The organism is Amycolatopsis sp. NPDC054798, assembly GCF_053611505.1.
This window is the reverse complement of sequence record NZ_JBSHAM010000050.1, coordinates 1-55981: the sequence shown is the minus strand read 5'-3', so window position 1 is coordinate 55981 and position 55981 is coordinate 1. Positions and strand designations below refer to the sequence as shown.

Below are 55981 nucleotides of genomic sequence, written 5' to 3'. Positions count from 1 at the left end.
GGGCGCGGCTGGACGACGGCGGCGACGCGCTGGCCGAGCCGGTCGTCCGGGATGCCGATGACCAGAGCGTCGAAAACGTCCGGATGCGATTTCAGCGCGCCCTCGACTTCTTCGGGATACACCTTTTCGCCGCCGGTGTTCACGCACTGCGATCCCCGGCCCAGCAACGTAACCGTGCCGTCTTCCTCGTAGCGGGCGTAGTCGCCGGGCACGACGTAACGGACGCCGTCGATTTCGGTGAAAATGGTGCGGCTTTTCTCCGGATCGCCGTAGTAGCCGAGCGGGACGTGCCCGCGGCGGCCGATCAGCCCGATCGCGCCGGGTTTCGGTTCGACCAGCTTGCCGTCGTCGTCGAGCAGGATGGCGTCCTTGCCGAAGTTCACCCGCGGACCCGCCGAATGGTCGGAATCCTTGCCCACCATGCCGATTCCGGTGAACCCGCTCTCCGAAGAGCCGATCGCGTCGGTGATCACGACGTTCGGCAGCATCTCCAGGAATTCCTGTTTCACCGAATGCGAGAACAGTGCCGCGTGGCTCGACACCGCGACCAGCGACGAGGCGTCGTAATCGCCGGAGCGGTACGCGTCCACGAGCGGCCGCGCCATCGCGTCGCCGACGATCGTCAGCACCTGCACCTTGTGTTCCTGCACCGCGCGCCAGACGTCGTGCGCGTCGAACTGCGGGACGAACACCACCGGGCTGCCGGTGAACAGCGCGCCGAACGCGGCCCACTGCGCCGCTCCGTGGATCAGCGGCGCGGCGGGCAGCCTCACGAGCGAACCGGATTTGCCTTGTTCGCTGAGCGTCCATTCGTCCGGCACGTACTCGCCGGTGACGAAGTTGATGCCCCCGCCGAGTGCGCGCCAGATGTCCTCGTGCCGCCACAGCACGCCCTTGGGGTAGCCGGTGGTGCCGCCGGTGTAGAGGATGTACAGATCGTCGGCGCTGCGCTCGCCGAAGTCGCGTTCGTCCGACTCGGCCGCGAGCGCCGACTCGTACTCGACGCCCGTCTCGTACGGCGTGTCCGAACCGTCCTCGACGACTACAACGTGTTTCAGTTTTGGTGTTTCCGGCAGCACTGCCGCCACCCGGTCGGAGTAGCGCCGCTCGTGCACCAGCGCCACCAGGTCGGCGTTGGTGAACAGATAGCGAAGCTCCCCGTGGACGTAGCGGTAGTTCACGTTCACCGCGATCGCGCGCAGTTTGTACGCGGCGAACATGGCTTCCAGTGCTTCGATGGAGTTCCGGGAATAGACACCGATGTGGGAGCCGGGTCCCACGCCGTGCGCGGCCAGGTGGTGCGCCAGCCGGTTCGCGCGCTTCTCCAGTTGCGCGAAGGTGACCTGGCGCTGTCCGCACACGACCGCGACGCGTTCCGGCACGGCGTCGACGGCGTGCTCGAGTAGATCCGCGATGTTGAGTGCCACGCACCCAAAGTAGAACATGTTATCGTTCTGGGCAATGATCCCGATGACCCCGGTCCGCTGACAAGGAGGCCCCGGTGGCCGAACCCCACGCACTCGTCGCACTCGAAGGCCGCACGCTCGTGGTGACGATGAACCGCCCGGAAGCCCGCAACGCCCTCACCGGCGAGATGCTTTCGATCATGGTCGAGGCCTGGGACCGGGTGGATTCCGACGACCAGGTGCGCAGCTGCGTCCTGACCGGCGCGGGCGGCGCGTTCTGCGCCGGCGCGGACCTGAAATCCATGTCCCGCAACGCTCCGGACAAATCTTTCGCAAACGGTTCCTTCGACCCGAGCCGCATCGAGGGCCTGCTGAAGGGCCGCCGTCTGACGAAACCGCTCATCGCCGCCGTCGAAGGCCCGGCCATCGCGGGCGGCACGGAAATCTTGCAGGGCACCGACATCCGGGTGGCCGCCGAAAGCGCGAAGTTCGGCGTCTCCGAACCACGCTGGGGCTTGTTCCCGATGGGCGGCTCAGCCGTGCGGCTGCCCAGGCAGATCCCGTACACCGTCGCCGCCGACCTCCTCCTCACCGGCCGGCACATCACCGCCGCGGAGGCACGCGACATCGGCCTGGTCGGCCACGTCGTCCCCGACGGTCAAGCGCTGGCTCGCGCGCTGGAACTCGCTGAACTGATCAACGACAACGGCCCGCTGGCGATACGCGCGATCCTCAAGACCATCCGCGACACCGAAGGCATGCACGAGGAGGAAGCGTTCAAACTGGACGCCAAATACGGCATCGAGGTCTTCGCCTCCGCCGACGCGAAGGAAGGCCCGAAAGCCTTCGCCGAAAAGCGCAAACCTAACTTCCAAGGCCGCTGACGACCGTCCGCGAGGGGAACCCCGCCGCCGCAACGCACCCAATGTGGCGTTCGGTGCGTCACATGCACCCAATGTGGCGTTCGGTGCGTCAGACGCACCCAATGCCACATTGGGGCGCTAGCCAGCCCCGCCACCCACCGCAGCCGGAGCACCCGGCCCGCCCAAGCACCCACACTCCCCCGCGCCGTCGTCGCAATCGGGCTTCGGGGCGCCCTCTCAGGACACGTACTGCTCCCGCAACTTCCGCTTGTACAGCTTCCCGTTCGGATCCCGAGGCAACTCCGGCAGATAATCCACCGACCGCGGCAGCTTGAACCGCGCCAGGCGAGTTTCGGCGTAGGCAAGCAACTCGGCGGTCAATTCCGGAGACCCCTCGACCCCGTCCGCGGGCTGCACCACCGCCTTGATCTCCTCGCCCCAATCCTCGTGCGGAATCCCGAACACCGCGACATCCGCGACCTTCGGATGCATCACCAGTTCGCCCTCGATCTCCGCCGGATAAATATTCACCCCGCCGGAAATGATCATGTCGGCCTTGCGGTCGTGCAGGAACAGATACCCGTCCTCGTCAAGATGCCCGACGTCCCCGAGCGTGAACAGATCCCCGACCCGAGCCTTCTCCGTCTTGGCCTTGTCGCGGTGATACTCGAACTTGGAGTCGCCCATCTTCATGTACACCGCGCCGGTCTCGCCAACCGGCACCTCGTTCCCAGCGTCGTCCAGGATCCGGATCGTCGACCCCGGCCACGGCAACCCGACCGACCCGGGCTTGCGCAGCCAGTCCTCGCCGGAAATCACCGTCCCGCCGCCTTCAGTCGCCGCGTAATACTCGGTAACGACAGGTCCCCACCAGTCAAGCATCTGCCGCTTGACCTCAATAGGACAAGGCGCCGCCCCGTGAATCATCACGCGCAGCGAACTGAGGTCGTATTTCGCCCGCACGTCGTCCGGCAAAGCCAGCAACCGGCGGAACTGCGTCGGCACCATATGGCTGTGCGTAACCCGATGCCGCTCGATCAACCGCAGCATTTCCTCGGCGTCCCACCGGTCCATCAGCACCGCGGTGTGCCCCAGCTGCAGCGAAATAGCCACGAAATTGAGCACCGCCGTGTGATACAACGGCGAACCGCACAGATGCACGTGACCGTCGAACGGCTGCAGCCCGAACACTCCGAAGAACCATGTCGACGCGGCAGGCACCTGATCCGGGTCCGCCCCGGTCAGTGGCCGCTTCACGCCCTTGGGCCGCCCAGTCGTGCCAGACGTGTAAAGCATCGGCGACCCGGCGGTCCGGTTGTCCGGCCGCGCGTCGCCCAGCCCCGCGCCGAGTTCCTCGACGCGACGGAAGCCGGCCACCGAGCCGACCGAGAACCGCGCCGAAGCGGGCAGCCCGGCCTCGTCGGCCGCAGCCACCGCGACGTCCGCGAACCGTTCGTGGGCCAGAAAGGCCTTTGCCCCGCTGTCGGCGAGGATGTACGCCACTTCCGGCCCGACGAGATGCCAGTTCACCACCACCACGTACAGCCCGGTCTGGATCGCCGCGAAGTACGCCGCGACCAGGTCGTCGCCGTTCGGCAGCAGCAGCACCACCGAATCGCCGACGCCGAGGCCCAGCTCGCGCAGCCCGGAGGCGTACCGGTTGGCTTTCGCCGTCAGATCGCCGTAGGAGATTTCCCGCCCGTCCGGATCAACCAGCGCCACCCGGGCGGGCTCGGCCGCGGCGATGGTCCACAGTCCCAGGTCCATAGCATCCAAATCTAGAACGCGTTCCACATTGGCACAACAGGTTCCTTGCCTCGGATTCGAGAACGTGTTTCACTCGGAGCCGTGACGGTTTCGGATGCCCCTCTGTCGGCGCCGCTCAACGTCGGCTTCGACTACACCCGTTCGACCGGCCCGGTGCTCGGCCGGTTCGTCAACGCGCTGCGCGAACGCCGGATCGAAGGCGTGCGCGGCAGCGACGGACGCGTGCACGTGCCGCCGGTCGAGTACGACCCGGCCACCGCGGACCCGTTGACCGAGTTCGTCCCGGTCGCCGACGAAGGCACCGTGGTTTCCTGGTCCTGGTGCGCGGATCCGCTCGACGGCCAGCCGCTGTCGCGTCCGTTCGCCTGGGTGCTGGTGAAACTCGACGGCGCGGACACCAGCCTGCTGCACGCTCTCGACGCCGGTTCCCCGGACAATGTCCACATCGGACAGCGAGTGCGCGTGCGGTGGGCTGACGAAACGGTCGGCCACATCCGCGACATCGCGTACTTCCTGCCCGCGGACGCGCCGGACACCACGCCCACCGAGGCTCCCCCGCCGGTGGCGGAACGCGAGGAAGGTGCGCCGGTCAGCGTGATCATCACGCCAGTGCACCTGAAATACCAGCACTCCGCGTCGCCGGAGGAAAGCCGGTATCTGCGCGGTCTCGCCGAAGGACGGATGCTCGGCCAGCGCTGCCCGGCGTGCGGCAAGGTCTACATCCCGCCGCGCGGCGCGTGCCCGGTGGACGGCGTGCCGACCACCGACGAGGTGGAACTGCCCGACACCGGCATCGTGACGACGTTCTGCATCGTCAACGTGCCGTTCCTCGGCCAGCGCATCAAACCTCCGTACGTCGCGGCGTACATCCTGCTCGACGGAGCCGACATCGCCTTCCTGCACTTGGTTCTCGGCTGCGCCGCCGAGGAGGTCCGGATGGGCATGCGCGTGCGCGCCAACTGGCGGCCGCGCGAGGAATGGTGGACGTCGCTGGAGAACATCAGCCACTTCGAGCCCACCGGCGAGCCGGACGCCGCGTACGAGACCTTCGCCCACCACCTGTGAGGAACCATGCCTGAAGTAGCCGTAGCCGGTTTCGCGCAGGCGCCCAACGTCCGGAAGACCGAGGGCACCACGAACGGCGTGGAAATGCTCGTGCCGATCCTCGCCGAGGCGTTCGCCGCCACCGGACTGTCCAAAAAAGACATCGGATTCTGGTGCTCCGGTTCGTCGGATTACCTTGCCGGACGCGCTTTTTCGTTCATCGCCGCGGTCGACGCGCTGGGTGCGTTCCCGCCGATCAACGAGTCCCATGTGGAAATGGACGCCGCCTGGGCGTTGTATGAGGCCTGGCTGAAGATCCGCACCGGCGAAGTCGACACCGCGCTCGTGTACGGCTTCGGCAAAGCCAGCGCCGGACAGCTCCGCCGGGTCATGGCGATGCAGCTGGACCCGTACCTCGTCACTCCACTGTGGCCGGACTCTCTCGCGATCGCTGGCCTCCAGGCCCGGTTGGGACTTGAAGGCGGATTGTGGTCCGAAAAGGACCTCGCCGAAGTCGCGGCCCGCTCGCGTGCCGACGCGGCGAACAACCCGGCCGCTCAGTTGTCCGGAACCGTCGACGTCGCCGATCTGCTCGACACCCCGTATGTCGCCGATCCCCTTCGTGCACATGACATCGCGCCGGTGACGGACGGCGCGGCGGTGATCATCCTGGCGTCGGAAGAACGAGCGCGCGACCTCGTAGAGCGGCCCGCGATCATCTCCGGGCTGGAGCACCGCATCGACTCCCCCGTGCTTGGTGCGCGCGACCTCACGCGTTCCCCGTCCACCGCTTTAGCCGCGGCCCGGCTGGATCTCGACGGTGTCGAACTGGCCGAACTGCACGCGCCGTTCACGCACCAGGAACTCATCCTGCGCCGCGAACTGGATCTCGACGACAACTTCCGGATCAATCCGTCCGGCGGTGCGCTCACCGGGAATCCGATGTTCTCCGCCGGTCTCGCGCGGATCGGCGAAGCCGCAGCGCGCATCCATCGCGGCGAGGCGGCCAAGACGCTCGCCCACGCGACCAGCGGACCTGCCCTGCAGCAGAACCTCCTCGCCGTGCTGGAGGCACGATGACGAAACAGCTCGCCGCGGTGCTCGGGACCGGGCAGACGCACCACCGCGCGAAGCGCACCGACGTGTCGATGGCCGGTCTGCTCCGCGAAGCGATCGACCGCGCGATGGTGGACGCCCAGGTCGGATGGGACGACATCGAAGCCGTCGTGATCGGCAAGGCACCGGACCTCTTCGAGGGCGTCATGATGCCCGAACTGTTCCTCGCGGACGCATTGGGCGCGAACGGGAAACCGTTGATCCGCGTGCACACCGCGGGTTCGGTCGGCGGGTCGACCGCGCTGGTCGCCGCTTCGCTGGTCCAGTCCGGCGTGCACCAGCGCGTGCTGACGGTGGCGTTCGAGAAGCAGTCCGAATCGAACGCGATGTGGGGCCTGTCGATCCTGCCGCCGTTCCAGATGCCGGTCGGTGCCGGAGCCGGCGGATACTTCGCACCGCACGTGCGGTCGTACATCCGCCGTTCCGGTGCGCCGGAACACATCGGGGCGATCGTGGCGGCGAAGGATCGGCGCAATGGCGCGCTGAATCCCTTCGCGCACTTGCAGCAGCCCGACATCACGGTCGAGTCGGTGCAGGCCTCGCAGATGCTGTGGGATCCGATCCGCTACGACGAAACGTGCCCGTCCTCCGACGGCGCCTGCGCGATGGTGCTCGGCGACGAAGCCGCCGGGGACGCTGTGCCGGGTGGCGCGGCGTGGATCCACTCGACGGCGATGCGGACCGAGCCCACGACGTTCGCCGGACGCGACCAGGTCAGCCCGCAAGCCGGTCGCGACGCCGCCGCCGCGTTGTGGCGCGACGCGGGCATTACCGATCCGCTGTCCGAAGTGGACGTCGCGGAGATCTACGTGCCGTTCTCCTGGTTCGAGCCGATGTGGCTGGAAAACCTCGGCTTCGCGGCCGAAGGCGAGGGCTGGAAGATCACCGAGGCCGGCGACACCGCGCTCGGCGGACGGCTGCCGGTGAACCCGTCGGGCGGCGTGCTGTCGTCGAATCCGATTGGCGCGTCCGGGATGCTGCGGTTTTCCGAAGCGGCGAAACAGGTGATGGGCCGCGCTGGCGACTACCAGGTCGACGGTGCCCGGATCGCGATGGGACACGCCTACGGCGGCGGCTCGCAGTACTACAGCATGTGGGTCGTGGGCTCCGAAAAGCCCTCATGAGTGATCCAGCCGGGTAGCACCGGCTCAAGAGTCCTTTCGCCGCCCCCTCAACGCGAACAACGTCCCCAACGCGCCGACCATCGCGCCCAGCACCGCAGCCTTCGCGCTGTTCTGCTTGGGCGCGATGATCGGCCGCAGCTGCGTCGCGACCGGGGGCTGGATCGGTTTGCGCGGAGCGTCGCGGGCGGTGGCGGTCCAGGCGGTGATGTACACGAGCATCCGCGCGATCAGCGAGATGAAGAACAGCAGACCGATCACCGAACCGAACGCGACGCCGGACGGCGACTTGCTGATCAGGTTCAGGTAGAACCCGCCGGCCAGTTTGAGCAGTTCGAACCCCACCGCGGCGGCGACCGCGCCGCGCATCGCGCTGCGCCAGCCGACGCGTTCCCTCGGCAGCCGCGTGAGCACCCAGAGGAACACCATCCAGTCGGCGAGCAGCGCCAGCGGCACCGAGACGAACGACAGCAGGTTGTGCCCCCAGCTCGTGTCCTCGACGCCGACCAGCCCCAGCAGCGAGCGGCCGACCGCCGTGCCGGACACCGAGATCCCGAACGACACCAGCAGCGCCGCGGCGAGGCCGAGCAACGCCAGCACGTCCATGAGGATCGTGCGAAGCAGCGGTCCCTCGGACCGGTTCTGGCCGTACATCGCGGTGAGCGCGTCCCGCAGCGCGTTCATCCAGTTCCAGCCGGAGTACAGGCCCACGACCAGACCGGCGACCCCGACGCCGGTGCGCTGCTCCACGAACCCGGTCAGGATCGACGACACCTGCGAGCCGATCGGGCCGGGCAGCGAACCGGAAATGCCGCGTACCAGCGCGTCGAGCAGATGCGGCTGCGACGCGAGCACGAACCCGGCCGCCGACGACGACAGCATCAGGATCGGCACCAGCGACAGCAGGCTGAAGTAGGTGATCGACGCGACGTAGTGGTAGCCGCCGTAGTCGATGTACCGGTTGGTGGCCCGGGCGATGTGGTCAAGCCATCGGTACCGGGCACGCGCACGGGCCCATCTGCTCGGCCCGGGGGTCTCGCGGGAACGCTTCACTGTCCCTGTCTACCCAGCGGACGCGCTGTTTGTCGCAAAAGACACGCATTCAGGCCAGTACGACCGGGGCGTGCCCGTCGTCACGCGGCAGCGGTTCGTCGGTCGTGGCGAAGACGGTCGCGCCGAGGAAGTCGAGTTCGCACCCCAGTGTCGCGAGGAACGGGGTGTCGGCGGCGTCGCGTCCGGTCGCGATGCGGAGCATGGTCTGGCGCGGGGCCAGGCGGGTGGCGTCGAAGACGTACCAGCGGCCGTCGATGCCTGCCTCGAAGACCGCGTGGAAGTCCATCGGCTGCAAACCCGGTGCGTACACCGACGTGTAGCGCGCGGGAACATCCACGAGTCGGCACAGTGCGATGCACACGTGCGCGAAGTCGCGACACACGCCTGCGCCAGCGAGGAGCGTGTCGATGGCGTCGTGAGTGGGGCCGCCGGAGCCGACGGTGTACATGAGCCTGCGGTGTACGTGATCGACGATCGCTTGCACTCGCGCCCGCGCGTCCGGCAGATCGCCGATGTCCGGCGGCAGCAAGCCGCTCATCCGATCGGACGGGCAGTACCGGCTGGGCCGGGTGTACCGCGCGATGTCGGCGAGCGTGACGGTTTCGGCGTTGCCTCGGTGCAGCACGCGTTCTCCGTGATAGGCGACGCGATGCTCGCCCTCGGCGAGGTCGTACACCTCCGCACGCGTGCCGTGTTCGAACTCGGCGGTGCGTGCGGAACCGGCGTCGGACACCGTGAGTTCGCCGGCGTCCGCGCGCACGGCGGCGACCGAGATCGCGGCGAGACCGGGTTTCGTCACCCGGACGCCGAACTCCGCGTCTACCGTCGTGCGCACGGGGCCATCATGCCGGTGCGCGGTGCTCCCTGCCGAGCAAGCATTGCGCCCGGGCGTTTCGCCTGCTCAGGCGTAGCGGACCTGGTAGTGCTTGATCCCGTTGAGCCAGCTGGAACGCAGCCGCTCGGGCGCGGCGACCTCGGCGATGCCGGGCATCACGTCGGCGATCGCGTTGAAGATCAGGTCGATCTCCAGCCGGGCCAGGTTCGCGCCGATGCAGTAGTGCGAACCGGTGCCGCCGAAGCCGACGTGCGGGTTGTCCTCGCGCAGGATGTCGAACTCGCCGGGCTTGTCGAAGACTTCGGGGTCGAAGTTGGCCGAGCTGTAGAACATCCCGACGCGGTCGCCCTTGCGGATCTGCGCGCCGCCCAGTTCGGTGTCGCGCGTGGCGGTGCGCTGGAACGCGACGACCGGCGTCGCCCAGCGGACGATCTCGTCCGGCGCGGTCTTGGGGCGCTGTTCCTTGAAGATCTCCCACTGCTGCGGGTGGTCCAGGAACGCCTTCATGCCGTGCGTGATGGCGTTGCGGGTGGTCTCGTTGCCCGCGACGGCCAGGAGGATCACGAAGAAGCCGAACTCGTCGGAGCCGAGCGATTCGCCGTCGACGTCGGCCTGGACGAGCTTCGTGACGATGTCGTCCATCGGGCAGCGGCGGCGGTCCTCGGCCATGTTCCAGGCGTAGCCGACGAGTTCCGCCGACGCGGCGATCGGCTCGAGGTCGTATTCCGGGTCGTCGTAGGCGATCATCTGGTTGGACCAGTCGAAGATCTTGAGCCGGTCCTCCTGCGGCACGCCGATCAGCTCGGCGATCGCCTGCAGCGGCAGCTCGCACGCGACGTCGGTGACGAAGTCGCCGGAGCCCTTCTTCTTGGCCTCGGACACGATCCGCTCGGCGCGGTCGCGCAGGGTGTCCTCGAGTTTCGCGATCGAGCGCGGGGTGAACCCCTTCGACACGATGCGGCGGAGCTTGGTGTGCTGCGGCGCGTCCATGTTCAGCAGGACGAGCCGGTTGGCGTCGAGGCCTTCGGCGGTCATCTGGTCGTCGAACCGGATGATCGCGGTCTTTTCCCTCGACGAGTAGAGCTCGCTGTCGCGCGAGATCTCCTTGACGTCGGCGTGCCGCGTGACGACCCAATAGCCGTCGTCGCCGAATCCGGCGGTGTTGTGCGGCTGAGGGTTCCACCAGACGGGCGCCGTGCGGCGGAGTTCGGCGAACTCCTCCAGGGGCAGCCGGCTGGCGTAGAGGTCCGGATCGGTGAAGTCGAAACCGGCGGGCAAAAGCGGGGCTGCCACGGCTTGGCCTCCTGCGCGGGATCGGCGGTGATACCCAACTGCAACGCGTTCTATGACCCCAGTAGAGCATACGGTGTTAACCAACGGAACCCGCTTGAGTGAAACCTGTTTACTTTACCGTTCCAGAACCAATCCGTGCAGGTGAGCGCTTGCTCAGGAGTTGATGATCGACTTCCGCGCTGCCGTGCGTTCACTTGTCAATAACAGGAACGTGTTCTAGTTTTGCGAGGGACGGAGCCTTGGAAAGGGGACACTCGTGGGCGAACCGGTGATCGTGGCCGCGGCACGCACGCCGATCGGCAAACGCGGCGGCTGGCTGTCCGGGCTGCACGCGGCCGAACTGCTGGGCGCGGCGGTGCGCGGGGTGGTCGACCGGGCGGGCATCGATCCGGCCCAGGTGGAGCAGGTGATCGGCGGAGCGGTCACGCAGGCGGGCGAGCAGTGCGGCAACCTGACCCGCACCGCGTGGCTGCACGCGGGCCTGCCGGAATCGACCGGGGCCACGACGATCGACGCGCAATGCGGTTCGGCGCAGCAAGCCGCGCACCTCGTCGCGGGTTTGATCGCCGCGGACGCGATCAGCGTAGGCGTGGCGTGCGGAGCGGAGGCGATGAGCCGGGTTCCGCTGGGCGCCAACCGAGGCGAGGGCGTCGGCTCCCCGAAACCGGACTCGTGGTCGATCGACATGCCGGACCAATACGGTGCGGCAGAACGGATCGCGGCCCGGCGAGGCATCACGCGCGAGGACGTCGACGCTTTCGGGGTCCGGTCGCAGGCCAACGCCGCGGCTGCTTGGGCGGCCGGGCATTTCTCCCGGGAGATCGTGCCGGTCACGACGGAAGCCGGTGTGGTGGACCGGGATCAGGGACTGCGAGAGACCACAATGGAGGGTCTGGCGCGGTTGAAGCCGGTGGTGCCGGACGGAATCCACACGGCAGGCTCGTCGTCCCAGATCTCCGACGGCGCCGCGGCGGTGCTGATCATGGACGCCTCGCTGGCCCGCTCGCTGGGCCTGCACCCGCGAGCGCGGATCCGGCGGCAGGCACTGGTCGGCGCGGAGCCGTACTACCACCTGGACGGCCCGGTCCAGGCGACGACGCGGGTACTGGACGCGGCCGGGATGAAGATCGGCGACGTGGACCTGTTCGAGGTGAACGAGGCGTTCGCGTCGGTCGTGCTTTCGTGGCAGCGCATGCACAATCCGGACGAGTCGCTGGTGAACGTGAACGGCGGTGCGATCGCGCTGGGGCATCCGGTGGGGAGCACCGGGGCGCGGCTGTTGACGACTGCGTTGCACGAACTGGAGCGCCGGGACAAGACGACGGCGCTGGTGTCGATGTGCGCTGGCGGGGCGATGGCTACGGCCACGATTCTGGAACGGATTTAGGCTGCTGGCCCGGGTCGAACCGGCCCGGGCTGGCGTCCGTTGGCTTCGGCGGACCGCTGCGCTGGGCGTCTGCGGACGCCTCCTCGGGGCGGGTTTCCGCTGGCGCGCTGATTCGTCTTGGCGTGCTAGGGCCGGTCGTCTGTCCAGAAACAGAACGGATGTCCAGCCGGGTCCAGCAACACCCGGACGTCCTGCTGCGGCTGAAACTCCGCCACTCGGGCTCCCGCGGCGACTGCTTTCGCGACTGCGGCCTTTAATGCCGCTCGGCCGTCGACCTCGAAGTCGAGGTGCAGTTGCAGCTGCTGGTCGCCGGGACCGGCTGGCCACACCGGTGGTACGTAGCGTGGCTCCAGCTGAAACGACAGTCCCGTGCCGCCGCCGGGTGGGCGCAGGGTGACCCAATCCGGCTCGTCGGTGCCGATCGGCCAGCCGAGCAGTTCCCGGTAGAAGTCGGCCAGGGCCCGGGGTTCCGGCGCGTCGAGCACGGTGGACGTGAGTTTCATCGGTTCAGGTTAGGGCTTGAGCGGGGCCGGGTTCGGGCCTCAAGCGGGCCCGGGTTCGGGGCTCGAACGGGCCCAGATCGGGGCCTGAAGTGAGCCCAGGTCCGGGGCTCGAGCGGCTTCGGCGGATCGTTCGCCAGCGCTCCCAGCCGCCCCACTCGCACCGTCCGCCCGGTCTCGGCGGGCACCCGGGCAGGGTGGCCTCGCCGCCCTGGGCAGCTCGGTAAAACCGTCCGGTGCCGTGCCTCTCAAGCCGCGTGACGCGACCGCATCACCTCGCCAGCTCGCCACGCCACCCGGCCGACTCGCTCGCCCGGCCAACACCACCGCGCCACCCGACCGCCTCACCTCAATCCAGCCAGCCCACCGCGCCACCCGACCGCCTCACACTCCCGATCGACACCACCGCGCCACCCCAAATCACCTCACCTCAACCGGCCAACCGCCGCCCAACCCGGCCCGGCCCTCCCCTCGCCTCTCCCCCTTCACCCCAGCTCCGTCCGCACCGCCGGACCGTTGTCCGGCCGGGCGAACCGCACCCAGCTCCCCGGGTGCCACGATTCGATCCACAGCGTGTTCTCCTCCACCCACGTCACCACCGCCTCCCGCAGGTCCAGCCGGAACAGGTGGCTGTCCTGTCCCTCCTGGATCCGCGCAACCTCCGCCTGGTCGGTGATCTCCACCGCGTGCCCGGCGATTTTCGCGTCGCCGCCTTCCTCGATCCCGGGGTAGGCGTGCAGGGCGAAGCGGCCGTCGCGCTGAAGGTCGCGAGCCTTCAGCGCATCGAGCATCGACCCGATGTACGCCTCGCCGTCGCGGAAGTCGATCTCCGAACCGCTCACTCGCGGCGAACCGTCGCGCCGGAGCGTGGCCAGCACATGGGAATCCGCGGCGGCGAAGCGGGCCCGTACGCGCGAGGCCAGGGACGGAGCAGCGGCACTGAACTCATCCCAACTCGTCATTCCCGCAGTCTCGCACCCGCCACCGACAAAAACCGGCGTCCCGGAAACCATCGGGTGACCCGGGTTGTGCTTGACTCTCGGCATGATCGCGGAAGATGCGGAGACTGCCGAGCATCGCTGTCCGGTCGAGGGCGGCGAGCTGGCCGTCCGCACGACCGGCGAGGGACCGCTGTTGCTGCTGGTCCCCGGCGGGACCGGCGCGGCGGACTCGTTCCGGGCGCTGGTCAAGCTTTTGCGCACGGACTTCACCGTGGTCGCCTACGACCGCCGCGGTCATTTCTCCAGCACGGACACCACGACCGGGCCCGTCCCGGTGGCGCTGCAGGCGGACGACGCGCTCGCGGTTCTCGACCACATCGGCGGGAACGGGCCGGTGTCGATGTTCGGCACCAGCGCCGGTGCGCTGATCGGGCTCGATCTGGTCGCGCGGTATCCGGACCGGGTGACCACGTTCGTCGCGCACGAACCGCCCGCGATCCAGTTGATGCCGGACGCGGCCGGGATCCTCGAAGCCGCCGCGGCGCAGGTCCGGCTGGCCCGTTCGGGCGACCTCATGGGCGCGGTCACGCGGTTCGCGGACGGGATCGCCGGCGCCGCCCTGCCGGACCTGCCGCATCTGCGGCTGCCGAACGAAAGCGACTGGCTCCGGCTGTTCGACCGGGAGCTGACCGAGTTCTTCGACTACCTGCCGGACTTGCGCGCGCTGCGCCGGACGAACACCGAGATCGTGCCGGTCGCCGGGGAGGCCAGCCGGGGCTGGTACCACTACCAGCCCGCCAAAATCCTCGCGCTCGAACTGGGGCTGCCGTTCGTCGAGACGCCGGGCGCGCACCTGGCGCCGCAACGCAACCCGGCCAAATTCGCTGCCGCGCTTAAGGATCTCCTCGCCGGAGCCTGAAGTCGTGCGGGAATTCCGAGTCCCTCATGACCCTTGCGCGGCCGGAGCGGCAACCCGCTTCCGCCGCGGAAGCTCCCGCACCAGTCCCGGGACGATCGCCAAGAGCAGCAACCACAAAAACCGCGCCGGAGTCAGTGCCCCGCCGAACGCGCCGAGGACAACCGGAACCCCCACCCCGGCGAGCACCGCGAAGTAGTCCCACCGCTTCCACGTCCCGGAAGCCACCCGCGCCGCCACGCCCACCGCCGTGAAAGCCACGACGCACCCGCACAGCAGCCACCGCGTCCCGGCGGCGACGTGCCCGTGCTCGACAGACTCCACGACGTCCCCGAACCCGGCCGCCAGCGCGGCCAGCAACCCGGCCACCAGGGCGTGCATCGGCAGCAGAACCCGAGGGCCCCAGGCAGCCTCCGACAAATGGGGAATCCCGCCGAACCCCCGGTACAACGCCGCTCCCCACAAGGCCGCGAGCAGCGCCAAAACCCCGAGCACGGTCGAGAGCAACGACCATTCCCAGTCCGGGATCTCCGTCATCGCGTCGGTGACGGTCAGCACGCCTTCGCCCAGCACGATGATCGTGAACAGGCCCAGCCGCTCGCCGAAGTGCACGAGGTCCAGATGCGCGAACGCCAGCCCCGGCATCGGCCGTTTGGACTGGGCGGCCCGTTCCGCCACCTTGGCCGCGATCCGCTCGCCGGACATGGTCAGCCCGGCGAACAGGTCGAGCCCCAGCCCGAGCGCCCACAGGGCGTACTTCCAAGGCGCGTCGACCCAGAACGAAACAAACCACGGCACCACGCCCATCCCGGCGTGCACGATCGGCCACTCGACGATGATCCGCGTGTTTTCGCGGCTTTCCCACACCCGGCTCGCGAGCCCGCGCACCGCGACGTAAGCGATCGCGAAAGCCTGCGCGTGCTCGCCGAGGTCGTGCACCGAGCCCGCCATGAAGACCAGCCCGGCCATCGCGAGCAGCACCGGCATCGTGCGCGCCGCCGCGCCGGTGACGTTGCCGTACACCGTGAAGCACATCCACGCGGTCCAGAACGCGAGGAAGCACACGATGTACAGGCCGACGTCGCCCCATGAGGTGGTTCCGCGCACCAGGTGCGAAAGCTGGGCCACGCCGGCGACAGCGACCAGGTCGAAGAAGAGTTCGAGCCAGGACGCGTGGCGTTCCTCGGTTTTCGTGATCACGGCGGACAGTATGCCGTGATCACGAAAACCCGCTTTAAACCGCGCGCGCTCCGTCCTGCCACACTTCCCGAACGTTCCCCGGCAAAGCCGGAAAATCGTAGATATCGCCCGAAACGACCACAAGGTCCGCGCGATATCCGGGAGCCAGCCGACCCAGCTCGGCGTCCTTCCCCAGCAGCTGGGCGGCCGACGACGTGGCGGCGACCAGCACGTCCGCCGGGCTCATCCCGGCCGAGTGCATCAGCTCCAGCTCCTCGAGGTTGGTCCCGTGCGGGCCGACGCCGCTGTCGGTGCCCATCGCGATCCGGACCCCCGCCGCGACTGCCCGGCGCACCGAATCCAGGTGCACCTCCGCGACCTCTTTCGCCTTCTGCACCACCGCGTCCGGCAGTGCCGCACCCGCGGCGGCGGCGCGGATGACGTTCACCGGAGCCACGAGTGTCGGGACGAGCCAGGTGCCGCGCGCGAGCATCAGCTCGATCGCTTCGTCGTCGAGGTAGATGCCGTGTTCGATCGACCGGATGCCGGCGCGGACGGCGTTCTTGATCCCCTCCGAGCCCTGCGCGTGGGCCATCACCGCGCGCCCCTGCATCGCCGCTTCGGCGACCAGGACGTCCAATTCCTCCGGCGAGAACTGCGAATGCCGCGGATCGTCGCGAGGAGACAGCACGCCGCCGGTGGTGCACACCTTCAGGACGTCGGCCCCGGCGCGCAGCAGGGTGCGCGCGACTCGGCGCATCTCGTCCGGGCCGTCGGCCAGCGCGCTCGGGCGGCCGGGGTGCGGGAGGGACAGCGGAACGCAATGCCCGGACGGCATCCAGCCGTCGCCGTGCCCGCCCGTCGGGCTGATCAGGCCGATCGCGATTTCCAGGCGAGGCCCGGGAATCAGGCCGTCCGCGACCGCCTGCTTGATGCCGAGGTCGGCCCCGGCGGCGTCGCGCACGGTGGTGATGCCGAGCTTCAGCGTGGTCCACAGGTTCCGGGCGGCCTCGTAGAACTGGTACGAGAACGGCTTCTGCACCCGCTGCAGCAACCCGAGATCGGACACCGTGACGTGCACGTGGCAGTCGAACATCCCGGGCAGCAGCATCGCGCCGGTGCAGTCCACCGCGCGATCGCCGTCGAGACCCGGGCCGACGGCGACGATCCGGCCGTCCTCGATCGCGACGTCCGCGGGCGCGGGCGGGCTGCCCGTCCCGTCGAACACCGTGCCGCCGGTGAAAAGGGTCCGCGTCATACCGGTTCTCCTGTCTGCACAACGTCGCCGGACCGGGTCACGGCCCGTTCGATCAGTGCCGCGATCGCGAGCACGACCACGTTAACCGCCAGCCCGACCAGCCCGACGTTCACCGTGCCGACGAGCTTGGCGTCCACAAAGGTCAGCCAGATCACCACGACCTCGCCCGCCAGCAGGCCGGCGAACACCGGGGCCTTGCCGACCGGGACCTTCTTCAGGAACCCCAGCAGGTTCGCCGGGGCCAGCTGCACCGACCCGGAATAGGTGAGCAGCAGCAGGTTCGCCAGCAGATCCGGCCGGAAAATGCCGAGCACCAGCGCGAGCGCGCTGGCCAGCACGACCGTCCCGTGGTTGATCCAGAACTGCTTGCGCTCGCTGCGCACCCGGGCGATGTTCCGGGCCACCAAAGAGGAAATGCCGATCAGGATGCCCGCCGCGGGCACCATCGCGGTGGCCGTCGCGGCGACGACCACGAGCCCGGTGACCCAGCCCGGCAGCGCGTCCTTGCTCAACGTCAGCAGCACGCCGTTCGGGTCGCTTCCCTTGGGCACCACCAGGATCGCCGCGAAACCGATGATCATCGGCAGCAGCAGGCACAGCTCGTAGACCGGCATCCAGGTGTAATTGCGGCGCAGCACCTTCGGATCGCGCGCGGACATCAGCGCGGGCCAGGTGTGCGGCAGCGTCATCAGCCCGACGCCGATCGCGCTCACCAGCATGCTCGTGACGAACCACGTGTGGTCGTTGGCCCCGGCGTGCACGAACAGCTTCTCCGGATGCAGCTGGTCGATCTTGTGGAACACCCCGGACACGCCGCCGGCGAAATGCGCGGGCACCGCGATGATCAGCACCACCAGGACCACGAGCATGATCGCGTCCTTGAAATACGACGTCGCCGCGACTCCGCGCAGCCCCGCCCACAGCACGAACGCGACCACGAGCACACTCCCGGCGATCATGCTGAGCGTGCCGGACGCGTGGTCTCCGGTGACCAGCCGGACGATCAGCCCGAGACCGGTGATCTGCAACTGCAGATACGGCAGGACGAACACGACACCGAGGATCGCGGACACCGTGCCAAGCGCCCGGCTGGAGTAACGGTCCTCAAGAAAATCGCCCTGGGTGAGGTAGCCCCGCTCCTTGCCCATCCGCCAGATCCGCTTGGCCAGAAAGAAGAGCACCACGTAAGCGATCGGCACGTACGGCAGCGCGTACATCGCAGCCACCCCGCCAGAGAACGCCAACCCGGCCATCCCCAGGAACGTAAAAGTAGTGAAGACTTCGCCAGCCTGCAGGAACCACATAGTCAGCGCGCCGAACTTCCGCCCGCCGACGGTCCACTCCGCCAGATCCGCAGCAGGCCGGCGACGCCCGACAAAACCAAGGACGCCGATAAGCACGATACCGGCCAGCGTGAACGCGAGGATCATCGTCAATCCTCCTCACCGCTGCGGGACAGAAGACGTTCAGACAACAGCAACGCCGGGGTGAACATCAGACACCAGAACGCACCCCAAACCATCATCTTCGGAAGCCCCAGCCAAAGCCCCGACGAGTTCACAAACGGAAGAAACGGCATCAACACAAGAGCCGCCACGGGGAGGACCGGAGGGAGATAGTAACTACGCATGCAGTCACGCTGCCAGAAGAACACCCCCTCGGCAGTCCAGCCGACACACCCCCTCCCAACCCACCCGAAACGCGGGATCGCGTCGGCGTCTGGAGGGGCAGTGCGCACGGCCCCCCGGGCCGGGTGCACTGCCCCTCCAGACGCCGACTAAAGGCGATCCCGCACGCGACGGCGGAGCCGGCGCCATTAAACACAGTCGTCGCCATCAAACACAGCGCCACCAAACACAGCACCGTCAAACACTGATGCGGTGTTCGGTGACGTAGTAGTGGATCAGAGCTTCCAAAGAGTGGCGAAGAGCGTCTTGGCGGGGGCTGCTCAGCGTGGCTGCCAGATGGCCGATTTCGCTTTCGATGGTGGCTCGGATCTGATGCACGACGGCTCGGCCGGCGGGGGTGACGGTCACGTGGACGGCGCGGCGGTTGTCCGGGACCGCGACGCGCTGGACCAGGTCGCGGCGTTCGGCTCGGTCTACCAGGCCGGTGACGCTGGACTTTTCGAGTTCCAGGATGTCGGCCAGCTGGCGCATGCCGATTTCGCGGTCGTCCAGTACGGCGAGCATGCGCAGCTGGGTGACGGACAGTCCTTGTGCTCCGGCCAGGCGGCCCAGGATCGCTTGCACGATGAACGACAGCTGGATGAGGGCGTCGGTCAGGTTCAGTTCGGGCGGCGGGGCGGCTTCGGAGGAGGTGGCGGTCACGCGGGTCAGGCTAGCTTGACGCAGTTCGCGACACCAACTATCTTGGTTCGTGACACGAACAGTACGTGAAGTGAACTGAGAAGAGCGGCCGATGAAGGATGCGGAGCGCGTCGCGGTTGTCGTCGGCAGCACCCGGCCGAACCGGATTTGCGGCGGGATCGCGGCTTGGGCGCGCGACTGCTTGCGGGAGGACAGCGGTCTCGGCTGGGAGCTGGTCGATCTCGCCGAGGTCGGGTTGCCGTTCCTGGACGAGCCGGTCAAGGCCGCGGCGCAGCGGTACGAGCACGAGCACACCCGGGCCTGGAGCGAGCTCGTGCAGAGTTACGCCGGGTTCCTGTTCGTGTTTCCGCAATACAACTGGGGTTATCCGGGCGTGCTCAAGAACGCGCTGGATTTTCTCTACCGGGAATGGCGCGACCGTCCGGCCAGCCTGCTGACTTACGGCTCCCGCGGCGGCGGCAAGGCCGCTGAGCAGTTCACCGGGGTCTTGCACGGGCTGCACATGCGAGTGCTCGACACGCACGTCGAGGCCGTCATCACCGATCAGGACGTGGACGACCAGGGGCAGCTGCTCGATCTCGACCGCACGTTGCGGCCGAACCGCGCGGTGCTGCGCAAGCTCGGCGCGGAAATGGCCGAAGCGCTCGGAATTACGGAAAAGGAGAAAAGAACATGACTTCATCGGCGCGCCAGGTGGGTTTCATCGGTCTCGGGAGGATGGGCAGCGCCATCGCGGGCCGTCTGCTCGACGCGGGCTACGACGTCACCGTGTGGAGCCGAAGCGCGGGCAAGGCGGACGCGCTCGCGGCGCGCGGCGCGACCGTGGGCGACACGCCTGAGGACGTGATCGCCACCGGGACCGTCTTTTCCATGCTGAGCGACGAGGCAGCGGTGCGGCAGGTCTTCACCCCCGAGCGGATCCGTTCCGCGCCGGAGGGCTTCATCCACGTCAACCACGCGACGATCAGTCCGGAAGCGGCCCGCGAATTCGCCGCGATCGGCGGGGGCTACCTCAGCGCCCCGGTGGTCGGCCGTCCGGAAGCCGTCACGGCCGGAAAACTGGCTGTGCTGGTCTCCGGCAGCCCGGACGTCCGCTCGGAGGCGGAGCCGATGCTCGCCGCGATCGGACGGCGGGTCTGGGAATTCGGCGACGCCGCGGACGCCGCGCTGACGGCGAAGATCTCGGTCAATTACCTGATCATCCACGCGTTGCAAGCACTGTCCGAGTCGATCACCCTGCTGCAGCACGCCGGGCTGGACGCCGGGCGGTTCGTCGACATGATCAACGATTCGGTCTTCCCCGGCGCGGTTTACCGAGGCTACGGCGACGCCATCGCCGCGAGCGCCTACACGCCGCCGGGCTTCACCGCCGCGCTGGGGCTGAAAGATCTGAACCTCGCGCTCGGCACCGCCCGCGAGCTGGGCGTCGAACTGCCTGCCGGGCCGGTCCTGCAGGACGTGTTCGTCACCGCGGTCGAACAGATCGGCGCGGACCTCGACTGGGCAAGCATCGCCGAAGTCACCCGGCGGCGGTCCGGCGAAGGGCTCCGGTAAGGCCCCTCCGGCGGATCGCGGCCCCGGCGGCGATCCGCCGAAAGATGGCAATCGGGTTGGCGCCCAGCCCAATCTGCTGCGCCGCGAGAGCGCTCAGATACTGCCCGCCCGGCCCCTCGCACCCCGCTTGAGCTGCACCGCTTCGGCCATGCACAGGGCCATGGTAGGGGCAACCCCAGCAACAGCCGTCGGGCCTGCCGGTTTCCCGCCGGGGCACCGCGCGGCAATACTCGCCCGGGTGACCACCGAAAAACTCGTCCTCCCCTCGCCCCCACGGCCGGGAAGCGATTTCGCCCGGCTCTGCCGCCGGATCACCGACGCCGGTCTGCTCGACCGCCGCCCCGGCTACTACACCGCTCGAATCGCGCTCGTGACCGTGCTGTTCGCGGGGGGCTGGGTGGCGTTCGCGCTGCTCGGCGACTCGTGGTGGCAGCTGGCCGTGGCCGCGTTCCAGGCGTTCATGTTCGGGCAGATCGCCCTGCTTTCGCACGACCTGGCGCACCGGCAGGTGTTCCGGACCCGCCGTCCCGCCGAGATCGCCGGGCGGCTGGCGGGCAACCTCGGCATCGGGATGAGCTACGGCTGGTGGATGGACAAGCACACCCGCCACCACGCGAACCCGAACCACGAGGAACTGGACCCGGACGTCGACCCGGACGTTCTCGTCTGGTCTCAGCGCCAGGCACGCGAGGCACGCGGTGTCCCCCGGTTCATCGGCCGCCACCAAGCGGTGCTGTTCTTCCCGCTGCTCACCCTCGAAGGCCTCAACCTGCACTGGTCCGGCGTCCGCGCCGTCGCGCGCCCCGGCCTGCGCCGTCGCGGCCTCGAAGCGACGCTGCTGTTCACTCATTTCGCGGTCTACCTCGCCGCGCTGTTCATCGTCCTCCCGCCGGGTCTCGCGCTGCTGTTCTTCGCGGTCCACCAGGGGCTGTGGGGCGTCTACATGGGTTCGATCTTCGCTCCGAACCACAAGGGAATGCCGACCTTGACCGGCAAGACCGACTTGGACTTCCTGCGCAAGCAGGTGCTCACCTCGCGCAACGTCGCGGGCGGACCGGTGATCGACGTCCTGCTCGGCGGCCTCAACCACCAGATCGAGCACCATTTGTTCCCGAGCATGCCGTCGGTGCACCTGCGCCGGGCCCAGCCGATCGTGGAGGCGTATTGCGCCGAGATCGGCATCTCGTACCTGCGGACCGGGCTGGTGTCCTCGTACCGGCAGACGCTGCGGCACCTGTACGAAGCTGGGGCGCCGCTTCGATCGCGCCGGCTCCGCCGTCGCGGGCGGGATCGCCTCTAAGTCGGTGTTTGGACGGAGCGGCGCGCCCGCCGGGGGCGGTCACACCGCTCCGTCCAAACACCGACGCGATCCCGCGGCTGGGTCCAGTTTCGGGAGGATCGCACCCGCCGTCGGCCGGGCGGTGCCGCCGGTTTCCTCGCCCGCCAACGCTGCACCCGACGGGCTTTTCCTTACCTGGTACGGACACGCGTCCACGCTGGTGGAGATCGACGGGGCGCGGGTGCTGTGCGATCCGGTGTGGGGCGAGCGGGTTTCGCCCGCCGCCTTCGCCGGGCCGCGGCGGCTGCACGCTCCCCCGGTTTCGCTGCGGGAACTGGGCAGGCTGGACGCGATCGTGATCTCCCACGACCATTACGACCACCTGGACCTGCCCACCGTCCGCGCGTTGATCGCGCTGACCGACGCGCCGTTCCTCGTTCCGCTCGGCGTCGGCGCGCACCTCGAACGGTGGCACGTCCCGGCCGCGCGGATCGTCGAACTCGACTGGCACGAGGACGCCGTCGTGGCCGGGATCCGGTTCGTCGCCACGCCCGCGCAGCATTTCTCCGGCCGCGGCCTCGCGAACGACAGCACGCTCTGGGCCTCGTGGGTGATCGCGGGGCCGGAGCATCGCGTCTACTACAGCGGCGACACCGGGTACTTCCCGGGGTTCGCCGAGATCGGCGCGAAGCACGGCCCGTTCGACGCGACGCTGATCCAGGTCGGCGCGTACGCCCCGCACTGGCCGGACATCCACATGACGCCGGAGGAAGGCGTCGCCGCGCACCTGGACGTCCGCGGCGGGCTGCTGGTCCCGGTGCACTGGGCGACGTTCACGCTCGCCACGCATTCCTGGTCGGATCCGGCGGATCGGGTGTGGCGGGAGGCGAAGGCGAACGACCTCGCGCTGGCGATCCCGAAACCGGGGCAGCGGATCGACGCCTCCGCCCCGCCGCCGGTGGACGGCTGGTGGCAGACCCTCGGCTGAACCCGCTAGACCGCGGCGCGCGAGGGCGCGAACTCGATCCGGTGCCGGTGCACGTCTCCGAACATCTTCTCCGGCGTCATCACCGTCTTCATCGCCAGGGGCATCAGCAAGTCGCGCAGGATCCGCGCCACCGGACCCGCCGCCTTGTCGTTGTTGATCTTCGCGGCCCGGGCGATGATCCGCTCGACCCGTTCCCGTCGCGCCGTCTCGTACGCGGCGAAAGCCGTTGCCACGTCAGGGCTGTCGCGCAGCGCGCGAGCGAGTTCGAGCGAACTCTCGATCGCCTGCGACGCCCCTTGCCCGGAACTCGGCGACGTCGGATGCGCGGCGTCGCCGACCAGGACCACCCGGCCGCGATGCCAGGTCCGCACCGTCGGGATGTCCTCCAGGATTCCCGGCTGGGCAACGTCTTCCGGCTTCAGCAGGGCGACGATGTCCCGCGCCGGGAGGTCGTCGGCGTGCCGTTCGCGCAGCACCGCGAGCCAGTGCTCCGGCGAGGCCGTCTTCGCCTCGGCCGGATCGGCGGCGGGGACGTTGCTGAACCAGAGAATCTCCTCGGCTCCGATGAAGTAGCCGAAGAAAGCCCGCTTGCCGAAGGCGAAATGCTGAAAGCCGCCGGTGACCGGCAAGCCGGGGTTGCGGATCCAGCCGCCGAGACCGAGCAGCCCGGCATAGCGCGGGCCGGGAGCCGCCGGGTCCAAAGCGGACCGCACGGCCGAGCGGATGCCGTCCGCGCCGACCAGCGCGTCGCCCGTCGCGGAGGAACCGTCCGCGAAATGCGCGACCACCTCGTCCGGCCGGTTCTCGACGGACGCCAGCCGCTTGCCGAATTCCACCTTGATCCCCCGGCTCAGCGCTTCGTCCATCAGCGCGCGGTACAGCCGGCCCCGGCGCAGCAGCAGGCTCGGCGGCAGTTCCGGCAGCCCGGCGAATCTGCCGACCACGCGCCCTTTGTGGTTTTGCATCACCATTCCGGGCACCTCGATGCCGACCCTGGCGACCGCGTCGTCGGCGTCGATCTGCCGCAAAGCGTTGCGGCCGTTGGGGGCCAGCGTCAGCGCGCTGCCGATCCCGTCCGCCGTCCTCGGGTAAGCCTCGTAGACGACGGCTTCGATTCCCGCCCGCTGCAACGCCATCGCGGTCGTCGCGCCGGCGATGCCCCCGCCGATCACTGTTACGTTCATGATCTCCCCTTGAAATAGGTGTCCCACGCCTGCCGGTAGTCCTCCCCGGCGACCGACTCCGAGAGCCGTTCGACGAAGCCGCGCTCCGCCTCGACTTTCGTCAGCCGGTAGTCCTCCTCGACCAGGAACCACCAGTCGAGCCCCTGCTCCCGCCCGGCGTCGATCGTCGCGCGGATGTCGTCGGCGATCGCGGTGAGCGCGGCCAGCCGTTGTTGGAGCAACTGGTGCACCTCGTCGACCGGCAGCACCACGAACAACGACAACGCCGCCCCGAAGAGCGGGTACTCGGTGGCCGGTTCGGCGACGAGTTCGCGCATCCAGTCGAACAGTTCGAGCCGGCCGGTGGGCGTGATGGCGTAGACCGTCCGCTCCGGACGCGCCGAATCGCGCAGCGTCTCCTGCGCCGCGATGAACCCGGCTTTCTCCAGCTGCCCGACCACCATGTACAGCGAGCTGCGGGTGTACTTGAAATCCCGCTCCTTGCCGTACTCCACGAACCGCCGCGCCATCTCGTACGGATGCATCGGCTCCTCGAGCAAGCCCGCCAGCACGGCCAGCCCGAGCGGGTTCCCCACCACGCGTCGCTTCACTGCTGCTCCTTTAGTCAGGATCGACTATACGCAGAAGAGTAGTCGATGTCGACTATGAGGGCATGGGGTAGGAAAGAGGCATGAAGCTCAAGCTCGATCTTCACGACATCTACAACCGCGGCGGGGAGATCGACCGGGCGCTGCGCGCGGTCATCGACGAGGCGGTCGCGAAGAAGGCGCCGCTCGTGGAGATCATCCCGGGCAAGGGGTCCGGGCAGCTGAAGAAGCACGTGCTGCGGTTCCTGGAGCGCAAGGACGTGAAGGCGCTCTACCACCGCGTCGAGAAGGACAAAGACAACTTCGGGCGGGTGTTCGTGCACTTCCGCTGGAAGTAGGTCTCGTGAGTGCCTGTGCCGGTTCTAACCGGGATGAACATTCACGAGGCGGGAACCTCCGGCGGTTCGGGTCGAGAGGCGATAGTGCGCCCCAATGTGGCATTGGGTGCATGTGACGCACCGAACGCCACATTGGGTGCGTCAGACGCACCCAATGTGGCATTGGGGCGCTTGAGCCCGTGGGCAGCCGGAACGCGGTACGCCCAGAACCGCGACAGGCACTCGCGAGGGGGCGTCAGAGCCAGTCGTCCGGGCGGGGCCAGGGCATCAGCGCGGTGAGCGCGTCCGGCACCGGTTCGGTGACCGTGTAGCGGCCGCGGTGGAACAACAGCGGGCGGGCGTCGGACGTCTCGCCCAGCGCGGTCACCCGGCCGACCACCACGTAGTGGTCCCCGGCCGGGTGGACGGCCTGTACCTCGCAGTCGACCCAGGTCAGGGCTCCGTCCAGCAGCGGCGCACCGGAGGGGGCAGGGCGCCAGGACACCCCGGAGAACTTGTCGCCGCCGCGACGGCCGAACTCGGCGCAGACCGCTTGCTGGTCTTCGGCGAGCACGTTCACCGCGAACGTGCCCGCCGCGGCCAGCGCCGGCCAGGTCCGCGACGTCCGGGCCACGCAGAACAGCACCAGCGGCGGGTCCAGCGACAGCGCCGCGAAGGACTGGCAGGCGAAACCCACCGGTCCGGCGGACATGGCGGGACCGGTCAGCGAGGAGTCCTCGACGTAACCGGTCACCACCGTCACCCCGGTGCAGAAGTGGCCCAGCACCTCGCGGAACCGGTCCGGCACAGCGTCGGAGACGGCGGCTGTCATTGCGCGCCCACGGAGAAATCGTGGCCCCACAACGAAACCGCGGTGCTCTCGCGGGCGATCCACGCCTCGTCCTCGACCTGACGGCCCTCGCAGCCGAACTCGACGTCGAAGCCGCCCGGGGTCTTCATGTAGAACGACAGCATCAGGTCGTTCACGTGCCGGCCCAAGGTCGCCGACATCGGGACGTTCTTGCGCTTCGCCCGGTCCAGGCACAACCCGACGTCGTCGGTCTCCTCGACCTCCACCATCAGGTGCACGATCCCGCTCGGCGTCGGCATCGGCAGGAACGCCAGGCTGTGATGGCGCGGATTGCAGCCGAAGAACCGCAGCCACGCCGGATCGCCGTCGGCCGGGCGGCCGACCATCTGCGGCGGGAGGCGCATCGAGTCGCGGAGCCGGAAGCCCAGCACGTCCCGGTAGAACCGCAGGGCGGCCTCGTCGTCGTGAGTCGACAAAACCACGTGGCCCAAACCCTGCTCGCCGGTGACGAACCGGTGGCCGTAGGGGCTCACCACGCGCCGGTGCTGCAGCGCGACCCCGTGGAACACCTCCAGGGTGTTGCCCGACGGATCGGTGAAGCTGATCATCTCCGCCACGCGGCGATCGGCCAGCTCGTCGGGCGTGCCTTCCTTGTACGGCACCGAAGCCGCGTCGAGCCGGGTACGGATCTCGTCCAGTTCCGCGGCGTTGGCCGCTTCCCAGCCCGTCTGCGCGAGCCGGTCCTTCTCCCCCGGCACGATCACCAATCGCGCCGGGAAATCGTCCATGCGCAGGTACAGCGCGTCCGGGTCGGTGCCCGAACCCTCCACCATGCCGAGCACCTTCAGCCCGTAGACGCGCCAGGCGTCCATGTCCGTGGCCTCGATGCGCAGATAGCCCAGCGAACGGATAGCCATCACGAACTCCCGAGGAAGTCGAGGGCGAGTCGGTTGAACTCGTCGAACTTCTCCAGCTGCGCCCAATGGCCGCAGCCGCCGAACACGTGCAGTTGCGCACGCGGGATCGTCTTCAGCGCCAGCAAGGCGCCGTCGAGCGGGTTGACCCGGTCCTCCCGGCCCCAGACGAGCAAGACCCGTTGCCGCAGGCGGTAAGCCTCGCGCCACAACATGCCTTCCTCGAAGGAATCCGGCAGGCTGAACGATTTGCCCATCGCGCGCATCGCGGCGAGCGATTCCGGCGAACGCGCGATCTCGAAGCGTTCGTCGATCAGCTCGTCGGTCACCAAAGCCTGGTCGTGCACCATGATCCGGAGGAACGCTTCCATCCGCTCCCGCGTCGGGTCCCCGGCGAACTTGGACAGCAGCCGCACGCCTTCGGTGGGGTCCGGGGCGAACACGTTGACGCTCAGCCCGCCCGCGCCCATCAGCACCAGCCGCCCGGCACGACCGGGGTGGTTCAGCGCGAGCCGGACCGCCGCGCCCGCACCGAGCGAATTGCCGACGAGGTGCGCCTTTTCGATGCCGAGCCGGTCCATCAGCCCGACGATCGCGTCGGAGCTGTGCCGGAAGTACTGCGGGTGTTCGGTCGGCTTGTCGGACCGGCCGAACCCCGGCTGGTCGATCGCCAGAGTTCGGTAGGACTTCCCGAACACCGGCAGGTTCCGGCCGAAGTTGCTCCACGCCGAGGCACCGGGGCCGCCGCCGTGCAGCAACAGCACCGTCTCGGCGTTTTCCGCTCCAGACTCGTGGTAGTGCAGGCGAATTCCGCCCGCGGTGTCTACATAGGAACCTTCGGGCGCCATCAGACCATCGCATTCTCGACGGGCAAGCCGAACTCGCCGGTGCCGAACATGACGTACGCGCGCTCCGCGTCGTTCGCCGCGTGCACCCGGCCCGCGTGCGCGTCGCGCCAGAAGCGCTGGATCGGCGTGCCCCGCTGCAACGCGCGGCCGCCGGAGTTCTCGAAAAGCCGGTCGATCGCGGAGATCGCCCGCTCGGTGCCGCGCACCTGGTCCCGGCGCACCCGCAACCGCGTGCTGAACGGCAGCTTCTCGCCCTTGCAGGCCAGCTGGTACAGCTCGTCGATGTTGTGCGTCAGCTGCAGCCAGGCCGCGTCGATTTCGCTGCTCGCCTCGGCGATCCGCACCTTCGAGAACGGGTCCTCTTTGGACTGTTCACCCGCGTACGCCGCCCGCACCCGCTTGCCCTGGTGCTCCACGTGCGCGTCGTACGCTCCTTGCGCCATCCCGATGATCGGTGCGGTGATGGTGCTCGGGTGCACGGAACCGTACGGCAGGCGGTACAGCGGGCCCGGGTTGACTTCCTGTCCCGGGGTCTTGCACTTCGACGTCGCCATGAAGCTCAGCGCGCGGTGCTTCGGCACGAAAACGTCCTCGACGACAATGTCGTTGGACCCGGTGCCGCGCAGCCCGACCGTGTCCCAGACGTCCACAATGGAGTAATCCGAGATCGGCACGAGATACGTGCAGAAGTCCACCGGCTTGCCGTCGGCGAACGCCGGCCCGCCCAGCAGCACCCACGTGCAGTGGTCGCTTCCGGACGAGAAGCTCCATCGCCCGGACAGCCGGTAGCCGCCCTCGACGACGGTCGCCTTGCCCATCGGCGCGTACGACGAAGAAATCCGCACGTCGTGGTCTTCGCCCCACACGTCCGCCTGGGCTTGCGCGTCGAACAACGCGACGTGCCACGGGTGCACGCCGAGAATCGACGCGACCCAGCCGGTGGACCCGCAGGCGCTCGCGATGAGCTTGACCGCGGTGTAGAAGGTGACCGGGTCGGCTTCCAAGCCGCCGTACGGTTTCGGTTGCAGCAGGCGGAAAAATCCGGTCTCCTGCAGCGCTTTCACTGATTCGGCGGGGATCCGACGGGCGTCCTCGGTCTCCTGTGCGCGTTCCCGCAGCACGGGAAGAAGGTCGCGCACCCCCGCGATCACGGCAGCCAGCTCGCTCATCGGCCGTCCTCTCTCGCTCGACACGCTCAAGACTAGAACACGTTCTCGTTTTTGTCGACGCGATCCACTCCGAGCGCGCCGTTCAACCCTGCCCGGCGGCCGGAAAACACGCAGTCAGCCAGCGAAAGGCCGCTCACATACGACCTGGAACAGATTCCCACCGCGGTGCGCCCGGCGGCATAAAGACCGCGTACGCCGGCCACCGCGCCGGTGTCCTCGTCCACCACGAGACCGCCCAAAGTCAGCATCGGGCACGGGTAGCCGAGATTGGGTTTCACCGACACGTCGATCAGCGAGTACGGCGGCGTGTCCAGCGGGCGCGCGAAGTCCTCATGCTTGCCCGCCGGGTCCGGGCCGCGCTGGTATTCGGCGTACGTCGCCGCCAGCCCGGCCGGGTCGATCCCGGCGCGCGCGGCCACTTCCTCGAGCGTCCCGCCGGTCACCCGGCCCTTGCCGAGCAGATAGCGCAGCTGCAGCGTCGCGAACCATTGGCCTTGCTTTCGCCCGTCGCGCCGGGCTTCGGCGACGATCGGCTCGTCGACCAGCAGCCAGCCGCGTCCGCCGTGCTCGTCGATCATGCGCTCGCCGATCGCCGCGCCGTAACGGGATTCGTCGATGATCCGGCGGCCGTCCGCACCCACCAGCAGCCCGCCGAGAAACGCCGACGGCGGCGTCAGAAACCGCCACGCCGACACCCGGTGCAGCTCCGCCGTGCGCCCGCCGACCTCCATGCCCATCCGGATGCCGGACCCGTCGTCGGCCGAGGTCCCGAGATCCAGCCCGCCGCGGTACGCGGGCGCGTGCTCGCGCACCATCGCCCGGTTCACGATGAACCCGCCCGCCGCCAGCACGACGCCCCGCCGCGCGACAATCCGCAGCTCACGCGCGTGCTTCCGCTCGATCCGCTCGACCCGCTGATGCAGCGAGCGACGCATCGAAGGCACGTAAATACCCGGCTTCGCCGCCCAATCCGCGAGCCGGTCATGCCGCGCCCGCACCCACGAAGGCGCGTCTCGCAAACTGCGCGCGAGCACCCCCGTGACCGTGCCCGAGTCATCGGTGACCAAGTTCATCGCCTGCGTCTGCGGCAGCACCTGAACCCCGCGTTGCCGGGCCGCCGCCAGCAACTGCTTCATCAGCAGCTTCCCGGACGTGCCCGGCCCCTTGACCCGATGCCCGCGCGGCGCGGGTTTCGCCACGTCGCGGAAGCCGCCGGACAGTTCGCTGCCGGAGTAATACAGATAGTGCTTGTTGCTGGGATACGACGTCTTGTGGTCGCACAGGCTGCCCTCGAACGGCACGCCTTGCCGTTCCAGCCACGCCACCATGTCGACGCTTTCCTCGCAGAACCGCCGCAACGTCCGCTCCGACACGACGTCGCCGGTTTCCATCCGCAGGTACGCGTACATCGCGTCCACGCTGTCGTCGACGCCCGCGGCGCGTTGCTGCGGCGTCCCGCCCCCGGCGTAGACCACGCCGCCGCTCACACGACTGGCCCCGCCGCCCGAGAACCGGTCGACCAGCAGCACCTCGGCACCCGCGTCGGCCGCTTCGATGGCCGCGCACACGCCGGCCGCGCCGGCTCCGATGATCACGACGTCCGCGCCAAGCTCGTCCATAGTCCGCCACCCTAGAACTGGAACACGTTCTCGTCTATGGTGACGGAAGTGGCCCCGAGCAGGCCAGCTTTAGCCGATAACACGTTGCATGTGAGGTGGCATGTCGGACGAGTACGACGTGGTGGTGGCCGGCAGCGGCGCCGCCGGGATGACCGCCGCGCTCGCCGCCGCCCATCGCGGGCTTTCCGTGGTGGTGCTGGAAAAGGCAGCCTGCTTCGGCGGTTCGACCGCCCGCTCCGGCGGGGGCGTCTGGCTGCCCGGCAACCACGCGCTGCGGGCCGCGGGCATCGAAGAACCACCCGAACGCGCGAGGCAGTACCTGGAGTCGATCGTCGGCGACGTGGTGCCGGAGCAACTGCGCACGACCTTCCTCGACCACGGGCCCGAGGTGCTGGAGTTCGTCACCCGGAACACCCCGCTGGAGTTCCAGTGGGTGCCGGGCTACAGCGACTACCACCCGGAAGCGCCCGGCGGACGTCCCGGCGGGCGGTCCGTGGAGCCGAAGCCGCTCGACGGCAAACTCCTCGGCGCCGACCTCGCGCGGCTCGAACCGCCCTACAGCGCGCCGCCGCTCGGCGTGCCGATCACCCAGTCGGACTATCGCTGGCTGAGCCTGATCGCCCGGCATCCGCGCGGGTTCGCCCGGATGCTGTCGCTCGGGATGAAATGGCTGGTCGGACGCGTCCGCGGACAGCAGCTGCTGTCCATGGGGCAAGCGCTTGCGGCCGGGTTGCGGAAGGGCCTGCGGGACGCGGGCGTCGAGGTTCTGCTCGACACTCCCCTGGTCGATCTGCAGATGGAAAACGACATCGTCACCGGCATCGTGGCCCGCCGCGAAGGCAAGGAGACGCTGTTCCGCGCGCGTCGCGGAGTGGTGCTGGCGTGCGGCGGCTTCGAGCGCAACGAAGAGATGCGCACCAAATACCAGCGCGCGCCGATCGGCACCGAATGGACCGTCGGCGCGGCGGCGAACACCGGCGACGGCATCAACGCCGGGCTCAAACTCGGCGCGGCGACCGACCTGATGGACGACGCCTGGTGGGGTCCGTCGTTCCCGCTCACCGGCGGCCCATGGTTCGCGCTCGCCGAGCGCTCCCGGCCCGGTTGCCTGATGGTCGACGCTCAGGGCACGCGGTTCGTGAACGAGTCCGCGCCGTACGTCGAGGCCGTGCACGCGATGTACGGCGACGGCGACGGCCCGGGCAAGCACGTGCCCGCGTGGCTGGTGTTCGACCAGCGCTACCGCGACCGCTACCTGTTCACCGGCCTCGGCCCGCGGCAGCCGCTGCCCGGGCGCTGGTACAAGGCCGGGATCGTGGCGAAGTCCGCGACGCTGGCCGGGCTCGCCGAGAAGATCGACGTGCCCGCCGAAGCGCTGGAGCAGACCGTCACGCGCTTCAACGGCTTCGCGCGCAAGGGTGTCGACGACGACTTCCAGCGCGGGCTCAGCGCCTACGACCATTACTACGGCGACCCGCGCAACCGCCCCAACCCGAGCCTCGGCGAACTGGCCAAGGCCCCGTACTACGCGGTCCGCGTGGTGCCCGGCGACCTGGGCACCAAAGGCGGGCTGCGCATCGACGAAAACGCCCGCGTCCTGCGCGAGGACGGCACGGTCGTGTCCGGGCTCTACGCGGCGGGCAACACCAGCGCACCGGTGATGGGCCGGACCTACGCCGGGCCGGGCGCGACCATCGGCCCGGCGATGGTGTTCGGCTACCTTGCGGCACAGACGCTGGCGAACGAAGATCAGACCGGCACGGGAGGCAGGCAGTGACGCCGAAGACTGAGGGATCCGAGATCCGCACGATCGACGCCGGGGCGCCGCCGGCGCGGTACGCCCGCGGCTGGCACTGCCTCGGGCTCGCCGAAAGCTTCCGCGACGGCAAACCGCACGCGGTGCAGGCGTTCGGCACGAAGCTCGTGGTGTTCGCCGACACCGCCGGGAAGCTGAACGTGCTCGACGGGTACTGCCGGCACATGGGCGGCGACCTGACCCAGGGCTCGGTCAAGGGCGACGAGATCGCCTGCCCGTTCCACGACTGGCGGTGGGGCGGCAACGGCAAATGCAAGTCGATCCCGTACGCCAAGCGGGTCCCGCTGCGGGCGCGCACCCGGGCGTGGCAGGTGCTCGAGGAGAACAAGCAGCTGTTCGTGTGGCACGACCCGGAGGGCAACCCGCCGCCGGAGAACGTCGTGATCCCGCGCGTCGAGGGCGCGTTCAGCGACGAGTGGAGCAACTGGACCTGGGACTCGATCCTCATCGAGAACGCCAACTGCCGCGAGATCATCGACAACGTGGTGGACATGGCGCACTTCTTCTACATCCACTACGCCTTCCCCACGTATTTCAAGAACGTGTTCGAGGGCCACATCGCCACCCAGTACCTCAACACCAAGGGCCGCCCGGACATGGGCATGGCGTCCAATTACGGCGGCGAGGAAAACCTGCTCCGCTCGGAGGCGTCGTACTTCGGGCCGTCCTACATGATCAACTGGCTGGTGAATTCCTTCCAGGGCTTCGAAATCGAGAACGTGCTGATCAACTGCCACTACCCGGTTTCGCCGACGTCGTTCGTGCTGCAGTGGGGCATCATGGTCAAGAAGATGCCCGGCGTTTCCGACGAGCACGCGGACAAGATCGCCCAGAAGCTCGCGAAGGGCATCGGCGTCGGTTTCCTGCAGGACGTGGAGATCTGGAAGAACAAGACCAAGATCGACAATCCGCTGCTGTGCGAGGAGGACGGCCCGGTCTACCAGCTGCGCCGCTGGTACGACCAGTTCTACGTGGACGCCGCGGACGTCACCGAGGACATGACGCGCCGGTTCGAGTTCGAAGTGGACACCACGAAGGCGAACGAGGTCTGGGCGGCCGAGGTGCAGGAAAACCTGGCGCGCCAGCGGGCGGAGGCCGAGGCGGCGGCTCAGTCGGAGGAGGCTGGGGTGTGACCGCTGAAGCCACCGAATTCCTCACCTCCGGGCTGCGGCCGCACGAGTGCCGCAGCTGCGGAACCTGTGTGCTGGTCAAGAAAAACAGCCTGAAGCACACCAGCATCCAGTGGACCACCGACGCCGCGACCAGCTGTCCGGTGTTCGCCGCGCACGCCGCTTCCGGCGGCAATACGGCGTTGCTGGACACCTGCGAGAAACTCGCGGACAGCATCGACAGCGCGGTGCGCGACGGCAATTTCGGGCAGGTGCGCAATGACTGACGTCGTCACGCTCACCGTCGCCGAGGTGATCGAGGAAACCGCGGACGCCCGGTCGATTGTCTTCACGGTTCCGGACGAACACGCTGCGCGGTTCGCCTACTCCCCCGGGCAGTTCCTCACGCTGCGGATTCCCAGCGACCAAACGGGTTCTGTCGCGAGGTGCTACTCGCTTTCCAGCGCACCGCACGAGAACCGGGTTCAGGTCACGGTCAAGCGGACGGCGGACGGGTACGGCTCGAATTGGGTTTGCGACGAGCTTAAGGCGGGCTCGACGATCGACGTGCTGCGGCCGTCCGGCGTGTTCTGTCCGTCCTCTTTGGACGCGGACTTCCTGTTGTTCGCCGCGGGCAGCGGGATCACGCCGGTAATGTCGATCCTGAAATCCGCACTGGAAAAGGGCGACGGCCAGGTGGTGCTGGTCTACGCGAATCGCGACGAGCAGTCGGTGATCTTCGCCGCCGAACTGCGGGAACTGGCCGAGCGGTTCGGCGACCGGATCACCGTGGTGCATTGGCTGGAAAGCTTGCAGGGCCTGCCGACGGTCACCGCCTTGCGGGCGCTCGCCAAACCGTATCTCCGCCATGAAGCGTTCCTCTGCGGCCCCGCGCCGTTCATGGCCGCCGCGCAGGACGCGTTGCGCGAGCTTGGCGCGCCCCGGGAACGCGTGCACGTGGAGAAGTTCCACTCGCTCACCGGGAATCCCTTCGCCGACGAACCGGAGCCGGATCCCGCGGACGACACAGAGGACACCAGCGGCGAAACGACCGCGCTCACTGTCGACCTCGACGGCGAGACCCGGCAGATGTCCTGGCCGCGGCAGCGGAAGCTGCTCGACCACCTGCTCGCAGCGGGCCTCGACGCGCCGTACTCCTGCCGCGAGGGCCAGTGCAGCGCGTGCGCGTGCCGCATCACCTCCGGCGAGGTGAAAATGCTGAACAACGAGGTGCTCGACGCCGAGGACATCGCCGACGGGATCGTGCTCGCCTGCCAGTCGGTACCGTTGACCGACGAGGTGTCCGTCAGCTACGAGTGAGTGGAGAGCCGTGCCCATCGACCCCGCGGTCGCGATCGGAGCCGATCTCGGCGAGGTCAGCTTCGCCTGGACGCCGTCCGACGTGCTGCTGTACCACCTGGCCGTCGGTGCGGGCGCGGATCCGCTGGACGAGCGCGAACTGCGCTACGCCTACGAGCAGGACCTGCGCGTGCTGCCGACCTTCTCCACTGTCGCGGTGAACCTGCGCACCTTCGAACCGCCCGCGCTGAAGTTCCCCGGCGTCGACGTCGACCTGGCGAAAGTGCTGTACGGCAAGCACAAGATCGAACTGCACCGGCCGATCCCGGCCGAGGGCAAAGCGGTCGCACGCACCCGGATCGCCGACGTCTTCGACAAGGGCAAGGCCGCGGTGCTGGTGCAGGAAACCGAGGTCGCCGACGAATCCGGCACTCCACTGTGGACAGCCCAGGCCAGCATCTTCGCCCGCGGCGAGGGCGGCTTCGGCGGCGAACGCGGGCCGTCGGACAAGATCGAGTGGCCCGACCGGGAACCGGACGCCGTTCTCGACGTGCCGACGCTGCCCCAGCAGGCGCTTTTGTACCGGCTGTGCGGCGACCGCAATCCGCTGCACGCCGACCCGGCGTTCGCCAGGGCCGCCGGTTTCGAGCAGCCGGTCTTGCACGGGCTGTGCACCTACGGCATGGTCGCCAAGGCCGTGGTCGACGCGTTCCTCGACGGCGATCCCGCACGCGTCTCGGCATACGGGACGAAGTTCGCCGGCGTCGTGTTCCCCGGCGAAAACCTGCGCGTGCGCGTGTGGCGCGAGAACGGCCGTCTGCTGGTCACGACCACCGCGCCGGAACGCGGCGACGCGCCTGTGCTGGCCGACACAGTGCTGACCTCCCGCTGAACATCGGGACCGTTATACGGTTGTCCCATGGCGGACGAGCGAGACGGCACCTTCTTCGTGGTGCGCGGGCCAGTCGAGCCGGGCGACAAGCGCGGCCGTGAGCTGGGCTTCCCCACCGCGAACATCGCGCTGCGCGACCAGCGCGGCGAACTCGGCGACGGGGTCTGGGCCGGCTGGGCGGAGCGAGCGGACGGCACCCGCGTCGCGGCGGCGGTGTCCGTGGGCCGCCGCCCGACCTACTACGGCGCCGACGGCTACCGGCTGGTCGAAGCCTTCCTGCTCGACTTCGAGGGCGATCTGTACGGCGAACGCCTCACCGTCTGGCTCGGCAAGCATCTGCGCAACCAGCAGGCTTACGGATCCTCGCAGGAGCTGATCGACGCTCTGGGCCGGGACGTCGCCGCGGCTCGCGAATGGGTCGCCGCGCACCCGGCGGACACGCTGCCGAAGCTGGCCGAACTGCCGCCCGACGGCGAAGTCCAGCGACTCGGCTGAGAGTCAGACCGCCGCGAGCAGCATGACGCCCATGCCCGCTCCCATTGCGGCGCGGCACAGCGTGCGCGACGCGTGCCCCGGCACCGTGGTGCCGCGCGAGCGTATCGCCACCACGCCGGAGCGGACCGCGTCCACCGCGAAGTAGACCGCCGCGCCTATCGCCACCACCGGCCACGCCAGCCTTGTGTCCATTGTGGACATCGTGAGCCACGGCCCGTGCACCATTCCGCCGTGCGGCATCGCGGTGACCATGTACAGCATCGCCGCCGCGGACAGCGCGTGGTGAGCGCAGCCGTGCCCCTCGGCGCGGCCCCGCCAGGCAGACCAGGCGAACCAGCCCGCGGTCAGCACCAGCACGGCCTGCCAGCCCGCCGCCGGAATCGGGCCGCCGGCCGGGCAGAACATCGCGACCATCGCCACGACCAGCAGCAGTTCGGCCAGGTCGCCGTTGCGCACCCGATGGCCGAGGCTCACGTAGTCGAGTTTCACCAGCCGCAGCACGCACGGCAGGGCCAGCAACGCGAACAGCGCGGTGAACAGCCACGCCAGCGGGACATACACCTCGGCACCTCGCATCTCCGGACACGCTGTGTCACTAGGTCCTTACCACCGTGACACGCACGAGATGCGGGCACCAGCCAGCAATGAGGTGATCCGCGTTGACCCACAAGGACTATGCGCGGGTCGGCAAGTCCAGCTCAGGGCGTTGTTGTCGGCCGCTGCGCCCGCTTCGTCGTTCCATCGACGTCACGCTGGACGGCTGTTGCGACCACCTCACCGGCATCGCGCCGGACGAGGAGTTGCACCGGCACTCGACCGAAATCATCGCCCGCGCCGACGTGCTGCTCTTCGGCCGGGTGATCTGCGAGTACGAGTTCGTGGTGCGCCCCAGGATCGCGGGACACGGGCCGACCTTGTTCGCCGACCTTCCGGAGCGCCTCGACCTGAAGCTGGTGGACCGGAGGGAGTTCGCATCGGGCGTGGTGGTGCAGCGGGTACGTGCCGGCGGTTTAGAGCGGCGTGGGCGGAGGCAGGTCCTGTGAGTGTTTAGCCGGTTAGAGCGCACCGCGTTCCGGCTGCCTACTGGCTCAAGCGCCCCAATGCCACATTGGGTGCGTCACATGCACCCAATGCCACATTGGGGCGCGCTATCGCCTCGCGACGCGAACACGCCGTAGGGTCCCGCCTCGTGAGTGGCGATCCCGGTTAGAACCGGCCTAAACACTCACGACCTGGTCAACACCAACCCACTGGTCGGCACACCGGTCCCCGCAGTCACCACCGCGGTACCGGCACCGGCGACCTGATTCGCCGCCGTGCCGCGCAGCTGCCGGACAGCCTCCGCGATGCCGTTCATGCCGTGAATGTAAGCCTCGCCGAGCTGCCCGCCGTGCGGGTTGAGCGGCAGTTTCCCATCGATGCTCAGCGTGTCGCCCGCGATGAAGCCCTTCGCCTCGCCGCGACCGCAGAAACCCAGTTCTTCCAGCTGCATCAGCACGTACGGGGTGAAGTGGTCGTACAGCACCGCGACGTCCACATCGGACGGTCCGATCCCGGACTGGCCCCACAGCTGCCGCCCGACCACGCCCATTTCCGGCAGCGCGGCGAGATCGTCGCGGTAGTAGCTGGTCATCACGTACTGGTCCGGACCGCTCCCCTGCGCCGCCGCCGAGACCACCACCGGTGCCTGCCGCAGGTCGCGCGCGCGTTCGAGGCTGGTGATCACCAGCGCGACCCCGCCGTCGCTTTCCTGGCAGCAATCGAGCAGGTGCAACGGTTCGGCGACCCAGCGCGAAGCCTGATGCTCCTCCAGCGTGATCGGCCTGCCGTGGAACCACGCGTGGGGGTTGGTCGCCGCGTGCGCCCGGTCGATCACCGCGATTTTGCCGAAATCCTCGCTGGTGGCCCCGTATTCGTGCAGGTACCGCTGCGCGACCATGGCCACGGTCGCGGCCGGGGTCGCGATGCCCATCGGGTAGTGGAACGCATTGTCCACACCGGACGTGTTCACCTGCTGGGCCGCGGCCGCCGACACGCGCCCGAACCGCGTTCCGGAGCGCTCGTTGAACGCCCGGTATGCCACCACGACGTCGGCGATCCCGCTGGACACCGCCATCGCCGCCTGCTGCACGGTCGCCGCTGCCGCGCCGCCGCCGTAATGCACGCGGCTGAAGAACGTCAGCTCCGGAATGCCCAGTTCGCGGGCGAGCGCGATTTCCGCGTTGCCGTCCATGGTGAACGACACCATGCCGTCCACATCGGACGGAGTAAGCCCGGCGTCGGCCAGCGCGTGGCTCACGCACTCGGCTGCCAGGCGAAGCTCGCTGCGTCCGGAATCCTTGGAGAACTCCGTCGCGCCGATCCCGGCGATGGCGGTGGTCCCGGTGAACGTCATGCGTCCTCCTCCGGCAGCGTCAGCGAAACCGTGCCGGTCACGTGCGCGCCCAGACTGTCCACTGCGGACACTTCCAGCTCGACGTCCGCCCCGTCCCTGGCGGTGACCCGGCCGGTGAAGGTGAGCGTGTCCCCGGCGTAGCACGGCACGCCGAGCCGGATCTTGATCGAGCGGACGAGCGCCTGCGGACCGGCCCATTCGCTCACGTACCGCTGCACGAGCCCGGTGTCGGTGAGGATGTTGACGAAGATGTCCTTCGACCCGCGCTTGACCGCGGCGTCCCGGTCGTGATGCACGTCCTGGAAATCCCGGGTCGCCAACGCGGTGCTGATCACGAACGTCGGCGTCGCCTCGAGCACCATCGGCGGCAGTTCGGTCCCGACTGCGGCAGTCATCGCGCCACCTTCCACGCGGGCAGGGTCAGCTCGTCGTCGACGCGCACGAACGCGGCCACGACCGGGAGCCCGATGCGGACCTCGTCCGGTTCGGCGTCCAGGAGTTCGGCCATCACCCGCACGCCTTCCTCCAGTTCGACCAGCGCGACCACGAACGGCAGCTTCTTGCCCGGCACCGCCGGATGGTGGTGCACGACGAAGCTGTAAACCGTGCCGCGCCCGCTGGCGACGACGTAGTCCGGCACCGTGTCGAGCGATCCGTCCGGCGGCATCGGACCGGGCGGATGCCGCAGTACGTCGCCCCAGCGCTGGATGCGCAATTCGCCTTCACGGAGACCGTCCCAGAAGAATTGGGTGTCGTGGCTGACCACCGGACGCAGCACCGGCGACGGAGGCGGTTCCGGTTCGCGAGGACGGAACATCAGCACGCGGAACACCATGTCCGCCACCAATTCCCGGCCGACGTACCAGTTCGTCCGGGTGGTCACGAACCAGCCCTCGCCGAGCCCGGTGTGCTTCGGGCCGGTGACGTCCTTCAGCTCGTTCGTGGTCGAAACGTGTTCGCCGGACCGCAGATAGCGGTGATAAGTCTGCTCGGAGTTGGTGGCCACAATGGACGTGAACCCGGCTTCGCTCAACACTTTCATGATCGCGGCGAGCGGATCGTCGCTCCCGCGCACGCCGTGCAGGCCCGGCATGGTCCACACCTGCGCCATCGCGGGCGGCGCGACGAGTCCCTTGTGGACGCTCGCGCCGGCGAACTCCGCGTCGGTGTAGACCGGGTTGGCGTCGCCGATCGCCTCGACCCAGTTGTTCACCATCGCCTGGTTCACCGGATCGCGCGCATACCTCGGCGCGCTTTCGCCCTGTGCGGCGATTTTCGCGGCGGCTTCCTCGATCGTCATCGCGGCACCCTCGGCAGTTTCAGTCCGGCGGAGGCGATCAGTTCGCGCTGGATCTCGCTGACGCCCCCGCCGAACGTCAGCACCAGATTCCGTTTCGCCAGCACGTCAAGCCATTCGGCGAGCTCCGCGGTGTCCGGGTCGGCGAGGTCGCCGTGCCGCCCGACCAGCTCCTCCAGCAGCCGCCCGATCCGCTGGATCCGCTCGGAGGCGAACACCTTCGTCGCCGAGGCGTCGGCGATCTCGACCGACCCGTCCGCCGCGGCCGCCGCGACCTGCCAGTTCAGCAGTTCGTTGACCCGCGCGACCGCGAACGTCTCGGCCAGCACCGCACGCACGTCCGGAAGGTCGAGCAGCGGCGTGCCGTCCTGGGTCTTCCGCTCCGCCGCCCACGCCCACACGCGGTCGTGCAGACCGCCGATCCGCCCGGCCGGGCCGAGCATCACGCGCTCGTGGTTGAGCTGCGTGGTGATCAGCCGCCAGCCGCGGTTTTCCTCTCCTACCAGCATGTTCGCCGGCACCCGCACGTCTTCGTAGAACGTCGCGTTGACGTGGTGCGCGCCGTCGCAGGTGATGATCGGCGTCCACGAATAGCCGGGGTCCCGGGTGTCCACGATGAGGATCGAGATGCCCTTGTGCTTCGGAGCGTCCGGGTCGGTGCGCACCGCGAGCCACACGTAGTCCGCGTCGTGGCCGCCGGTGGTGAAGATTTTCTGGCCGTTGATCACGTACTCGTCGCCGTCGCGGACCGCGCGCGTCCGCAGCGAGGCGAGGTCCGTCCCGGCTTCCGGTTCGGTGTACCCGATGGCGAAATGCACTTCCCCGGCCAGAATCTTCGGCAGGAAAAGGGCTTTCTGTTCCTCGGTGCCGAACGCCTGCAGCGTCGGCCCGACCGTCTGCAAGGTCACCGACGGCAGCTGGACGTCCGCGCGGGCCGCTTCGTCCACGAAGATGTGCTGCTCGATCTCGCCGAAACCGCCGCCGCCGTACTCCTTGGGCCAGCCGACGCCGAGCTTCCCGTCGCGGCCCATCCGGCGCACGACGTCGCGGTAGGTCTGCCCGTGCCGCTCCCGCAGCAAGGCCCGGCGCTCGTCGGCGGTCAGCAGGCCCGCGAAATACTCGCGCAGCCGCGCTCGCAGTTCCTGTTGCGCGGCCGTCAGTTCGATGTGCATGCTCATCCCGCCACTCGTTCGCCCAGCCGGCCGAGCCGGTGCGCCGCTCCTCCGACCGCGCGGCCGAGGTCCTTGATCGCCGAGGAATACCGGTGCAGCGGATAGGTGCGGTCGACGCCGACGCCGCCGTGCAGGTGATGACAGACCGCCAGCGCGGACGGCGCTTCTTCGGTCAGCCAGTACGCCGCGATGTCCAGCTCGGTGTCCGCGTCCAATCCGGACGCCAGCCGCCACACCGCCGACACCGCGGCCAGGTGCACGGTGCGGGAAGCGACGTAGACGTCCGCGATTTGCTGGGCCACCGCTTGGAAAGTCGCCAGCGGACGGCCGAATTGCGTGCGCTCGCCGACGTGCTGGGCCGTTAGCGCCAACGCTCCCGCGAGCAGTCCGTCACCGAGCGCCAGCGCGCCCGCCAAGGCGTAGCGGTGCAGTGTCTGCAACGCGTGCCCGGCGGTGCGGTCGCGCAGGAAGTCGGCTTCGTTCACCCGGGCGCCGTCGAACCGCACGGTGTATTCCGGCGTCCCGGCCGCGTTGTAGGCGGGCAGGATTTCGACGCCGTCGGCGTGCGGATCTACCAGCGCGACACCGGTACCGCCCGGCAACGCGATCGGCGTGAGAATCCGCGCGGCTTCGGCGGCGTACGGCACGTGCGTCTTGACGCCGGTCACCGCCCAAGCGCCGTCCGCCGCCGCACCGCTGGTCCCGGGGATGGAGGTCAGCGGTGCGGACGGCTCGTGCAAGGCGGCAGTGAGAATGGTCTCCCCCGCCGCTGCGGGCGGGAGGAACTCGGCGCGCTGCGCCGGGGTGCCGAGCGCCTCGATCGGCAGGATGCCGAGCGCCAGCACGGCGTACGCCGGCACAGCCGCCGCGGCCCGGCCCACCTCGGTGAGCACCGGGGCGACATGGTCGACGCCGAGCCCGTCGCCGCCGAGGTCGGCGGGCAGGGGCAGGGCGAGCAGGCCCGCGTCGGCCAGCGCTCGCCACTGGTCCGCGGGCTCGTCGGCCTTCCCGAGCACTTGCGCGGCGAGCGAGGTGATCTCGCCCTGCGTATCGTCGGGGGTGAAGTCCACTCCGGTCTCCCTCCACCTAGGTGGAACACGTTCTATTTTTAGCCGGTATGGGCTGGCTCGGCAACCCCCAAGACCGTTTGCCGGGCTGCGGATCGACCACGAAGCGGAGAGGGGCGGCACGCCGACGTGGGTGCGGAACAAGTTCTCAAATCAGCGCTGGGCGACGTCGGCTGGCAAGCGACGCGGAAACTCGCGACCATCCCGCCCACCGCGGGCGTCCCCGACCCTCAGCCGCTCTCCCTGCCCGATCGCGGCCAGACGGTCGTGGTGGACATCGGGCCCCGGCACGCGCCCGCGGTGATCCTGCTGCACTCGGTCGCCTGCACCGGGCTGCTCACCTGGTACCCGGCGCTGAAGCGGCTGTCGGTGAATCACCGGGTCGTCGTGTTCGACCAGCGCTGGCACGGCCAGGGCATCCGCTCGCACGAGTTCAGCCTCGAAGACTGCGCGGAAGACGTGGTCGCGGTCGCGGACGCGCTGGGCATCGACCGGTTCCTGGTCGCGGGCTACTCGATGGGCGGCATGGTCGGCCAGCTGACCGCCCGCCGCTTCCCGGACCGCGTCACCGGCCTGGTCCTGTGCTCGACGGCGAGCAACTTCCGCCGCGGCCTCCGGCAGCGCGTGGCGCTCGACCTGTTCGGCCGCACCCTGCACCTGCTGCGCGACCAGGCCCGCATCGGACTGGTCCCCGGCGAACCCCGCCGCGAACGCCTCGCCCGGCTGGAGGACCACCGGTGGGCGCTGGAGGAATTCCGGTCGACCAGCCCGTGGGCGATCGCGGTGGCACTGGACGAGATCGGCCGCTTCGATTCGACGCCGTGGCTGCACACGCTCGACCTGCCCGCGGCGGTCGTGGTGACTTCGAGGGACGGGTTCATCGCGCCCGCGCATCAGCGGAGTTTGGCGCGGCGGATTTCTGGGGCGGCGACGTATGAGATTCCGGCCGGGCATACCGCGTGTGTGTTTGCGGCCGATCAGTTCGTGGCGGCGTTGATGGCGGCGTGCACTTCGGTGCAGGCGGCCGTGGCCGGGCAGGGGAGGATCGCGGATTCGGCCTAGGGCTGGGTCTCGTGCGTGTTCATGCCGGTTCTAACCGGCATTGCCACTCACGACCCCCTAGTACGTCGACACCAAATCCGCGGGCCGAAGCTCCAGCCGGTACGGCAGCTCCAGCCGCACCACGTCGTCGCCCGAAGCCTCCCCGTCCAGCACGTACTCGCCTTCGACCAGGCGGAAGCAGCTCACCGCCGGCTCGTTCGGCTCGATCACCCAGTAGTACGGGCAGCCCGCGAGCGCGAGCCGGGCCGGTTTGAGGAACCGGTCGATGTGCCTGCTCGACGGCGAGACCACCTCGACCGCCAGCACCGGGACGCCGACCAGCGCGCGTTCGGTGAACGTCTCGCGCCGCCCGACCACGACGTCCGGGATCATCACGGTGAACTCGTCGAGCACCACGTCCACCGGCGCGGGCAGGACCTCGCAGTCGGCAGGGCACAGCGGGGTCAGCGCGGCGAGGAGGCGCGCGACCACCCGCTGGTGCAGCGGACGCGGGGACGGGCTCACCAGAAGCGTCCCGTCCACCAGCTCGTACCGGCGGCGTTCATCCGAGATCGTCTCCAGGTCCCGACGCGTGAGACGGTCGCCGTGCGCGAACATCGGGACTGTCATCATGCTGCCCCCGCAGGCGGGCCGACCGGAAACGACTCGGCCAGGGTAGTCGGGCACGCGCGGCAGCGCGAACCGTCCCGCGAACGGCCGCCGACCCGGCTAGCCCATTCGCCGCGAGGCCCGTGCACCGAATTACTCACCGAGCGTCACCGAAACGCGGAGACAGCGCCCCGGACAGCCCAGCCCTGACCGGCGAACAGGTTCTTTCGGCACCGCCGGACGATTTATCGAAAACGCAATTCCGCGTCCAGTAAACGGCCATCGCGAGATCACCTTCCGGTTCCCCTGCCTCGCAAAACCCGCTCTGGCGCATCTCGAAAGGAAACCCTATCATCGGCCGTGCCCGCGTCCTGAGAATGGGTGATTCAACGAAATTTCACCATTCCGCACGCCATTCGCGCTCCGTGATTAACCGGCCGGACCGCCGCGCCACCTAGGCTGATCGGACGTCCTGGAATTCCGTCCTCCGGTGGTGGTCATGCCTGCCCCCAGCCGTCCGGCGTCCCTCTTCCGCCTCGACGGTTCCGCGGCGGAAACCGACCTGCTGACCCCGCTCTCCCCCGAGCAGATCAGCGCCGACCGCCCGGTCGACCTGCCCGGCACGCGCGCCCGGCTGGTCGCGGGTGCGTTCCGCACCGAGGCCCCGCAGTGGCTGCAGCACGCCGAAGCGCTCGGCGGCGGGCCGCTCGACCTGCCCTCGACACTGCCGTTCGCCGTGCTGCTCGTCCCGCGTCCGCCGTGGACCTACGCGGTCACCTGGGGCGCGGGACATCTCGTGCTCAACGACGAACACGTCGAGCAGGGTTTCGGGCTGCGCTTCGGAATCCGCCGGCTCGACCCGTTCGACCTCGGGCTCGTCGCGAGCGCCGCGCTGGACGTTTCCGCGCGGGCCACGCAGATCTCCATTCCCGGCGGCGGCGAGCTGTCCGCGTTCCGGCTCGAACCGTACGGCGATCTCGTGCACCGGCTCGCCGGTTCCGCGGACCTGACCGACCTCACCTACGGCCGGGTGACCGGCAAGCGCTACCGCATCCGCGTCGGCACCTCGCTGTGGGCTCCGCTGGCCAAGGATCCCGAAGCGTTCCTGGCCGATCTCGACGCGGTCGGAGCCGTGGTCGACGAACCGGACGAGGATTCCGCACTGCGGTTCATTTCCCAGACCCGTCCGATGGACCGGCATCACCCGCTGGTGCCCGAACTGGAACGACAGCTCGCCGAAGCGCTCGGCGGCAGCGACGCGCTCGGCCTGGCGTGGCCGTCCAGCGCCGCGAACGACGCGGAGAACGCCGGTTCGTTCCGCGTCGCCGGCCTCGGCCCCGGCGGCCCGATCCACGTGCCCGGCCGCCTCGAACTCGAGCACCTGACCACGCGCCTCAGCGGAATTCCCGTGGAGCGGCGGCTGAAAGCCCTGCGCGCGGGCCGCATCACGACCTGCGCCGACGAGGCGGGCACGGAACCCACCGGAGCCCCGCTGCCCGCCGCCCGCTGGCTGGTGTTCGAGACGACTGTCGAGCACACTCGATACGTCTTCCATCAGTCCCGCTGGTACCGGATCGGCGAGACTTATGTCGAGCAGATGCGGGATCAGGTGCGGGATCTGCTGGCGCGCAAGCATGTCTGGCCGGAAGTCACGTGGAAACCGAGCGGCCAGCCCGATGACGAGCATCGGTACTGTCAGCGGGTCGCCGCTCTCGAACCGGGATATCTGTGCCTGGACAAGGATTTCGCGAGCACGCCCCTGCATCCCCGGTTCGAACTGTGCGATCTGCTGGGACCTGGCGACGAGCTGATCCACGTCAAATGGCTGGGCCGCGCCACCGCGGCAAGCCACCTCTACACCCAGGCACTCGTGTCCGCCGAGGCCCTGCACGACGAACCGGAAGCGCTGGCACAGCTGGCCGACAAAGTGTCCACATTGGACCCTGGCCGGATGCTGGGCGGCGCGCCGGACACGGTCGTGCTCGCGGCTGCGGGGCGGGCGTGGAACGTGGACGAGTTGTTCACGCTCTCCCAGGTCGCACTGCTGCGTTTGGACCGAGCGGTTCGCAGCCTGCGCGCCACACTGAAATTCGCCGACATCCCGCACACGGCGAAGAAACGCCGTCGTTAAACCGGCGCGGCCTTGCTCAGCTCGTCCAGCGCCTCCGGCAACGCGTCCGCCAGCGGCCACAAATCCTTCACCAATTCCTTGGCCCCCAGCAACCCGATGCCCACCTTGCCGTCATTGGACAGCACCGTGATGTTGAGCCCCGCCCCGTGGAACACCGGCCCCAGCGGGTACAGCCCGGTGATCCGGGCGCCCAGCAGATACAGCGGCATCGGCGGCCCAGGAACGTTGGAGATGATCAGGTTGTGCACCACCGGATGGCGTTCGGCCAGCCGCAGCGCCGAATACGCGCGCACGCCCAACCCGAACACCGTCGCCGGAGAGAACTGCGCCCAGTCCGCGAGCATGTCCGCGTCGATGTCGTAATGGTGGTCCTTCGACCGCCGGTTCGCCTCGGCCAGGAAGAACACCCGCGCCGCCGGGTCCGGCAAATGCGTGGGCAGCGAAGCGAAAAACGCGGACACCCGGTTGCTGCCGCGATCGCGTTCCGTGCGCTCGTGCACGGACACCGGGACCGTCGCCACCAGCGGATCCCCCGGCAATTCGCCGCGGCCGAGCAGGAATTGCCGCAGCGCGCCGGAAACCAGCGCCAGCACCACGTCGTTCACGGTGACGCCGAACGCGTTCTTCACCTGCTTCACCGCGTCAAGGTCCAGCTGCGCGAACGCGACCGAACGGTGTCCGGTGATGGTCCCGTTCAGCGAAGTCCTCGGCGCGGTGAACGGCACCGGCATTCCCTTGCCGCGCAAAGCTTTGCCGAGCCATCGCGGGACCAGCTCAAGCAGCTCCGGCAGCAACCGGGCGATCTCGAACGGCCGGTGCAGCAGCGAATCGGCGCTCTCGCGCAGCAGCCGCAACCGGGTCGGGAGTCCGTCGTTGTGCTGCTCGCCGGCGGGCAGCTCCGGCAGCGGCGCGTCGGGTTCGAACCCGGCGAGATAGCCGATCAGGCTCGCTCCGCCGACGCCGTCGACGCTCGCGTGGTGCATTTTCAGCAGCACGGCGAGCCGTCCGTCCGGCAGGCCCTCGATCACGTAGCACTGCCACAGCGGATGCGCGCGGTCGAGCCGCTGTCCGGCGATGTGCGCGCACAGCTCGGCGAGTTCGCGGTCGTCGCCCGGCGCGGGCAGGCCGATCCGGTGCACGTGGTTGTCGAGGTCGAAGTCCTCGTCCTCGACCCACACCGGATGGTTCAGGTTCCACAGCGGATTGTGGAGTTTGCGGCGGAACGCCGGGATCAGCGCGACCCGTTCGGCGAGGCGGCGCTTGAACTCTCCGAAGGTGTAGCCGCCGGGCATGGTCGAGCCGTCGAGGACGAGCAGGCCGCAGACGTGCAAGACCTGCGAGGGCGTCTCCAGGTAGAGGAAGCTCGCGTCCAGCCCGCTCAGTCGCTGCATGTCTGCCAGGGTAAGGCAGAACCCTGGCCGGGGCGCTCGGCGGAGGTAGCATCGGGCAGGTGAAACCGGACTTCGTGACCCGCCGGGCAGCACAGCTCGGCCTCGCCGCGCTCGCTCTGCGGCCGCCGAAACCGCGGCCGACCTCGATCCCGGTGTTCTTCGCCGGCTGGCTCACCGGCGAACTCGCGCCGCACCTGCTCGCGCTCACCGCGGCCGACACCGTGCAGCACGTCGCGCGCCGCGGGCTGCGCCGCCCCAGCGACCGGATCGGACTGGCTTTGGCCGGGCTGTCCGCGGCCGGTTTCGCTTCGCTCATCGCGACCTCGCTGAAGGCGCGCCTCGAGGTCGAGGCCGCGCTCGTCGAAGCGCTCGGCGAGGACTACCGGGACCAGCTGGAGAACCCTTCGGACTTCTCGACGCCATGGGCACGGCTGATGACGCCGTTCCGGATGCACGAGCCGGACGTCGTGCGCGACCGGAATGTCGCCTACGCCCCTGGCGGCAAACGCTTTCTGCTGGACGTCTACCGTCCGCGCGAGACAGTCCGCGACGCGCCGGTGCTGCTGCAGATCCACGGTGGAGCGTGGACGATCGGCAACAAGGAACAGCAGGGCCTGCCGCTGATGCGCCACCTCGCCCGCCGCGGCTGGGTTTGCGTGGCGATCAACTATCCGCTCTCCCCCGCGTCGCGCTGGCCGGCGCACATCGTGGCGGCCAAACAAGCGCTCGCCTGGATCCGCGAGCACATCGCCGAATACGGCGGCGACCCGCGCTTCGTCGCGGTCACCGGCGGTTCGGCGGGCGGGCACCTGGCCGCGCTGCTCGCGCTGAGCCAGAACGACCCGGCGCTGCAGCCGGGTTTCGAAGAGGCGGACACGAGCGTGCAGGCCTGCGTGCCGCACTACGGCGTGTACGACATCGCCGCGTCGACCGGCGAGGAGGAAAGCCGGTACCGCCTGGAAAGCCTGATGGCGCGGCGGGTGTTCGCACCGGAGCACCGGCTGGACGACTACCTCGCGGCGTCCCCGATGGACCGGATCGCCGAGGACGCGCCGCCGTTCTTCGTGATCCACGGCAAGCACGATTCGCTCGTGCCGGTCGCCGAGGCGCGCGAGTTCGTCGCCCGGCTGCGGGCCAAATCCGCCCATCCGGTGGCGTACGCGGAACTAGCCGGCGCGCAGCACGCGTTCGACGTGTTCCCGTCGATCCGCAGCACGCACGTGGTGCGCGGCGTCGAGCACTTTCTCGACTGGGCCCGGCTCGACTGGGCCCGCGCTCAGGCGTTGACCCCGGTCAACGAGAAGAACTCCTGACGCGACCGGGCGTCCTCGCGGAGCGTGCCCATAAGGGTGGACGTGACCGTGGACGACCCGGTCGCCTGGACGCCGCGCAGCGTCATGCAGGTGTGCTCGGCCTCGATCACCACGCCGACGCCCTTCGGCGACAGCTGGTCGCCGAGCCAGCCCGCGATCTGCTTCGTCAGCCGTTCCTGCACCTGCGGACGGCACGCGAAATGCTCGACGACCCGCGCCAGCTTCGACAGCCCGAGGATCCGCTCGCCCGGCAGATACCCGACGTGCGCGACCCCGATGAAGGGCAGCAGGTGGTGTTCGCAGACCGAGCGGACCGGGATGCCGCGGGCCAGCACCAGCTCGTCGTAGCCCTCGTCGTTCGGGAACGTGGTGAGGTCGAACGCGCGGGGCGTGAACAGCTCCGCGTACGCGCGCGCCATCCGGCCGGGAGTGCCGCGCAGGCTCTCCGAGTCGAGGCTGACTCCGAGCGCACGCAGGAAGTCCCCCGCTGCGCTTTCGGCAGCCGCCAGGTCGAAGCCGGGAACGGGCTCGTGGACGACGCGCAGGGCGGTTCCGGACGACTGCATGGGCGATCCTCGGCCTTCGGAGCTGGCAGAACAGGGTTTCGCCTACAAATCTTGGTCTTATCGCCTGGCCGAGTCAATGTGACCAGGTGAACAAGCCAGGTAGCGGGTTCGGAGAACCTTGCTGGGCGTTATCGTGGATGTGTGACGAGTGACCTGGCGACCATCCGCGCGGTAGCCGCGCTGGACGAGGACCTGCGCCGGGGGATGTACGCCTTCATCCGCGGCGCCGGCCGCCCCGTGACGCGCGAGGAGGCGGCCGCGGCGGTCGGCATCTCGCGCAAGCTGGCCGCGTTCCACCTGGACAAACTCGTGACGGCCGGCCTCCTGCGCGCCCGCTACGAGACCGTCGGCGGCGTCCGCAAAGTAGGCCGGGCCCCGAAGGTCTACGAACCCGCGGCGACCGACTTCGCGATCACCATCCCTCCCCGGCAGCCGGACGTGCTGGCCGCGATCCTGGTGGACGCGGTCGCCTCGGCGGCCCCCGGGGAACCGGCGCGGGACGCCGCCCTGCGCGAGGCCGGACGGCACGGTTCCGAAGCCGGTGCCGCCGAACGCGAACGCTCCCGGCCGGGGCGGCTGGGCACGGAGCGCGGGCTGACCCTGACGAGCGCGGTGCTGGCCCGGCACGGATTCGAGCCGAACCGCGAGACGCCGGCGTGCCTGCGGCTGCGGAACTGCCCGTTCCAGCCGCTGGCGAAGCGCGCGCCGGACCTGGTGTGCGGGATGACCGACCGGTTCTTGAGCGGGGTGGTGGAAGGGCTGCAGGTGCCGGGAGTGTCGACGGCCCGGGTCGCGCCGCACGACGGCGGATGTTGCGTGGAGCTTCGGGGAACCGAGTCAGCCGGCAGTTGACCGGGGCTGCTTCAGCCTGCGTTCGAGGTAGGCGGGGATGTCTTCGAGCTTGACGTGATCGTCGAAGAGCCCGGTGCCGTCTTCGAACGCGGCACCGGAAAGGTCTTGGATCACCAGGGCTTCGAACTCGGCGCCGTCGAGGTCGAAAGAGAGGAACCAGTTCCAGCTGCCTTCCGACGCTGACTCCGGATCCAGCTCAACGACGGCGTTTCGCACCAGGCCGCGGGTTTCGAGGTCGGCTTTCCAGGCTCGGCAGAGATCGAGCATGAGCGGGCGTTCCCGCGCCCACCTGCCGGAGCCGGACTCCACCTCGGACATCGCGCTGCGAAGGACTTCCCGCCATTTCGCCAAGCGGCCCGGCGGGGGGTGAATCTGCTCGAGAGAGCTTCTGACATGCGCCAGCTGCGCTGAATCGAACCCGCCGTGGTTCACCGCAGTGGTCAGCAGCCCTGCGAACGCCGAATCAGCCTCGACGAGCACCGCCCAGACCTCGAACCCTGCTTCGTCGTCGGGTTGCGCGGGACGCCGGAAGCCTTCCACCCGGTCGAGCGCCCTGCGGTACACGGTCTCTTTCGCCACGCGGGCAACGCTAGCCGCCGAACGACACCGCGCGCAGCACCCTTTCCACGTGAGCGACGGGCCAGTCCTCGGTGAACGGCCGGGTGCGCAGCAGCCAGCGGTGGAAAACCGGGCCCAGCAACAGTTCCGCGCCGTCCTCCGGATCTTCGACCCCGGCGCTGGACAGGCGGTCGGCGATCGCGCGCAGCTGCGGGCCCAGCAGCCGGTCCAGGACTTCGGTGCCGATCGCTGGATCGGTCTGCAGCTCGGCGGTCACCGCGCGGAGCAACCGGTCCGAGGCGGGATCGGTCAGTTCGGCGATCATGCCGCGGACCAAGGTTTCCAGGTCGGCGCGAAGATCGCCGGTGTCGGGGACGGCGACTTCGCCGGAAGCGTCCAGGCTTTGCTCCAGCAGCGCGTCGAGCAGGACCGCGGCGGGCGACGACCACGTGCGGTACAGCGTTTGCTTCCCGGCGCCCGCGCGGGCCGCGATGCCCTCCATCGTGAGACCGCCGAAACCGGCCTCGGCGGCGAGGGAGAGCACCGCGGCGTGCACGCGGGCTCGGGTGCTGGCGCGCGCCATGTCAGCTCTCCGCGTCCGAGAAACGCTTGTCCTGACGGTAATCCGTCAGCCTGCCCGACAGCGCGGTCGCGACCATAGCGGGGGCATCAGCACCCGCCAGGACACGCAGCCGCTGGTCGGCGGGATCGTTGACGTGCTGCAGGATCTCGGCGGCGATCTCCGCGGGCGGGGTGCCGCCGCCGGTGCCGTCTGCGGCCCACGGCACGGTCGCTGTGCCGAACATCCGCTCGCGCAGCCCGTCGTACGCCGGGTCCGGAGCGGCGAACCGCATGCTGCCGGTCGCCCATTCGGTGTCCATCCCGCCCGGCTCGACGATGCTCACCCGCACGCCGAACTCCGCGACCTCCTGCGCGATCGCCTCGCTCATTCCCTCCAGCCCCCATTTGCTCGCGCTGTACAGCCCGAATCCCGGCACCGAACCGGCGCCGCCGACCGAGGAGATCTGCACGACGTGGCCCGACCGCTGTTCACGCAGCACCGGCAGCGCGGCTTGGGTCAGCCACAACGCTCCCAGCAGGTTCGTCTCCAGGATGTCCCGCGCTTCGTCCTCGCTTATCTCTTCGGCCATGCCGACCAGCCCGTACCCGGCGTTGTTCACCACGACGTCCAGCCGGCCGAACTCGGCCACTGCCCGCTGCACGGTTTCCCGCGCCGCCGCCCGGTTACGCACGTCGAGCACGTGCTCCACAACGTTCCGGTGTTCCGGCGCGCTGCCCTCCGTCCGGACGGTCGCCAGCACTCGGTCGCCCGCTTCCGCCGCGGCCAGCGTCAGCGCCCGGCCCAGTCCCCGGCCCGCTCCGGTGATCACCCATGTTCTCGTCATGCGGCCGACCGTAGCACCAAACGAGACGGACCGTCTCGTTTCACTCTGCGTAAGTGACTCAGCTCTCCGCCGGGTAGGCGAGATCGACCGGCTGCTCGGCCGGAGGCCCGTCCGGCCACCATTGCCCCGCGACCCGCACGAAGCGGTACCACCGGCTGTCCTGTCCGTACCGGAGCTGCACCGGCCCGGCCGTGACGCGGTTGCGCCATACCTTCACCTCCCCCGGCAATTCCGCCAGCTCCGCACCTGCCGCCGCCAAAGCCCCGGGGCCGGGGCTCCACACGTCTCGCAGCGCCGCGAGCCCGCTCCGGCCCGCCTCCCGCCACGCCTGCGCCGACACGATCAGCTCCGAGGGCGCGACCTGGGCGGCAGCGGCCAACCCGAACACGTCCGCGCCCGGCCGGGCCGCGCGACGGGCCAGATCCTCGGCAAAAGTCAAGTCCGCCAAGGCATCCCGCGTGTGCAGCAGGTCGAGCGCGAGCGACGCGGCGTCCGCGGCCAGCGCCGTGAGCGCGGCCGACGTCAGGCCGGTGCGGGCGGGCGGGTCGAGGTCGAGCACGGCGGGCGGGCCGGGTTCGCCGGGGACCGCGGGCAACGGCGGCAGCGGGGCGATCCGGCGCGAGTACGCCTTTTTCGGGGCCAGGCCGACCTCCGGCGCGCGAGCCGGGCGCGCAGCGCTGGGGGTCCGCATTTCCCGCAGCTGAGCCAAAACCGCGTCCCGGCCCCGGCCGCGCAGGGTGAACAGCACGAACGGATCGGCGTCCACCTCGTCGGCGACCAGGTAGTACACCGCCGCCACGTGTTTGCACGGATTCGCGCTGTCCGGACAGGAACAGCGCGGCCGCAGATCGCCAGGACCGGGCAGCAGATCGGCCCCGGCCTCACGGGACTGGACGGCCAGTTCCTCCGGCAGCTCCCCGTCGAGCAACGCGGCCGCGTGCCCGAGCCGCCGTCCGGCGACGTCGAGCAGCTTTTCCCATTCCCGCGCGCTGAACTCGCGCATCCGGATGGCGACGCGGTACGGGTCCGGGCGGCTTCCCCGCACCCACGCGGTGATCTCGCCCGCGCTGATCTCCAGCTGGTCCACGACGCCTTTGCGCGCGTACGTCCGCCCGCGCGGCAGCCGGTTCGGGTCCAGTTTGGCGCGCTGCTCCAGCGCCTCCACCCACGCCCGGCCCCACCACCGGCGCCCGAACGTCCGCCGCGGCGGCATCAGCCGCTCCCGAGCCGGACGAGGTCGGCGAGCTGGTCGTCGGACAGTTCGGTGATCCAGTCCTCCCCCGCCCCGACGACCGCGTCGGCCAGCCCGCGCTTGGTTTCCAGCACCGCGGCGACGCGTTCCTCCAGCGTGCCCTCCGCGATCAGCCGGTGCACCTGCACCGGCCGGTCCTGCCCGATCCGGTACGCGCGGTCGGTGGCCTGGTCCTCCACCGCCGGGTTCCACCAGCGGTCGTAGTGGATCACGTGCGTGGCCTGGGTGAGGTTGAGCCCGACGCCGCCTGCCTTGAGCGACAGCAGGAACACCGGCACCTCGCCGGATTGGAAGGCGGCCACCATCTCGTCGCGCTGCTTCGGCCCGATCTCGCCGGACAGCAGCGCGGTGGGCAGCCCGCGCTCGGCGAGCCGTCGCTCCAGCAGCCGGCACAGCCGCACGTACTGGCTGAACACCAGCACGCTCTCGCCCTCGTCGAGGATGACGTCCAGCAGTTCCTCGAACGCGGCGAGCTTGCCCGACCGCCCGCTCAGCGCGCCGGCGCTTTCCTTGAGGTAGTGCGCCGGATGGTTGCAGATCTGCTTGAGTTCGGTGAGCAGCTTCAGCACCTGGCCGCGCCGCTGCACGCCCTGGGCTTCCCGGATCTGCGCGAGGTTTTCCCGCACCACCGCCTCGTACAGCGTGGTCTGCTCGGCGGTGAGCGGGACGTACCGGTCGGTCTCGGTTTTGCGCGGCAGTTCCGGCGCGATGTCCGGGTCGGTTTTGCGGCGGCGCAACAGAAACGGCCGGACCGTCGCGGCGAGCCTTCCGGTGGCCGTCTCGTCCCGGTCCCGTTCGATCGGCCGCGCCACGGTGCGCCGGAACTTCTCCAGCGGGCCGAGCAGCCCCGGCGTGGTCCAGTCGAGCAGCGACCACAGTTCGGTGAGCCGGTTCTCCACCGGCGTGCCGGTGAGCGCCACACGGGCCGCCGCGGGCACCTGCCGGAGTTCTTTCGCCGTGGCGGACAACGGGTTCTTGACGTGCTGCGCCTCGTCCGCGGCGACCATGCCCCAGTCCACTTCGGACAGCAGCTCCCGGTCCCGGCGCAGCACGCCGTACGTGGCGAGCACGACCTCGTCCGGGGCCAGGTCGTCGAGGTGCCTTCCGCCGCCGTGGAAGCGGCGCACCGGCACGTCCGGCGCGAACTTGCCGAACTCGCGTTCCCAGTTGCCCAGCAGCGACGTCGGGCACAGCACGAGGGTCGGTCCGGCGGCTTGGGCGCGCCGGTGCAGGTGCAGGGCGATGAGCTGGATTGTCTTGCCCAGTCCCATATCGTCGGCGAGACAGGCCCCGAGGCCCAGGTCGGTCATGGCGACGAGCCAGCCCAGTCCGGCTCGTTGGTACGGGCGCAGGGTGGCGGTGAGGCCGGGTGGTTCCCCGATGGGTGCGGGGTCTCGTTCGCGCAGGCGTTCGGCGAGACCGGACAGGGCTGGCTGCGGGGCGAATTCGACCCGTTCGCCGTCGACCTCCAGCTCGCCGGTCAGCGCGGCGGCCAATGCCTCGGCCCCGGTCAGGCGCGAACGCCGGGCCCGCATGCGCGCCAGCAGGGCTGGGTCGAGTTTCACCCACTGGCCGCGGAGCCGGACCAGCGGACGTTTGGCTTCAGCGAGCGCGGCTACTTCCTCGTCGGTGAGTTCGCTGCCGCCGAGGCTGAGCCGCCAGCGGAATTCCAGCAGGCCGTTGAGCGGGAACGCGGGACCGGATTCGCTCGCCGGGGCTTGCGTGACGCTCGCCTTCGCGCGGACTTCTCCGGCGAAAAGATCTTTGGGCCACAGGACTTCGATGCCTGCTCCGCCGAGGTCGCGGGCACCGGTGCCGAGCAGGTCGACTACCTCGTCGTCGGACAGCGGGAGCGTGGTGGGGGCTGGTTCGGACAGGATTCGGCCGAGTGGTGGCCAGGCTCTCGCGCCTCGCCGAAGGCCGAGGAGGAGTTGTGTTTCCACCTGGTCGCCTAGGCGGTGCAGGACTGCTTCGGGGGCGTCCCAGAGGGTGGCTGCCTCGACGACCAGGCTCGGTTCGAGGGTCGAGCGGACGGCTAGGACTCCGGCGAATTCCTCGTCTGTTGCTTCGATTCTCAGCAGCAGCTGGGCGCCGTCCGGGCGGCGGGTTTCCAGTTCGGCTAGCCAGGCTGCGCCGTCTGGGTCTAGGAGGGTGGGTTGTGATTCTGCGAATCCCGCCCCGCCAGAGCCGACTGCCGCGGCCGGGCTGCGGACCAGGACGTCCGCTGCTGCGTCCCATACTGCTCGAACCAGTGATTCCGGGGAGTGCAGGCGGATTCGTTTGACGCCGGACAGCGGTAGTGCGTGTGCTTCGGGTGGCAGGGCCGCGGCCAGTCCGCGGAGGAGTTCCTCGTCGGCGGCGTCGAGGGGGCCTACTCGCCAGGTGCCTAGGCCGCTCGGGGTGGACGCTGGACGCAACCGGCCGCGCGCTACGAGGTTGACTCCGGCGTTGACCACTGCCGACCAGGCTGCGAGGGCGGGGCTGGTTTCGTCCGGCACGACCAGGAGGCGGGGGATGGCGTTCGCCAGCGGTATGAGGCGTGCCACTACCTCGGTGCGGGCGAATTTTCCGCCGCCGGGCAGGACTAGCTGGATCGGGGTGTCTCCCTCGATCTCGTCGCCCCAGAGGGCCAGGACTCCCTCTCTCGGGGGGTCCGAGGGGAGGTAGGTGGCTTGGGTGGTCTGGTCGAACTCCACTTGAGCACGGTAGCTCGGGGGTCTGACAAATCTGCGGGGGCGCGGGCGGCGGCTCGTCGCCTGGCGGCGACGTTGCGCCCCGGTGGGGCGGCGGGCACCCCGAAGCCTGATTGTGCTGACGGTCTGGGGGTGGTTGTCAAGGCGGGAAAGATGCCTTGACAACCACCCTCAGACCGCAGGGAAGCTTCGTATCGGGGTGCAGGGAGGGGGCTGGGTGCCTGGTGAGTTGGGTGCGGAGGTGGCGGTTGGGAGGGCGGGGCTAGCGCCCCAATGTGGCATTGGGTGCGTCAGACGCACCCAATGTGGCGTTCGGTGCGTCGCATGCACCCAATGCCACATTGGGGC

At 69.3% G+C, this 55981-nt stretch carries 54 protein-coding genes (1 of these 54 cut by a window edge); 22 read left to right on the top strand and 32 right to left on the bottom strand.

Going from position 1 to position 55981, the window contains the following annotated elements; genetic code table 11:
- Nucleotides 1-1427 carry the 5' portion of an acyl-CoA synthetase gene (locus tag ACWGIC_RS27600; protein ID WP_452078831.1) on the bottom strand. 169 nt of this gene lie to the left of the window's left edge, so only the first 1427 of its 1596 coding nucleotides appear in the window; the start codon lies at nt 1425-1427; the stop codon falls past the left edge of the window.
- 74 nt (nt 1428-1501) lie between these two features.
- Between ACWGIC_RS27600 and ACWGIC_RS27595 the strand changes: the two genes are divergently transcribed.
- Entirely contained in the window at nt 1502-2290 is a 789-nt protein-coding gene (locus ACWGIC_RS27595; protein WP_452078830.1) for a crotonase/enoyl-CoA hydratase family protein, read from the top strand.
- Between the two features lie 216 nt (nt 2291-2506).
- Here ACWGIC_RS27595 and ACWGIC_RS27590 read toward each other — a convergent pair whose 3' ends face one another.
- Complete coding sequence (locus ACWGIC_RS27590; protein WP_452078829.1) at nt 2507-4036, bottom strand: acyl-CoA synthetase; 1530 nt, start codon at nt 4034-4036, stop codon at nt 2507-2509.
- A gap of 81 nt (nt 4037-4117) precedes the next feature.
- On the opposite strand from ACWGIC_RS27590, the gene ACWGIC_RS27585 reads away from it, so the two are divergent.
- From ACWGIC_RS27585 to ACWGIC_RS27575, 3 genes are read left to right on the top strand one after another with little or no spacing between them, the layout of a single operon-like run.
- Nucleotides 4118-5101 (top strand): Zn-ribbon domain-containing OB-fold protein, encoded by a 984-nt coding sequence (locus ACWGIC_RS27585; RefSeq protein WP_452078828.1) that lies wholly within the window; start codon nt 4118-4120, stop codon nt 5099-5101.
- Nucleotides 5102-5107: 6 nt separating this feature from the next.
- Nucleotides 5108-6160 carry a thiolase domain-containing protein gene (locus ACWGIC_RS27580; RefSeq protein WP_452078827.1) on the top strand — a complete coding sequence of 351 codons (1053 nt, stop codon included), beginning with the start codon at nt 5108-5110 and terminating at the stop codon, nt 6158-6160.
- Nucleotides 6157-7320 (top strand): thiolase domain-containing protein, encoded by a 1164-nt coding sequence (locus ACWGIC_RS27575; protein WP_452078826.1) that lies wholly within the window; start codon nt 6157-6159, stop codon nt 7318-7320. Before ACWGIC_RS27580 ends, ACWGIC_RS27575 begins: the two co-directional genes overlap by 4 nt.
- Nucleotides 7321-7344: 24 nt before the next feature.
- Here ACWGIC_RS27575 and ACWGIC_RS27570 read toward each other — a convergent pair whose 3' ends face one another.
- From ACWGIC_RS27570 to ACWGIC_RS27560, 3 genes are all read right to left on the bottom strand, one after another.
- Nucleotides 7345-8370, bottom strand: coding sequence for a YhjD/YihY/BrkB family envelope integrity protein (locus tag ACWGIC_RS27570; RefSeq protein ID WP_452078825.1), 1026 nt, complete (start codon nt 8368-8370; stop codon nt 7345-7347).
- Nucleotides 8371-8419: 49 nt separating this feature from the next.
- Entirely contained in the window at nt 8420-9205 is a 786-nt protein-coding gene (locus ACWGIC_RS27565; protein WP_452078824.1) for a transglutaminase-like domain-containing protein, read from the bottom strand.
- 66 nt (nt 9206-9271) lie between these two features.
- A complete protein-coding gene (locus ACWGIC_RS27560; protein WP_452078823.1) occupies nt 9272-10498 on the bottom strand; it encodes a cytochrome P450 in 1227 nt (408 codons plus the stop codon).
- A 256-nt stretch (nt 10499-10754) separates the two neighbouring features.
- Here ACWGIC_RS27560 and ACWGIC_RS27555 point away from each other — a divergent pair, with 256 nt between their 5' ends.
- On the top strand, nt 10755-11885 hold the full coding sequence (locus ACWGIC_RS27555) for a steroid 3-ketoacyl-CoA thiolase (RefSeq protein WP_452078822.1): 1131 nt from the start codon (nt 10755-10757) through the stop codon (nt 11883-11885).
- A 125-nt stretch (nt 11886-12010) separates the two neighbouring features.
- On the opposite strand, the gene ACWGIC_RS27550 is transcribed toward ACWGIC_RS27555, so the two are convergent.
- Complete coding sequence (locus ACWGIC_RS27550; RefSeq protein ID WP_452078821.1) at nt 12011-12388, bottom strand: VOC family protein; 378 nt, start codon at nt 12386-12388, stop codon at nt 12011-12013.
- Nucleotides 12389-12870: 482 nt separating this feature from the next.
- Entirely contained in the window at nt 12871-13347 is a 477-nt protein-coding gene (locus ACWGIC_RS27545) for a pyridoxamine 5'-phosphate oxidase family protein (protein WP_452078820.1), read from the bottom strand.
- Between the two features lie 82 nt (nt 13348-13429).
- Here ACWGIC_RS27545 and ACWGIC_RS27540 point away from each other — a divergent pair, with 82 nt between their 5' ends.
- Nucleotides 13430-14245: an alpha/beta fold hydrolase gene (locus ACWGIC_RS27540; RefSeq protein ID WP_452078819.1), complete on the top strand. Its 816-nt coding sequence runs from the start codon at nt 13430-13432 to the stop codon at nt 14243-14245.
- A gap of 24 nt (nt 14246-14269) precedes the next feature.
- Here the strand turns inward: ACWGIC_RS27540 and ACWGIC_RS27535 are convergent, their stop codons facing one another.
- The 4 genes from ACWGIC_RS27535 to ACWGIC_RS27520 all read right to left on the bottom strand — a co-directional run bounded on the left by ACWGIC_RS27535 (nt 14270) and on the right by ACWGIC_RS27520 (nt 19009).
- Entirely contained in the window at nt 14270-15442 is a 1173-nt protein-coding gene (locus tag ACWGIC_RS27535) for a low temperature requirement protein A (RefSeq protein WP_452078818.1), read from the bottom strand.
- A gap of 34 nt (nt 15443-15476) precedes the next feature.
- The gene (locus ACWGIC_RS27530; protein ID WP_452078817.1) at nt 15477-16679 is read right to left on the bottom strand and encodes an amidohydrolase family protein; all 1203 of its coding nucleotides are present in this window, start codon (nt 16677-16679) and stop codon (nt 15477-15479) included.
- Nucleotides 16676-18109 (bottom strand): sodium:solute symporter family protein, encoded by a 1434-nt coding sequence (locus ACWGIC_RS27525; RefSeq protein ID WP_452078816.1) that lies wholly within the window; start codon nt 18107-18109, stop codon nt 16676-16678. The genes ACWGIC_RS27530 and ACWGIC_RS27525 overlap by 4 nt, the downstream gene beginning before the upstream one ends.
- 435 nt (nt 18110-18544) lie before the next feature.
- Nucleotides 18545-19009 carry a MarR family winged helix-turn-helix transcriptional regulator gene (locus ACWGIC_RS27520; protein WP_452078815.1) on the bottom strand — a complete coding sequence of 155 codons (465 nt, stop codon included), beginning with the start codon at nt 19007-19009 and terminating at the stop codon, nt 18545-18547.
- 91 nt (nt 19010-19100) lie between these two features.
- Between ACWGIC_RS27520 and ACWGIC_RS27515 the strand changes: the two genes are divergently transcribed.
- The 4 genes from ACWGIC_RS27515 to ACWGIC_RS27500 all read left to right on the top strand — a co-directional run bounded on the left by ACWGIC_RS27515 (nt 19101) and on the right by ACWGIC_RS27500 (nt 22830).
- Nucleotides 19101-19685 carry an NADPH-dependent FMN reductase gene (locus ACWGIC_RS27515; protein ID WP_452078814.1) on the top strand — a complete coding sequence of 195 codons (585 nt, stop codon included), beginning with the start codon at nt 19101-19103 and terminating at the stop codon, nt 19683-19685.
- Complete coding sequence (locus ACWGIC_RS27510; RefSeq protein ID WP_452078813.1) at nt 19682-20563, top strand: NAD(P)-dependent oxidoreductase; 882 nt, start codon at nt 19682-19684, stop codon at nt 20561-20563. The genes ACWGIC_RS27515 and ACWGIC_RS27510 overlap by 4 nt, the downstream gene beginning before the upstream one ends.
- 238 nt (nt 20564-20801) lie before the next feature.
- Nucleotides 20802-21863 (top strand): fatty acid desaturase family protein, encoded by a 1062-nt coding sequence (locus ACWGIC_RS27505; RefSeq protein ID WP_452078812.1) that lies wholly within the window; start codon nt 20802-20804, stop codon nt 21861-21863.
- The gene (locus ACWGIC_RS27500; protein WP_452078848.1) at nt 21853-22830 is read left to right on the top strand and encodes an MBL fold metallo-hydrolase; all 978 of its coding nucleotides are present in this window, start codon (nt 21853-21855) and stop codon (nt 22828-22830) included. The genes ACWGIC_RS27505 and ACWGIC_RS27500 overlap by 11 nt, the downstream gene beginning before the upstream one ends.
- Nucleotides 22831-22835: 5 nt before the next feature.
- Here the strand turns inward: ACWGIC_RS27500 and ACWGIC_RS27495 are convergent, their stop codons facing one another.
- Together ACWGIC_RS27495 and ACWGIC_RS27490 are read right to left on the bottom strand one after the other, a co-directional pair.
- Complete coding sequence (locus tag ACWGIC_RS27495) at nt 22836-24014, bottom strand: FAD-dependent monooxygenase (RefSeq protein WP_452078811.1); 1179 nt, start codon at nt 24012-24014, stop codon at nt 22836-22838.
- On the bottom strand, nt 24011-24604 hold the full coding sequence (locus tag ACWGIC_RS27490) for a PadR family transcriptional regulator (protein ID WP_452078810.1): 594 nt from the start codon (nt 24602-24604) through the stop codon (nt 24011-24013). The genes ACWGIC_RS27495 and ACWGIC_RS27490 overlap by 4 nt, the downstream gene beginning before the upstream one ends.
- An 80-nt stretch (nt 24605-24684) precedes the next feature.
- Here ACWGIC_RS27490 and ACWGIC_RS27485 point away from each other — a divergent pair, with 80 nt between their 5' ends.
- Nucleotides 24685-24939, top strand: coding sequence for a Smr/MutS family protein (locus ACWGIC_RS27485; RefSeq protein WP_009075408.1), 255 nt, complete (start codon nt 24685-24687; stop codon nt 24937-24939).
- A 235-nt stretch (nt 24940-25174) separates the two neighbouring features.
- On the opposite strand, the gene hsaB is transcribed toward ACWGIC_RS27485, so the two are convergent.
- The 5 genes from hsaB to ACWGIC_RS27460 are packed head-to-tail and all read right to left on the bottom strand — an operon-like array spanning nt 25175 to nt 30279.
- Nucleotides 25175-25750, bottom strand: coding sequence for a 3-hydroxy-9,10-secoandrosta-1,3,5(10)-triene-9,17-dione monooxygenase reductase subunit (hsaB, locus tag ACWGIC_RS27480; protein WP_452078809.1), 576 nt, complete (start codon nt 25748-25750; stop codon nt 25175-25177).
- The gene (hsaC, locus tag ACWGIC_RS27475; protein WP_452078808.1) at nt 25747-26646 is read right to left on the bottom strand and encodes an iron-dependent extradiol dioxygenase HsaC; all 900 of its coding nucleotides are present in this window, start codon (nt 26644-26646) and stop codon (nt 25747-25749) included. Before hsaC ends, hsaB begins: the two co-directional genes overlap by 4 nt.
- Nucleotides 26646-27491: a 4,5:9,10-diseco-3-hydroxy-5,9,17-trioxoandrosta-1(10),2-diene-4-oate hydrolase gene (gene hsaD, locus ACWGIC_RS27470; RefSeq protein WP_452078807.1), complete on the bottom strand. Its 846-nt coding sequence runs from the start codon at nt 27489-27491 to the stop codon at nt 26646-26648. The genes hsaC and hsaD overlap by 1 nt, the downstream gene beginning before the upstream one ends.
- Nucleotides 27491-28660 (bottom strand): 3-hydroxy-9,10-secoandrosta-1,3,5(10)-triene-9,17-dione monooxygenase oxygenase subunit, encoded by a 1170-nt coding sequence (gene hsaA / locus ACWGIC_RS27465; protein ID WP_116206102.1) that lies wholly within the window; start codon nt 28658-28660, stop codon nt 27491-27493. The genes hsaD and hsaA overlap by 1 nt, the downstream gene beginning before the upstream one ends.
- A 32-nt stretch (nt 28661-28692) precedes the next feature.
- On the bottom strand, nt 28693-30279 hold the full coding sequence (locus ACWGIC_RS27460; RefSeq protein ID WP_452078806.1) for an FAD-binding protein: 1587 nt from the start codon (nt 30277-30279) through the stop codon (nt 28693-28695).
- 100 nt (nt 30280-30379) lie between these two features.
- Here ACWGIC_RS27460 and kstD point away from each other — a divergent pair, with 100 nt between their 5' ends.
- Genes kstD through ACWGIC_RS27430 form a run of 6 tightly spaced genes read left to right on the top strand, consistent with a single transcriptional unit; the run spans nt 30380 to nt 35890 of the window.
- On the top strand, nt 30380-32056 hold the full coding sequence (gene kstD, locus ACWGIC_RS27455) for a 3-oxosteroid 1-dehydrogenase (RefSeq protein ID WP_452078805.1): 1677 nt from the start codon (nt 30380-30382) through the stop codon (nt 32054-32056).
- Nucleotides 32053-33228, top strand: coding sequence for a Rieske 2Fe-2S domain-containing protein (locus ACWGIC_RS27450; RefSeq protein ID WP_452078804.1), 1176 nt, complete (start codon nt 32053-32055; stop codon nt 33226-33228). The genes kstD and ACWGIC_RS27450 overlap by 4 nt, the downstream gene beginning before the upstream one ends.
- Complete coding sequence (locus tag ACWGIC_RS27445) at nt 33225-33491, top strand: hypothetical protein (protein WP_237598713.1); 267 nt, start codon at nt 33225-33227, stop codon at nt 33489-33491. The genes ACWGIC_RS27450 and ACWGIC_RS27445 overlap by 4 nt, the downstream gene beginning before the upstream one ends.
- Nucleotides 33484-34524, top strand: coding sequence for a 2Fe-2S iron-sulfur cluster-binding protein (locus tag ACWGIC_RS27440; RefSeq protein ID WP_452078803.1), 1041 nt, complete (start codon nt 33484-33486; stop codon nt 34522-34524). The genes ACWGIC_RS27445 and ACWGIC_RS27440 overlap by 8 nt, the downstream gene beginning before the upstream one ends.
- A gap of 10 nt (nt 34525-34534) precedes the next feature.
- A complete protein-coding gene (locus ACWGIC_RS27435; RefSeq protein WP_452078802.1) occupies nt 34535-35395 on the top strand; it encodes a MaoC/PaaZ C-terminal domain-containing protein in 861 nt (286 codons plus the stop codon).
- 27 nt (nt 35396-35422) lie between these two features.
- Entirely contained in the window at nt 35423-35890 is a 468-nt protein-coding gene (locus tag ACWGIC_RS27430; protein WP_452078801.1) for a riboflavin kinase, read from the top strand.
- A gap of 3 nt (nt 35891-35893) precedes the next feature.
- Here ACWGIC_RS27430 and ACWGIC_RS27425 read toward each other — a convergent pair whose 3' ends face one another.
- Nucleotides 35894-36466, bottom strand: a complete 573-nt coding sequence (locus ACWGIC_RS27425) for a DUF5134 domain-containing protein (protein WP_452078800.1) — start codon at nt 36464-36466, stop codon at nt 35894-35896.
- A gap of 83 nt (nt 36467-36549) precedes the next feature.
- On the opposite strand from ACWGIC_RS27425, the gene ACWGIC_RS27420 reads away from it, so the two are divergent.
- On the top strand, nt 36550-36933 hold the full coding sequence (locus tag ACWGIC_RS27420; protein ID WP_452078799.1) for a hypothetical protein: 384 nt from the start codon (nt 36550-36552) through the stop codon (nt 36931-36933).
- Nucleotides 36934-37115: 182 nt separating this feature from the next.
- Here the strand turns inward: ACWGIC_RS27420 and ACWGIC_RS27415 are convergent, their stop codons facing one another.
- From ACWGIC_RS27415 to ACWGIC_RS27395, 5 genes are read right to left on the bottom strand one after another with little or no spacing between them, the layout of a single operon-like run.
- The gene (locus ACWGIC_RS27415) at nt 37116-38285 is read right to left on the bottom strand and encodes a lipid-transfer protein (protein ID WP_452078798.1); all 1170 of its coding nucleotides are present in this window, start codon (nt 38283-38285) and stop codon (nt 37116-37118) included.
- Nucleotides 38282-38680: a MaoC family dehydratase gene (locus ACWGIC_RS27410; protein ID WP_452078797.1), complete on the bottom strand. Its 399-nt coding sequence runs from the start codon at nt 38678-38680 to the stop codon at nt 38282-38284. The genes ACWGIC_RS27415 and ACWGIC_RS27410 overlap by 4 nt, the downstream gene beginning before the upstream one ends.
- The gene (locus ACWGIC_RS27405) at nt 38677-39585 is read right to left on the bottom strand and encodes a bifunctional MaoC family dehydratase N-terminal/OB-fold nucleic acid binding domain-containing protein (protein ID WP_452078796.1); all 909 of its coding nucleotides are present in this window, start codon (nt 39583-39585) and stop codon (nt 38677-38679) included. Before ACWGIC_RS27405 ends, ACWGIC_RS27410 begins: the two co-directional genes overlap by 4 nt.
- Nucleotides 39582-40754, bottom strand: coding sequence for an acyl-CoA dehydrogenase family protein (locus ACWGIC_RS27400; protein WP_452078847.1), 1173 nt, complete (start codon nt 40752-40754; stop codon nt 39582-39584). The genes ACWGIC_RS27405 and ACWGIC_RS27400 overlap by 4 nt, the downstream gene beginning before the upstream one ends.
- Before the next feature lie 2 nt (nt 40755-40756).
- On the bottom strand, nt 40757-41824 hold the full coding sequence (locus ACWGIC_RS27395) for an acyl-CoA dehydrogenase family protein (RefSeq protein ID WP_452078795.1): 1068 nt from the start codon (nt 41822-41824) through the stop codon (nt 40757-40759).
- A gap of 126 nt (nt 41825-41950) precedes the next feature.
- On the opposite strand from ACWGIC_RS27395, the gene ACWGIC_RS27390 reads away from it, so the two are divergent.
- Entirely contained in the window at nt 41951-42883 is a 933-nt protein-coding gene (locus ACWGIC_RS27390) for an alpha/beta fold hydrolase (protein WP_452078794.1), read from the top strand.
- 57 nt (nt 42884-42940) lie between these two features.
- On the opposite strand, the gene ACWGIC_RS27385 is transcribed toward ACWGIC_RS27390, so the two are convergent.
- Nucleotides 42941-43480, bottom strand: a complete 540-nt coding sequence (locus ACWGIC_RS27385; protein WP_452078846.1) for a Uma2 family endonuclease — start codon at nt 43478-43480, stop codon at nt 42941-42943.
- A 490-nt stretch (nt 43481-43970) separates the two neighbouring features.
- Between ACWGIC_RS27385 and ACWGIC_RS27380 the strand changes: the two genes are divergently transcribed.
- Entirely contained in the window at nt 43971-45602 is a 1632-nt protein-coding gene (locus ACWGIC_RS27380; RefSeq protein WP_452078793.1) for a TIGR04141 family sporadically distributed protein, read from the top strand.
- Here ACWGIC_RS27380 and ACWGIC_RS27375 read toward each other — a convergent pair.
- The gene (locus ACWGIC_RS27375; protein WP_452078792.1) at nt 45599-46993 is read right to left on the bottom strand and encodes a WS/DGAT/MGAT family O-acyltransferase; all 1395 of its coding nucleotides are present in this window, start codon (nt 46991-46993) and stop codon (nt 45599-45601) included. The two genes, ACWGIC_RS27380 and ACWGIC_RS27375, sit on opposite strands and share 4 nt — an antisense overlap.
- Nucleotides 46994-47052: 59 nt before the next feature.
- Here ACWGIC_RS27375 and ACWGIC_RS27370 point away from each other — a divergent pair, with 59 nt between their 5' ends.
- Entirely contained in the window at nt 47053-48306 is a 1254-nt protein-coding gene (locus tag ACWGIC_RS27370; RefSeq protein ID WP_452078791.1) for an alpha/beta hydrolase fold domain-containing protein, read from the top strand.
- Here the strand turns inward: ACWGIC_RS27370 and folE are convergent.
- Nucleotides 48270-48872: a GTP cyclohydrolase I FolE gene (folE, locus tag ACWGIC_RS27365; protein ID WP_452078790.1), complete on the bottom strand. Its 603-nt coding sequence runs from the start codon at nt 48870-48872 to the stop codon at nt 48270-48272. The two genes, ACWGIC_RS27370 and folE, sit on opposite strands and share 37 nt — an antisense overlap.
- A gap of 141 nt (nt 48873-49013) precedes the next feature.
- Between folE and ACWGIC_RS27360 the strand changes: the two genes are divergently transcribed.
- The gene (locus ACWGIC_RS27360) at nt 49014-49724 is read left to right on the top strand and encodes a helix-turn-helix transcriptional regulator (RefSeq protein WP_452078789.1); all 711 of its coding nucleotides are present in this window, start codon (nt 49014-49016) and stop codon (nt 49722-49724) included.
- Here the strand turns inward: ACWGIC_RS27360 and ACWGIC_RS27355 are convergent.
- Genes ACWGIC_RS27355 through ACWGIC_RS27335 form a run of 5 tightly spaced genes read right to left on the bottom strand, consistent with a single transcriptional unit; the run spans nt 49710 to nt 55636 of the window.
- Nucleotides 49710-50303 (bottom strand): hypothetical protein, encoded by a 594-nt coding sequence (locus ACWGIC_RS27355; protein WP_452078788.1) that lies wholly within the window; start codon nt 50301-50303, stop codon nt 49710-49712. The genes ACWGIC_RS27360 and ACWGIC_RS27355 overlap by 15 nt on opposite strands.
- 10 nt (nt 50304-50313) lie before the next feature.
- Nucleotides 50314-50865: a TetR/AcrR family transcriptional regulator gene (locus tag ACWGIC_RS27350; protein ID WP_452078787.1), complete on the bottom strand. Its 552-nt coding sequence runs from the start codon at nt 50863-50865 to the stop codon at nt 50314-50316.
- 1 nt (nt 50866) lies between these two features.
- Nucleotides 50867-51688, bottom strand: a complete 822-nt coding sequence (locus ACWGIC_RS27345; protein ID WP_452078786.1) for an SDR family NAD(P)-dependent oxidoreductase — start codon at nt 51686-51688, stop codon at nt 50867-50869.
- A gap of 58 nt (nt 51689-51746) precedes the next feature.
- Entirely contained in the window at nt 51747-52901 is a 1155-nt protein-coding gene (locus ACWGIC_RS27340) for an SWIM zinc finger family protein (protein ID WP_452078785.1), read from the bottom strand.
- Complete coding sequence (locus ACWGIC_RS27335) at nt 52901-55636, bottom strand: DEAD/DEAH box helicase (protein WP_452078784.1); 2736 nt, start codon at nt 55634-55636, stop codon at nt 52901-52903. Before ACWGIC_RS27335 ends, ACWGIC_RS27340 begins: the two co-directional genes overlap by 1 nt.
- Nucleotides 55637-55981: the final 345 nt, after the last annotated feature.

Bases quoted from the DNA above. Each gene is read 5' to 3' on its own strand.
- ACWGIC_RS27590 (WP_452078829.1), bottom strand. From the start codon at position 4,036: ATGGACCTGGGACTGTGGACCATCGCCGCGGCCGAGCCCGCCCGGGTG.
- ACWGIC_RS27580 (WP_452078827.1), top strand. From the start codon at position 5,108: ATGCCTGAAGTAGCCGTAGCCGGTTTCGCGCAGGCGCCCAACGTCCGG.
- ACWGIC_RS27575 (WP_452078826.1), top strand. From the start codon at position 6,157: ATGACGAAACAGCTCGCCGCGGTGCTCGGGACCGGGCAGACGCACCAC.
- ACWGIC_RS27550 (WP_452078821.1), bottom strand. From the start codon at position 12,388: ATGAAACTCACGTCCACCGTGCTCGACGCGCCGGAACCCCGGGCCCTG.
- ACWGIC_RS27545 (WP_452078820.1), bottom strand. From the start codon at position 13,347: ATGACGAGTTGGGATGAGTTCAGTGCCGCTGCTCCGTCCCTGGCCTCG.
- ACWGIC_RS27540 (WP_452078819.1), top strand. From the start codon at position 13,430: ATGATCGCGGAAGATGCGGAGACTGCCGAGCATCGCTGTCCGGTCGAG.
- ACWGIC_RS27530 (WP_452078817.1), bottom strand. From the start codon at position 16,679: ATGACGCGGACCCTTTTCACCGGCGGCACGGTGTTCGACGGGACGGGC.
- ACWGIC_RS27525 (WP_452078816.1), bottom strand. From the start codon at position 18,109: ATGATCCTCGCGTTCACGCTGGCCGGTATCGTGCTTATCGGCGTCCTT.
- ACWGIC_RS27515 (WP_452078814.1), top strand. From the start codon at position 19,101: ATGAAGGATGCGGAGCGCGTCGCGGTTGTCGTCGGCAGCACCCGGCCG.
- ACWGIC_RS27510 (WP_452078813.1), top strand. From the start codon at position 19,682: ATGACTTCATCGGCGCGCCAGGTGGGTTTCATCGGTCTCGGGAGGATG.
- ACWGIC_RS27495 (WP_452078811.1), bottom strand. From the start codon at position 24,014: ATGAACGTAACAGTGATCGGCGGGGGCATCGCCGGCGCGACGACCGCG.
- ACWGIC_RS27485 (WP_009075408.1), top strand. From the start codon at position 24,685: ATGAAGCTCAAGCTCGATCTTCACGACATCTACAACCGCGGCGGGGAG.
- hsaB (WP_452078809.1), bottom strand. From the start codon at position 25,750: ATGACAGCCGCCGTCTCCGACGCTGTGCCGGACCGGTTCCGCGAGGTG.
- hsaC (WP_452078808.1), bottom strand. From the start codon at position 26,646: ATGGCTATCCGTTCGCTGGGCTATCTGCGCATCGAGGCCACGGACATG.
- hsaD (WP_452078807.1), bottom strand. From the start codon at position 27,491: ATGGCGCCCGAAGGTTCCTATGTAGACACCGCGGGCGGAATTCGCCTG.
- hsaA (WP_116206102.1), bottom strand. From the start codon at position 28,660: ATGAGCGAGCTGGCTGCCGTGATCGCGGGGGTGCGCGACCTTCTTCCC.
- ACWGIC_RS27460 (WP_452078806.1), bottom strand. From the start codon at position 30,279: ATGGACGAGCTTGGCGCGGACGTCGTGATCATCGGAGCCGGCGCGGCC.
- kstD (WP_452078805.1), top strand. From the start codon at position 30,380: ATGTCGGACGAGTACGACGTGGTGGTGGCCGGCAGCGGCGCCGCCGGG.
- ACWGIC_RS27440 (WP_452078803.1), top strand. From the start codon at position 33,484: ATGACTGACGTCGTCACGCTCACCGTCGCCGAGGTGATCGAGGAAACC.
- ACWGIC_RS27430 (WP_452078801.1), top strand. From the start codon at position 35,423: ATGGCGGACGAGCGAGACGGCACCTTCTTCGTGGTGCGCGGGCCAGTC.
- ACWGIC_RS27425 (WP_452078800.1), bottom strand. From the start codon at position 36,466: ATGCGAGGTGCCGAGGTGTATGTCCCGCTGGCGTGGCTGTTCACCGCG.
- ACWGIC_RS27415 (WP_452078798.1), bottom strand. From the start codon at position 38,285: ATGACGTTCACCGGGACCACCGCCATCGCCGGGATCGGCGCGACGGAG.
- ACWGIC_RS27410 (WP_452078797.1), bottom strand. From the start codon at position 38,680: ATGACTGCCGCAGTCGGGACCGAACTGCCGCCGATGGTGCTCGAGGCG.
- ACWGIC_RS27405 (WP_452078796.1), bottom strand. From the start codon at position 39,585: ATGACGATCGAGGAAGCCGCCGCGAAAATCGCCGCACAGGGCGAAAGC.
- ACWGIC_RS27400 (WP_452078847.1), bottom strand. From the start codon at position 40,754: ATGCACATCGAACTGACGGCCGCGCAACAGGAACTGCGAGCGCGGCTG.
- ACWGIC_RS27385 (WP_452078846.1), bottom strand. From the start codon at position 43,480: ATGTTCGCGCACGGCGACCGTCTCACGCGTCGGGACCTGGAGACGATC.
- ACWGIC_RS27380 (WP_452078793.1), top strand. From the start codon at position 43,971: ATGCCTGCCCCCAGCCGTCCGGCGTCCCTCTTCCGCCTCGACGGTTCC.
- ACWGIC_RS27375 (WP_452078792.1), bottom strand. From the start codon at position 46,993: ATGCAGCGACTGAGCGGGCTGGACGCGAGCTTCCTCTACCTGGAGACG.
- folE (WP_452078790.1), bottom strand. From the start codon at position 48,872: ATGCAGTCGTCCGGAACCGCCCTGCGCGTCGTCCACGAGCCCGTTCCC.
- ACWGIC_RS27350 (WP_452078787.1), bottom strand. From the start codon at position 50,865: ATGGCGCGCGCCAGCACCCGAGCCCGCGTGCACGCCGCGGTGCTCTCC.
- ACWGIC_RS27345 (WP_452078786.1), bottom strand. From the start codon at position 51,688: ATGACGAGAACATGGGTGATCACCGGAGCGGGCCGGGGACTGGGCCGG.
- ACWGIC_RS27340 (WP_452078785.1), bottom strand. From the start codon at position 52,901: ATGCCGCCGCGGCGGACGTTCGGGCGCCGGTGGTGGGGCCGGGCGTGG.